This window comes from Hymenobacter glacialis, from assembly GCF_001816165.1.
GTDB lineage: Bacteria > Bacteroidota > Bacteroidia > Cytophagales > Hymenobacteraceae > Hymenobacter > Hymenobacter glacialis.
This window is the reverse complement of the sequence record NZ_MDZC01000053.1, coordinates 1-48,883: the sequence shown is the minus strand read 5'-3', so window position 1 is coordinate 48,883 and position 48,883 is coordinate 1. Positions and strand designations below refer to the sequence as shown.

Genomic DNA, 48,883 nt, shown 5'->3' with positions numbered 1-48,883 from the left:
CGGCCGCCGCGCGCAGTGCGGCCGAGGGCACCACCCGCGCCCGCCGCGACCCGGAAACTGCCGCTGCCAGCGCCGCCGACAACGCCACGGCCGCCCCCGAAAACGACGCGCCCGAAACCGCCGCCGAAGCCGCCGCCGACCGCCGCGCCGTGCGCATTGCCCTTACCCCCGAATCGGCGCTGCTCTCGTCCTCCTTCTCCGGCAACAAAGGCCGCCTGCCCTGGCCCGTGAGCCGGGGCTTTATCAGCCAGCGCTTTGGGCGGCACCCGCACCCGGTGCTGCGCAATGTGACCGTGGAAAACCGCGGCATCGACATTCAGACTGGCGCCGGCGAATCGGTGCGCTCCTGCTTCGACGGCAAGGTGCTTACCATTGCCAACATTGCGGGCATGAACACCATCGTCATGATTCAGCACGGCGATTTTTTCACGGTGTACGCCAAGCTGCGGTCTGTGACGGTGCGCGAAGGCCAGCGCGTGAGCGCCAAAGAAGTTATCGGCACGGTAGCTACCGACTCCGAAGGTACCTCCGAAGTGCAGTTTCAGGTGTGGCACAACTCCTCCAACCTGAACCCGCAAAGCTGGCTGGGGCACCGCTAGGCCCAGGGCTTAGGCCCCATTGCAGTAGCTGCCGGGCCTAAGCCCATGCGAGTGGTTTTTGCTCAAAAAAAAACCCGCGCCAAAGGTGCGGGTCTTTCTGAGCTATGAAAACAAACTTAGCTGTCGGCAGCAGCGGCTACTAGCCTACTGCAATCGATAACCGACTCAAAGGTGGGGTATTCGGCAGGGCAATGCCCGGGCATCTCGGCGAGTAGCGCCGTTTTCACGGCGAATGAAAGCCTGGGCTAGCTACATGCAAAAAAGCACTGGCGGCCCGGTGCGCTACACCAAATTCAGCCTTCCCAGCAAGCCTGGTTTGTATGAACTTCCGATGGGGACCCGCACCGGTCCGCGGCTTAGCACGGCGTCGCGCACGCCGTCGAGCAAGGCCGCATCGGCTTCGATGGCCACGATGCGGTCGAGCCGCACAATGTACTTGCGGTGCACGCGGGCAAAGTCCCGAACCGGCAGCTTGGTTTCGAGGTCCTTCATGGTGCCGTATACCGTGAACCGCTCGCGCGTGGTGTGCAGGTTCACATAATCGCCCATGGCCTCCACGTACTGCAGGTCGGCGGTGGCAATGCGAACCAGGCGCTGGTCCTGCTTCACAAAGATTTCGGTGCGGTTGTTTGCGTACAAGGCATCGCCGGCATTGTTGGCCATGCGCAGCACGCCGTCCAGCTTCTGGCGCTCGTCGTCGAGCTGCAGGCGGGTGCGGCGCAGGTCTAAGTGGGCCATCACCTGGCGGGCCAGGATGCGCAGGGCCTCGCGCTGGTCTTCGGTGAGCTCGCGGGGCACGGTGTCGAGGGTGCAGAGCGTGCCCAAGGGCTGGCCTTCGGGCGAGAGCAGCGGCGCGCCGGCGTAAAAACGGATGTTGGGGTCGCCGGTCACGAGCGGGTTCTCGGCAAAACGCAGGTCGGCAGTGGCGTCGCTTATTTCGTACACATCGGCCGAGCGCATGGCGTAGTGGCAAAATGCGTGTTCGCGGGGCGTTTCCTGCACCTCGAGTCCCACCCGGGCCTTGAACCACTGCCGCTCCCCGTCGAGAAGCGAAACCAGCGACATGGGCGTGCCGCAAATGAAAGCGGCAAGCTGCGCGATGTCGTCGAATACCTGCTCCGGGTCGGTGTCGAGCACCTGATAGCTATGAAGGGCCTCCAACCGTTCGGGCTCGTTTACTTGGCGCAGGGCAGAATCGGCGGGAGTGGCGCGTTTGGTGTTTTTCACAACGTAACAAAATGGAAAGGTTGGGGACCTTTAGTAAATAAGGCAGCGTTCACGAAATATGCAGTATAAAGATGCAGTATAACAAAGCTAACTCCTCTGTAGATGAGGATGGCCCGTAGTTTGGTCCAGCTTTGGTCGCGGCGCGGCCAAATAACCCGATTCATCTCCAAAGGACTGGCTTTAACGCGCCAAACTCCAATAACTGGTATCTTTGAGACTCCAAATTGTGTTGGACTGCGTATATCCTCTTTTATCATCCTAACTGGGCCCAGGCGCCCGTCTTCACATGCATCATCCCTTGTTTCTAATCGGCAACTTCGGCACCACCGAAATCCTGCTTATCGTATTTGCCATCGTCTTGTTGTTCGGTGCTAAGCGCATCCCCGACTTGTTCAAGGGCATGGGCCAGGGCATCCGCGAGTTTAAGGACGCCAGCAAGGTGGCAGAAACCGAGCAGCCGCAGTACCGCGACCAGCCCATGGCTCCTCCCGTGCAGCCGCCTTACCAGCAGCAGGGCTACCAGCAGCAAGGCTACCAGCAACAGGGTTACCAGCAGCAGCCAAACGCGCCGCAGCAGCAAGGCTACCAGCAGCCAAATGCACCGCAGCAGGGCTACCAGCAGCAGGTGCCCCCCGTTTACAATCCCAACGACCCCACCACCCAGCCGCGCCAGTAGCACCTTTCTGAGTCATGCAAATCCCTTTCATTCTCTTCCTGGGCGATGTCGGTGGTTCTGAGCTTATGCTCATTATGGTCGTTATCCTCATTTTCTTCGGTGCCAACAAGATTCCGGAACTAGCCCGGGGCCTCGGCAAAGGCATCCGTGAGTTCAAGGACGCCAGCACGGAAATCCGCAAAGAGTTTGAGCAGGCCGGCCAGCCCGCTCCCCAGAACTACGCGCCGCCGCAGCCAACTGCCTACGATACGCCCAGCCTGCACACCGACCCCACGGCCGAAACCGGTTCCGGCTTCGACCCCTGGGCGGCTCCGGCTACGGCCTCGGCGTTCCCCACGGCCGATGCCGATTACTCGCACGACGAGCCCAAGGCTGAAGACGCTACGCTGGCCGCTGAGCTGCCCGTTGCGCCCTCCTTGCCGCCCAACCTGGCGCCCGATGGCACCCAGCCCCGCCAGCCCTACATCCCGGCCTCGTCGAATCCAAACGTCTAACGCCTGACCGGCCACCTAATCTGCAAGTAGTTTGAAGCGGTTTCATTCTTTATCCGAAGTTCGCAACGAGCTGTCGGTAGGCACCACGTCCTGCCGGCAGCTCGTTGAGTATTATCTGGGCAACATCGAGCGCCAGAATCCCACCCTCAACGCCTTTTTGGAGGTGTGGCCCGACGAGGCCCGCGCCCAAGCCGACGCCGTGGACGCCAAGCTGGCTGCCGGCACGGCCGGCCCACTGGCTGGCATGGTCATCGGCCTGAAAGATGTGCTGGCCTACGCCGGGCACTCGTTGCAAAGCAGCAGCCTGATGCTCGACGGCTTTAAATCGCTGTTTACCGGCACGGCCGTGCAGCGCCTGCTCGATGCTGATGCCATTCTCATTGGCCGCCAGAACTGCGACGAGTTTGCCATGGGCGGCTCGAATGAAACGTCTTATTTTGGCCCGTCCCGCAACGCTGCCGACCCTGAGCGCGTGCCCGGGGGCTCGTCGGGCGGTTCGGCGGTGGCCGTGCAGGCCGACATGTGCCTGGCTTCCATTGGCTCCGATACGGGCGGCTCGGTGCGCCAGCCGGCGGCTTTCTGCGGCGTAATTGGCCTGAAACCCACGTACTCGCGCATTTCGCGGTACGGCTTGGTAGCGTTCGCATCGTCGTTTGACCAGATTGGGCCCATCACCCGCTCGGTGCAGGACGCCGCGCTGCTGCTGGAAGTAATGTCCGGCCCGGATGGCATGGACAGCACCGCCAGCCAGCGCGAGGTGCCCGCCTACAGCCAGCAGCTCGCGCCCGCGCCGCACTACCGCATCGGCTACATTGCCGATGCCGTGGACAACGCGGGCCTCAACCCGGAGATAAAAGCAGCGCTGGAAACCCAGTTGGACATACTGCGCGGCCAGGGCCACGTAGTGGAAGCCGTGGAGTTTCCGTACCTGGATTTCATGATTCCGACCTATTACATCCTCACCACCGCCGAAGCCAGCTCCAACCTAGGCCGCTTTGATGGGGTGAAGTACGGCTACCGGGCCCCGGACGCCACCGACCTGGAATCGCTCTACAAGAAGAGCCGCGCTCAGGGCTTTGGGGCCGAAGTACAGCGCCGCATCCTGCTCGGCACCTTCGTGCTCAGCGCCAACTACTACGACGCTTACTACACCAAAGCCCAGCGCGTGCGCCGGCTGATTAAGGAAAAAACCGACGAGCTGCTGCGCCAGTACGACTTCCTGGTGCTGCCCACCACGCCCACCACGGCCTTCAAAATCGGCGAGAAGCAGGACCCGGTTTCTATGTACCTGGCCGACATTTTCACGGTGCAAGCCTCCCTGGCCGGCGTGCCCGCCATCTCGGTCCCGATAGGGGAGGACACGGCCGGCCTGCCCATTGGCTTGCAGGTGATGGCCGGCGCCTTCCGGGAGGCCGAATTGCTGGCCTTTGCCGGCGTGCTCACGGAAGAGGTAGTGGCTTAAGACAAGCCGCAGTTCGGGGCGTTTAGTCGTTCCGGTCTATTCCGCTCACGGTGATAACATTGCTGCGGTCGATACTGATATCGTACTGGTAGCACGTGCTGATGTCCGTGGTTTTAACGTAGTTGGTGTTGTTTACGGTAATCGTGAATGTGACCTGCCCGGGCGCGTAGTTGGCATACGCTGACGATGTGCCCGGGTCGACGTTGTTGATGTTAACGGTGTTGCCACCGGAGGTTTTTACCTGGACACTGGCTTTTTGGGTGCCGTTGTTGGTGATGCGTGCGCGCGGCTCCTCGTCTTTGCACTTATTGCAGCCGCTTACCGCAAAGGAGAAGAGCAGGATGCTAGCTGCAGGCATTAGAACTTTTCCAATTTTCATGATGGTGCCGAGGCTCTGTTGGTTTCTGAGAAAGAATGATAAAACTGTTAAAACAGGCCTAAATGTACTCCTTTTCTATATAAATCGTGTCCACAAAGGGTGAATAGAAAAAATACCAGTAGCAAAATTTCCGGTAGCCAAATGACTAGTGTAGTCGCTAAAGTACAATGCGGCGCAGTTAGGAAATACAATAAAAAAAAGAAAAGCGACCGGGCTTCTGTATTTGTGATTCTTGCCTCTTATTCAGCCCGCTGACCAGTTGCTAAGCGCGAGCCGGTCTCCGCTCCATCCTGCTGGTTAGACGGGCTCTTAATTTGTGCTTTCAGGCATTTGCCGCTTGGCCGTGCTGATGGAATGCGAAAAATTGTGAGCCCGTACTTATACAAGTTCTTTACCCTTGCCCTATCTTAGTGCTATGAAGCAAGGGATTAAGCGTGTGAAAACCATCCGGAGCAGCCGCTGGTTGCTGGCTCTGGTGCTGCCTTGGCTGCTGTTTGAAACAACAGATTCTAAGGCCCAGCAGGTACCTAAATCGGGGGGGAGGAACCCCGCAAATTCCACGATGCCAGCACTGTTGGGCGACAGCTTGCGGATTAACCTCGAACTGCAGCCCGACTCGCTGGTGGCCGTTTTCGTTGACCCTATGGCCATCGACTCGGCCCGGCTGGAGTGGCTGCGCACCCCGCCCACCTTGCGCGACCTGGTGTGCGACCGGGTGAGCTGTTTCGAAACCGATGTGCCGCATCAGTTCAACAACGCGGTGATGTCGTACGTCACGCTCTTCACGGCCCGCAACCGCAGCTACATGCAACGGGTGCTGGAGCGCGAGAACCTGTACTTCCCTCTTTTCGAGAAATACCTCAAGCAGTACAACCTGCCCACCGACCTGAAATACCTGGCCGTGGTAGAATCGGCGCTGATACCCACGGCCAAGTCGCCGGTGGGCGCCACCGGCCTCTGGCAGTTTATGGGCCCTACCGCCGGAGACCTGCGCCTGAAGCGCGACGAATGGATAGACGAGCGGATGGCACCCGAAAAAGCCACGGAAGCCGCCTGCAAGCACCTACGCTACCTCTACGGCGTGTTTCACGACTGGGAGCTGGTGCTGGCGGCCTATAACTGGGGCGCGGGCAGCGTGCAGCGCGTAATGCGCCGCACCGGCAAGAAAACCTTCTGGGACCTGTACCCCCACATGCCGGCCGAAACGCGCAACTACGTGCCCACCTTCACGGCCATTATGTACAGCATGAAGTACGCCGATTCCCACGGCCTGCGCACTGCTACCCTTAATTACCAATATGCCGAGCCCATGGACACGCTGGGCGTGCGCGGGCAGGCCTTCGACTTGCGGCGCCTGAGCCAGGCCTGCGGCTACGAAGACTCCATGTACCTGAGCAAGTTCAACCCCGAGCTGCGGCGTGCGGCCCTGCCCGCGGGCTACCGGCCGTACGTGGTGCGGTACCCGACAGCCGCCGCCGTGCATCTGGGCGATGTGGACCGGGCTACTTTGCTCGACTACTGCCAGCCCACGGCCGCGCTGCCGTTGCCGCTGGCCTTTATGCCACCGCGCTTGGATGGCGTGGAACCGTGGGGCAACCGCCAACTGTTGGCCGCCACCCAGGGCCCCCGGGTTAGGGATGAAGCCGCCGCGCCGAAGTTCCGGCGAGTGCCCCATAAAGTACGCCGGGGCGAAACGCTGGCTGACCTGGCGGAGCGGTTTGACGTGAGCCAGGCCCAGATTCGCCGGTGGAACGAGCTACCCAAAGGCCAGGCGTTGAAGCCAGGCAAGCAGCTGGTGGTGTTCGTGCCCGTGCCCGTGGCAGCCCCGCTTGCCCCCAAAGCCCCGCTCGAAAGCATGGCCCCCGCGGTTGTTGCGGTGGCAGCGCGGCAGGTGGGCGGCGTGTCGGCAGAAGTGGCAGCGGCCCGCAAGGTTCAGGCCGAAGCAAATGCCCAAGAAGTAGCCCGGCTGCAGGAAATTGCCCGGCAGGAAAAGGCCCAGGAGGCCCGGTTGGTGGCCATGCGGCAGCGCCAGGCCATCAAGCAGGCTGCGGCCGATGCGCAGGCCCGCGCTGCTGCCAAGCGCGTGGCCTCGCCCGTGAAGGACAAAGAAGAGACTGTTGCAGCCGCGGCAGTACCTGCTGCCGCGGCCGACACTGAGGCCACAGGAGCACCCGCAGCTGCTGAGCAAACGGGTGCTTCCTACACCGTGCGCAAGGGCGACAACCTCACCAAGCTGGCCCGCGAGCGCAACGTGAGCGTGGCGCAGCTGGTGGCCTGGAATAAGCTTGCTTCCGAGAAAGTGGAGGCCGGGCAGCGGCTGGTGTTTGGGGAGCCTGCCGAGGACGAGGCAGCCCCGGAGGCCGTGCGCCTGCCTGCCAGGGCAGCCAGCAAAGTGGCCGCCGCAAGCCCCCTGCGGCCTGCATTGGAGAAACCGCAGGTGCACCTGGTGCAGCCGGGCGATACGCTGTTCAACATCTCGCGCCGCTTCAAGGTGAGCGTGCAGCTGCTGCGCGAGTTTAATAAGCTGACTTCTGACGAAGTAAAGCTGGGTCAGAAGCTGCTGGTGCCCCAGAGCTAAGCGCCTGCCTTGCCGCCAGATATAAAATAAACGCGGCCGTGCCAAGCATTTCGCGTTAATTTCGCCCTACACGGCCGCGCTGCCCGCGCGGCCGTTTCTTTTTTCGAATGTCCCGATGCTGAAAATAAACAAACAGGATGCCCTGAACTACCACTCCCAGGAGCCCGCTGGCAAGCTGGAAGTGGTGCCCACCAAGCCCATGAGCACGCAGCTCGATTTGGCCCTGGCGTACTCGCCGGGCGTGGCCGAGCCGTGCAAGGCCATTGCCGAGAACCCCGACGACGTGTACAAGTACACCGCCAAAGGCAACCTGGTGGCCGTGATTACCAACGGCACGGCGGTGCTGGGGCTGGGCAACATTGGCCCGGCGGCCAGCAAGCCGGTAATGGAAGGCAAGGGCGTGCTCTTCAAAAAGTTTGCGGGCATCGATTGCTTTGATATTGAGATTGACGCCGAGGACCCGGACGAGTTTATCCGCATTGTGAAGGCGCTGGAGCCCACCTTCGGCGGCATCAACCTGGAAGACATCAAGGCGCCGGAGTGCTTCCGGATTGAGACGGAACTGCGGGAGAAGATGAACATCCCGCTGATGCACGACGACCAGCACGGCACGGCCATCATCACATCGGCCGCGCTGCTGAACGCGCTGGAAGTGGTGGGCAAGAAAATCGACGAAATCAAAGTGGTGGTGAGTGGGGCCGGGGCCGCGGCGGTGTCGTGCCTGCGCCTGTACCTGGCGCTGGGTCTTAAGAAAGAGAACGTGGTGGTGTTCGACAAAGACGGCCTCATTCACGAGCGCCGCACCAACCTGGCGCCGCTGCAAATGCAGTTTGCCACCACCCGGGCCATCAACAACCTCGACGAGGCCATGGAAGGTGCCGACGTGTTCCTGGGCCTTTCGGCGGCCAACGTGCTGCCCGCCGGCCTGCTGCTGCGCATGGCCGCCAACCCCATTGTGTTTGCCCTGGCCAACCCCGACCCCGAGATTAGCTACCAGCTGGCCATGGCCACGCGCGACGACATCATCATGGCCACCGGCCGTTCGGACCACCCCAACCAGGTGAACAACGTGCTGGGCTTTCCCTACATTTTCCGGGGCGCGCTGGACGTGCGCGCTACCGAAATAAACGAGGCCATGAAGCTAGCCGCCGTGCACGCACTGGCCGAGCTGAGCAAGGAGCCCGTGCCCGAAATTGTGAACAAGGCCTACGGCGACAACACGCTGTCTTTTGGCCCCACGTACCTGATTCCCAAGCCGCTCGACCCGCGCCTCATCACCACCATTAGCCCGGCGGTGGCGCGGGCGGCCATGGAAAGCGGCGTGGCCCGCCTGCCCATCACGGACTGGACGGCCTACGAAGACCAGCTCCGCGCCCGCCTCGGCGTAAACCAGAAGCTGATGAACCGCATCACCTCGGCCGCGCGGGCCAACCCGAAGCGGGTGGTGTTTGCGGAAGCCGACAACTACAAAATCCTTAAAGCCGCCCAGATTCTGCGCGACGAAGGCATCTGCACGCCCATTTTGCTGGGGCCGCAGGAGACCATCGAAATCATTGCCCGGGCCAACAGCCTGGACCTGGAAGGCTGTGAAATCATCAACATTCTCAAGCAGGACGAGAAGCGCAGCGAGTACGCGGCCATTCTGTATGAGAAGCGGCAGCGCCGGGGCATGACGCTCTACGAAGGCCGCCGCCTGATGCGCGAGCGCAACTACTACGCCGCCATGATGGTGGAAACCGGCGAGGCCGACGCCTGCATCACCGGCCTCACCAAGGACTACGGCAAGAGCATTATTCCCTCGCTGCAGGTTATTGGCACCGAGGACGGCGTGCGGCGCGTGGCTTCCATGTACATCATTCAGCACAAAAAAGGCCCGTATTTCTTCGCCGATACCACCGTGAACATCAACCCCACGGCCGAGGAGATGGTAGAAATTATTGGCCTTACGGCGCGGGCGGTGCGGTTCTTCGACACCGAACCGCGCATGGCCGTTGTCAGCTATTCCAACTTCGGCTCCAACGCCGGGCCGCTGCCCGAAAAGACGCGGCGGGCCACCGAGCTGGCCAAGCAACGCTTCCCGGACCTGCTCATTGACGGCGAGATGCAGGCCAACGTGGCCCTGAGCCCGCAGCTGCTGCAAGAGCACTACGGCTTCTCGCCCTTGGCTGAGAAAGGGGCCAACACGCTGATTTTCCCCAACGTGGAGTCGGGCAACATTGCCTACAAAGTGCTGCAGGAAATAGGCGGAGCCGAGGCCATTGGGCCGGTGCTCATGGGCATGCGCAAGCCGGTGCACATTCTGCAGCTCGGGGCCACGGTGCGCGACATCGTGAACATGGCCGCCATTGCGGTGGTGGACGCACAAATGGGCAGCAAGGCGTTGTAGTAGTTCAGCACCACGGTATTTCAAGAGTTGGCTGCTTCTGCATTTCACCCAAAATTTTAGCTGAAAAGCCGGCAGATTTGGGAAGTAAAAACCCGCCGTTGGTGTTGCCTAGCTACAGAAAACTCGTTCCATTTTATTCCGGTTTATGATTGCCTACCTCGACGGTAAACTCGCTTACAAAGACGCCACCCTGGCCATTGTCGACATCCTCGGCGTGGGCTACGAAGTCCGGATTTCGCTGGCCACTTACTCCAAGCTGCCGGCAGAGGGCGCGGCTACCAAAATCTACACCTACCAGCACATCAAAGAAGATGGCCAAACGCTCTACGGCTTCCTGGACCCCAACGAAAAAGCGCTGTTTATGCTGCTGATTTCGGTGTCGGGCATCGGGCCGGGCACGGGCATTGTGATGGTGAGCAGCATGAGCGTGGGCGAAATCCGCGACGCCATTGTGAACGAAAACGTGCGGGCCATCCAGAGCATCAAAGGCGTGGGCCCAAAAACCGCTCAGCGCGTGATACTGGAGCTAAAAGACAAGCTGCGCAAGGACGAACTGCTGGCCAAAGCCGGCGTGGACACCGTGCCGCTGGCGCGCCAGCACAATACGCGCCGCGCCGAAGCGTTGCAGGCCCTGGTTACCCTGGGCTTTGCGCGGGCCGCCGCCGAGAAGCAGCTGGACCAAATCCAGCACAAGCACGGCGGGGAGCTAAGCGTGGAGGAATTGATTAAATTTGCTTTGAAATCGCATTGAGTCGGAGCGTTTCCGAGCTGTTAGCCATTAGCTTTAAGCTATATAGCTAGCCGCTTTGGGGTCTCTCAACGCAACCAAGACGCCGGTGCCGCTTTGGCCCTTTATTCAATGAGCCCAGGCACCCCACGACACCCTTCAGCCAACAGCCAGTAGCTGCCAGCTAATAGCTATTTCCTACTTATCTCAATTGAAATTAGGCCAGAAGTTACTCCCTGCGTCGGTCATCGTGGTTGCGTCTTTGCTGACGTGGTGGGCCCAGGCGGCCCCTACGGCCCGGCCGCGCCTTGCCGCCGCGTGGTTGCAGGCCAGCCGCGTGCTGGCCGCCGATACTCCCGAGCCCGTGCGGCCCGTGGCCGACACGACGGGGCCCTACAAGCCAAGCCGGCGGCCGCGGGTGCGGCCTCAGGACCGGCCCGGTAGCCCGTTTGGCGTGCGCCGCCGCCAGTCGCCGCTGGTGCTGCCGCTGCCCAGCAACGTGAAGCTTGATGTGACGGTGGACGACAGCCTGAAACGGGTGAACGTGCAGGAGAAAGTGGGCAGCGAAATAGATTACCGCGACCCCAGCGTGCTCTCCTACGATAAGTTTGCCGAGTACCAGCAGCGCGAGTCCATTCGGGATTACTACCGCCAGAAGGCCAACGGCGGCATTGTGGGCACTCCGGCGGCGGCCGGCACGCCCCAGGCCCAGCGCCTGATTCCCAAAATTTACCTGGGCCCGGTGGCCAACCGCATTTTTGGTGGCAGCTACGTCGACATTCGGCCCGCGGGCTCGGTGGCGCTCAAATTTGGCTGGCGGCACAACAAGAACGAGAACCCCGCCCTGACCCTGCGCCAGCAGAGCGTGGGCGATTTTTTGTTTGAGCAGAACCTCAACGTGAACCTGACCGGTGCCATTGGCACCAAGCTCAAGCTGGTGTTCAACTACGACACCAAGGCTTCGTTTGACTTCGACAACCAGATGAAGTTCGATTACGCGGGCGAAGAGACGGACATTGTGCGGAAGGTGGACCTGGGCAACGTGAGTCTGCCCCTGACTAACTCCCTGGTGCAGGGCGGGCAGAACCTGTTCGGCGTTAAAACGCAGCTGCAGTTTGGCCGACTGGGCGTGACGGCCGTGGCCGCCACCGTGCGCGGCACCGCCGACGAGGTGCGCATTCAGAACGGCGCCCAGAGCCGGCAGTACGAGATAAAGGCCAGCCAGTACGAGCGGGACCGGCACTTTTTCCTTTCGCATTTTTTCCGGGAGCGCTACGACCAGGCCCTGCGCAACCTGCCCACCATCCAGAGCGGCGTGACCATCACGCGCGTGGATGTATACGTGACCAACGACAACCGCACCACCGAGGCCCTGCGCAACGTGGTGACGCTGATGGACCTGGGCGAACCGCGGCGCATTTATCGGCCGCAGTACGCCGTGCGCCCCAACCCCACCCCGCAAATACCGGCCGACAACGCCGCGAACTCCGAGTACAGCGTGCTCACGGGGCCGGGCGGTACCCGCGACAACCTCGGCGTGGATGCCTTCCTGCAAAACAGCCAGGGCCTCACCAAAAACCTGGATTTTGAGCGGGTGCGGGCCCGCAAGCTTGGCCCCGGCGAGTACACGTTCAACGCGCAGCTCGGCTACCTTTCCCTGAATACTGCCCTGCTGCCCGACCAGGTGCTGGGCGTGGGCTACACGTACATCTACAACGGCAGAACCTACAAAGTGGGCGAGCTGACGGAAGACTACACCAACGTGAAGCCCGACGAGGTGGCGTTTCTGAAAATGCTGCGCGCCAGCAACCCCGGCGTGGGCGTGCTGCCCACCCCCACGGAGGACCCGCTGAGCCCCGGCCAGTTCAACCGCAACACGCCGACCTGGGATTTGATGATGAAAAACATCTATCCCCTGAACGCTTCGCAGCTGCAGCGCGACAACTTCCAGCTGCAGCTCATTTACAAGGACGACGAGACGGGCGTGGACCTGATTTCGCTGAAGGAAGGCAACAAGATTGCCAACCGCCCGCTAATTGAGGTGCTCAACCTCGACAACGTAAACCCCAACAACGACCGCAACCCGGACGGCAACTTCGACTTTTTTCCCGGCGTCACCATCGACCCCGAATTGGGCCGCATCATCTTCCCCAACGTGCAGCCCTTTGGCGCGTTTTTGCGCCGGCAGTTCGACCCCTCCGAAACCGCGCTGATTGACAAGTACGTGTACTCGGAGCTGTACGACCAGACCCAGAGCGACGCCCAGCAGCGGCAGGAAAAGGACAAGTTCTTCCTGCGCGGCCGCTTCCAGGGCGGCGGCGGCTCCGACGAAATCAACCTGCCCGGCATTGGCATTGCGCAGGGCTCGGTGCGGGTGCGCTCGGGCTCTACGCTGCTCACCGAGGGCGTGGACTATCAGGTGTTTTATGATCAGGCCAAGGTAAAAATCCTCAACCCCGCCTACCTCAACTCGGCCAACGAGCTGCGGGTGGAGTTTGAAAAGAACGCCCTGGTGCAGGTGCAGCCGCGGCGGCTGCTGGGTACACGGCTGGACTACCGCCTCAGCAAGGACGTGAACCTGGGCGGCACGGCCCTGTACCTGCTCGAGAATCAGGCGCCGGGCATCAACCGCGTCAACATCGGCGATGAGCCGGCCAACAACGGCATTGTGGGCATCGACGGCAGCATTCGAAAAGACAGCCGGGTGCTGACCAAGTACCTCGACATGCTGCCCTTCCTGTCGACCAAGGAGATTTCGACCATTTCCTTCAGCGGCGAGTTTGCCAAGCTGCTGCCGGGCCAGTCGAAGCTGGGCCGGGGCGAAGACGGAGCCTCGTACATCGACGATTTTGAGAACGCGCGCACGCCCTACACTTTGGGTGGGCTAGCATCCATTCCGGCGTGGCGCCTGGCATCTACCCCGCTCCCCATTGCCAACCCGGCCACCGTGACGGGCCTGCGCTACAACGACCAGCGCGCCAAGCTGGCCTGGTACACCGTGGACCAGAGCTACTACACCGGCGGCTCGAACGCGCCCAAAAACATTGCGGGCGCCGATTTGAAGAACCACTACACCCGCGGCGTCGAGCGCAACGAGGTGTTTCCGAACAAGGACCTGGGCGCCACGGGCAACGGCTACGAGTACACCTTCGACATGGCCTACTATCCCGGCGAGCGGGGCCCGTACAACTACAACCCCAATATTAACCAGACCGGGCAGTTATTTACCGGCTCCGAAGCCAGTGCCGTGGGCCTGCAGGGCAAGTATGGCGGCATCAGCCGCGCCATCACTTTCGACACGGACTTTGACAATGCCAACATTGAGTACCTGGAGTTCTGGATGATGGACCCTTTCCTGGGCGGCGAAAACGGCAAGGTGAACGACGGCGTCAGCCCGGCCGTGAACAACACCACGGGCGGCGAACTGCTCATCAACCTGGGCAACGTGAACGAGGACGTGCTGCGCGACGGCAACCAGCACGAGTTTGAGAACGGCCTTCCCGCTACCGACGACCCCCAGGAAATAGCGAACAACAGCAGCCCCACGCCCTACGGCCGCGTGACGACCCAGCAGTTTCTCACCGATGCCTTTAACGCCACGCCGGGCGCCCGGCAGCGCCAGGACGTGGGCCTGGACGGTGTGAACAACGCCGCCGAGCGGGCGCAAACACAATACGGTCCCGCCTACGCGAACCTGACCGACCCCTCGGCCGACGACTTCCGCCACCACCTCGACCCCAGCTACGACCAGGCCAACGCCAGCATTCTGGGCCGCTACAAGAACTACAACGGCTACGAGAACAACTCGCCCGAAAACAGCCAGCTCAGTTCCACGGCCTACCCCGACAAAGAGGACCTGAACCGCGACAACGTGGTGCAGGAAGTGGAGCGCTACTACGAGTACCGCATGCGCCTGCGGCCGGGCGGGCTGGAAGTAGGCCAGAACTTCATCATTGATAAAATAACCACCAACAACGAGCAGACCAGCCGGGAGCCCGTGACCTGGTACCAGTTCCGCATTCCCATTCGGGAGGGCTACACCCTGCGGGGGGCTACCCAGGAGTTCGGTTTCAAAAACATCCGCTTCCTGCGCATGTACATGACCGGCTGGCAGCAGCCGGTGGTGTTGCGCCTGGTGCAGCCGCAGTTTGTGGCCAACCAGTGGCGCCGCTTCATCTACCGCATCGTGGATGCGCGCCAGGGACCAATTCCGCCCGTGGGCTCGCTCACCGACGCCGACGCCTTCACCATTTCCACGGTGAGCCTGGAAGAAAACGGCCTGGCCGTGGCCACGGGCACGGGCAAGATTCCCTACGTGTCGCCGCCCGGTATTCAGCGCGACCGGGAGTTTGGCAGTACCGCCACCTCGCGGCTGCAAAACGAGCAAAGCCTGCGCCTGTCCGTGACCAACCTGCGCGACGGCTTTGCCAAGGGGGCGTATAAGAACATCACCATCAACATGCTGCGCTACAAGCGCCTGAAGATGTTCCTGCACGGCGACAGCCCCGACCCGAACGTGACCGGCCGCGACGTGCAGGCGTTCCTGCGCATCGGCACCGACTACACCCAGAACTACTACCAGTACGCGCTACCCCTCGAAATGACCCGGGCCGGCGACACGGGCGTGGACCAGGTGTGGCCCGTTGCCAACCGCATCGACGTGGCGTTTCAGGACTTTATTGATGCCAAGTCGGAGCGCAACAAGCAGATAGGCAACAACTTTCAGATTCCTTACACCAAGACCCTCGCCAACGGCGCCACCATCACCGTGGTTGGCAACCCCGATTTTTCGGCGGTGCAGGGCGTGATGCTGGGCATTCTCAATCCCACTTCCGACGGCACTGACCCCAGCACCAGCGCCATCACGGCCAACCTGTGGGCCGATGAGCTGCGGGTGTCGGACTTTGAGCAGCAGGCCGGTTACGCCGCCACCGCCCGCCTCAACGTGAAGATGGCCGACGTGGCCAACCTCACGGCCACCGGCAACTTCACCAGCGTGGGCTTCGGGGGCTTGCAGGACAAAGCGCAGCAGCGCTCCATCGACGACGTATTTCGCGGCGACGTGCAGGCCACCGTGGCCGCCGACAAGTTCCTGCCCGAGCGCCTGCAGCTGCGCGTGCCCGTGCTGCTGCAGCTGGGCCACGAAAGCCGCACGCCCCTCTACGACCCGCTGGACCCCGACACCAAGCTCAGCCAGAGCCTGGAGAAATTTACCAACGGCTCGGGCTCCGAAAACGCGGCCACGCAGGCCGAATACCGCCGCAAGGTCGTCGACCAAACCACCAGCCGCAGCATTTCGGTGCTGAACGTGCGCAAAGAGCGCGGCCCCGGTAAGCCCGGCGAGCCCGTGGCCCCGCCCAAACCTTGGGATATTGAGAACGTGGCCCTGAGCTACTCCCTCACCGAGCGCCTGCACACCGACATCCGCACCGACCGCGACTACACCCGCGCCTACACCGGGGCCGTGGCCTACGTGTACCAAACCACTCCCAAGAACTACACGCCCCTGAGCAAGATTAAGGCCCTGGACAACCCCTACCTGAAAATTTTCCAGGACGTGAATTTTACGCCGCTGCCCTCGCGCTTCTCGTTCCGCACCGATATTGACCGGCGCTACAACGAGCGGTTTCTGCAGCGGGTGCTGGAGCCCGGCACCCTGCCCAGCTCCAGCGGCATTACCCCGGTTATTCAGAAGGCCTTCTTCATCAGCCGGATTTATGACCTGAAGTGGGACCTGACCAAGAACCTGATTTTTGATTACACCGCCAACAACCGCGGCGTGGTAGACGAAGGCCGCGGCCGCACCATCGGCGACAGCGACGAGGCCATTCGTAACCGCAACCTGCTGCAGGAAAACCTGCTGCGCGGTGGCCGCACCACCAACTTCAATCAGGTGGCGGCGCTCACCTACCGCCTGCCGCTCGACAAGTTTCCGCTCACCGACTGGCTGAGCGCCGACACCCGCTATGCGGCCAGCTACACCTGGCAGGCGTCGTCGGCGTCGCAGCGGGCGCCCTTGTTCCCGGTGCCCACCGGCGACGAGGCCCGCGACACGCTGACCTACGAACTCAAGCTGGGCAACACCGTGCAGAACAACGCCGAGCTGAGCGCCAACGGCCGCATTGACTTGGTGAAGCTCTACAACAAGGTGAAGTTTCTCAACATCATCAACAACGCCCCGCCGCCCGGCGCGCGGCCCCAGCCCTCCCGTGCTGGCGCAGCGGCCCGCCCCGAACTGGAAGGCGGCCGCCCACAAGCCGAGGCCCTGCCGGATTCGCTGCGCGAGACAAACCGCTTCGTGAAAGCGGTGCTGCGCTCGCTGATGACGGCCCGCTCGCTCAACTTCACCTACGTGCGCACCAACGGCACGCTGCTGCCCGGCTACCTGCCCAAAACCTACATTTTCGGTCTCGACCACGACCTGACGGCGCCCGGCGTGCCCTTCATCCTGGGCAAGCAGTACGGGCTGAACACGCTGTACGAACGCTCGCGCGACAACGGCTGGTACACCGACAGCAGCCAGTACCTGAACACGGCGTTTAGCTCGCTGCGCACCGAGGTGCTCACGCTGCGCACCGCGCTGGAGCCATTCCGGGGCTTCAACATTCAGGTGGACGCGCGCCGGCAGCTGGCCCGCAACCAGGAAGTGTACTACCGCAACGAACTTGACTCGGTGAAGCTGACGGCCTACCGCGACCCGATTACGGGTTTGACCCGGCTGGCTAATAACCCGCTGCTCGGCACCGGCTCGTTCAGCACGTCCACGGTTACCATCCAAACCCTGTTTGGCGACCTGGGGGCCAACGGCGAAACATCCAAGGCCTTCCAGCGCTTCGTGAACAACCGCGCCATTGTGCGGGAACGGCTGGCGCGCGCCAACCCCGTCGCTGGCGTGAACCCGGAAAGCGGCTACGGCTACAACTCGCAGGAAGTGCTTATTCAGAGCTTTATTGACGCCTACCACGGCCGGTCGTCGGATGGCTACGAGGCCAAGAAGTTCGACCCCTTCGCCATGCTGCCGCTGCCCAACTGGACTGTTCAGTACAACGGCTTTTCGGACCTGCCCTTTGTGAAGAAGTACTTTACTTCCTTTGCCTTCAACCACGCCTATTCGTCGGTGTATAGCGTGAACAACTACGCCACCGCCACCAACTACAACTCCAGCACCTTCAACCCCGACCGCGACTTTCCCAACATCCGGAACGCGTCGGGGCAATACATCCCGTACTACGTGCTGGGGCAGGTGAGCATCGTGGAGCGGCTGTCGCCGCTCATCGGCGTCAATTTTCAGACGTTGAGCCGCGCCACGGGCCGCATTGAGTACCGCACCGACCGCGCCGTGGTTCTGAATACCTCCAATGCCCAGGTGACCGAGCTTTACACCAACGAAATGGTGATTGGCTTCGGCTACGCCACCAACAGCTTCAAGCTGCCGTTCAAGGTGCGCGGCGAACAGCGCGTGCTGAAAAACAACCTCACCGCCCGCATGGACCTCAGTATTCGCGACAACATCACGGTGCAGCGCAGCATTCTGGGGGTAGAAGATATTGGCAACCCGCAGGGCGTGGCCCCCGACCCCGGCCGCCCCGAAGGCCAGGTGACCAACGGCTCGAAAACCTTCCAGCTGCGCCCCACCATCGACTATTTACTGAACACCCGCCTCAACCTGCAGTTGTACTACAGCCAGACCATCACCACTCCCCGTATCAGCAATGCCTTCCGCAACGCCACCACCGAGGGCGGGGTGCAGCTGCGTTATAGTTTGACGCAGTAGCTTTACGCCTCTGCTAATTCCATCTTCCCAAACACCTTCAGCGCCCTGCTAGTATGAACCTGCCCGCCACCCTCCACTACACCAAAGACCACGAATGGATTCGCGTTGAAGGCGATGTTGCCTACATCGGCATCACCGACCACGCCCAAAAAGAGCTCGGCGACATTGTGTACGTCGACATCGACACCCTCGACAAGGACGTAGCCCAGCACGACGTGTTTGGCACAGTAGAGGCCGTGAAAACGGTTTCTGACCTATTCAGCCCCATCACCGGCACCGTGCTGGAGATAAACGAAAAGCTGGCCGACGCTCCCGAAACCGTGAACTCCGACCCTTACGGCGACGGCTGGATGGTGAAGATTTCCATTGCCAAGCCCGAGGAGCTCGAAGAGTTGCTGAGCGCCGAAACTTACGGCGAGCTGGTAGGCGCCTAGCCTGTAGCACATGCTTTAGCTTGTGCATTCGCCCGAAAAGGAGAACGTCATGCTGAGCGTGGCGAAGCAGCTTTACCTCGGAAGTAAATCCGCTCGATTGGATTACTACTGAGGTAAAGCTGCTTCGCCACGCTTAGCATGACGTTCTTGTTTTACCAGTTCATAACTCCAGCTGATGCCCCAGCGTCCCTACGCGGCCCTGCCCATTGCCTGGGCCACCGTCATCCTCCTGCTCACGCTGCTGCCGGCGGCCGACATGCCGCTCACGCCCGAGTGGGAGCTGCTGGCCTTCGACACCGCCGCGCACGCGGGTGTATTCGGCCTGCTGGCCCTGCTGAGCTGGTTTTCCCTGCGCCGGCAGACGCGCTGGCCCCGCTTGGCCCGGCACCCCGGCTGGCCGCTGCTCATCGGTAGTTTCCTGTTCGGCGGCCTCATCGAACTGCTGCAAACTACCATGCAAATGGGCCGGCAGGGCGATGTAAAAGACCTGATTGGCGACACCATTGGCGCCGCGCTGGCTTTGGGGCTGGCGTGGCTGCTACGGCACCGCGTGCCGGCCGCCCCGCGCCTGGTGCCGCTGGTGTTACTGGTAGCCACGCTGGGCACCTCCCACCGCGCCGAAGCCCAGGACCTGCCCCGCGCCCGCCGAACCATCGAAACGCTGGCCTCCCGCCAAATGCACGGCCGGGGCTACGTGCAGCAGGGCGAGCACAAGGCGGCCGCCTACCTGCGCAAGCGGCTGCGGGAGCTGCAGCTGGCGCCGCTTGCACCGGATTATACCCAGCCGTTCATGCTGGATGTGAACACCTTCCCGGGCGAGATGCGTGTGCATATGGCCTTTGGTGATAAGCGCCAGCAGCTGCCTGCTGCCAAGCCGGGCCGGGACTATATCATGACGGCAACTTCCGGCGGTGGCTCTATCAACGATATGCCGCTCCTAACGCTGGATACGGCTGTGTTTGCCAGACCCCTGCAAAACACCGCGTCTCAACAGCGGCTGCTGGAGTTGCCCTTGAAGCAACAGGCGTTGCTGCTCACTGCCCGCGACCAAGCTCGGTTGCCCGGCCTGCCCGCTACGCTGCGGCAGCACCTGGAGTCTGCCGCCGCCTGGGTAACGCTGGTGCCCAAACTAACGGCCTCGCTGGCGCCCACGCAAAGCCCGCGTATGGAGATAGAGCTGCTGGCTCCGGCCAAACCAACTGCCGGCACTGCCATTTTTTGCGCTACCCCGGCCCCGGCGCCCACCAAGCTGTGGCTTACGGCGACCGTTGACGTCCATCTCCAACGCAACTACCAGACCCAGAACCTGGCCGCCGTTATTCGAGGCACTGCCCAGGCCGATTCTTTACTGGTGGTCACCGCGCACTACGACCACCTGGGCACCATGGGCCGCCACACCTATTTCCCCGGTGCCAACGACAACGCCAGCGGCGTGGCCCTGCTGCTGGAGCTGGCCGCCCACTACGCCCGGCCCGAAAACCGGCCCGCCTACTCCGTGGTGTTCCTGCTGTTTGGGGCCGAGGAGGCCGGGCTGGTGGGCTCCCGCTACTTTGTGGCCCACCCGCTGGTGCCGCTCAACCGCATCAAATTTCTGGTCAACCTCGACCTGCTGGGCACCGGCGAACAGGGCGCCACCGTGGTGAACGGCCGCGTGCACGAAGCCGCTTATCAGCGCCTCGTGCAGCTCAACGAGGCGCACCACTACCTGCCCGCGCTGGGCGCCCGCAGCCGCGCCGCCAACTCCGACCACTACCCGTTTTCCGAAGCAGGCGTGCCGGCCTTTTTCCTTTACACCCGCGGCGGCAGCCCCGCCTACCACGACGTGAACGACCGGCCCGAGGCTTTGTCGCTGGCCGGCTTTGCCGGGGCATTTGGCCTGGTGCGGGACTTTCTCAACGAGTTGGGCGCCACCCAAGCCCCAAAAAAATAGTCGGTAGCCGAACCTGCGTTCAACTACCGACCTTATTTCTAACAGCTAACAGCTAACAGCTAACAGCCTAGCCTTTAGCTTTCAGCGAGAGCATGATTTGCTTGGCGATGGGCTCCCACTCGGGCTTCTGGCGGTCGGCACAGTTGAAGGTGCAAATCATCAGTTTGCCTTCCACGTCGGTGAAGAACACCAGCGTGTACACTTCGTGGCCCATCTCCGGCTTCATGAATTCCATGAAGCCCACCTTGCGGTTGTTGATGTTTTTCACGCCATCGCCGAACCACGTGGCGTCTTTGTACTGCTTGTGGTACGTCTTGCCAAACGAGGCGGCGTAGATGTCGACCATGTCCTGGTCGGCGTCGTTGTCGCTGTAGTTGAAGGCGAGGCTGATGAGGTTGTTGTTGGTGAAAATGACGCTGGGGCGGCTCTGGGCTTTGGCGTAAGCGAAGTCCATCTGCTGCTCGGTCATCACCTCAAAGCCCTTGGGGATAAGGATTTCCACCCGCTCGCTGAGCACGCGCTTTTTTACCAGCTCAATTTCAGATGCCGGGTGCGCAGCCGTAAGTATCAATCCCAGGATAAAGAGTAAAAGTGTAGATTTCATACTAATGCAAATAAGAAGTGAGTAACGGTAAGACCATTAAGCTAAGCCAAGTTAGATACAATATTATAACATCCAACTTTTGGACAACAAATATTGCGATTTATTTTGGTACCTCCCGAATGAGCCGGGCATTTAATTCAATAAAGGCCTAACATTCGGCAGGTTGTGATGCTTGTTTGGCCTAGTGAATGCCGTTTTCAAATCCCTTGCCAGAAAGATTTTCTTAACTATTGTATTTTATAAATTATTATTAAAGTGCAATAAATTCAATTATTTTCGGCCAACTGCGCTTGTAGCATGCTGAACGGCTGAGCTAAAAGAGGTGTGAGGTTGGAGGCCTACAGAATGTTGTTGAGCTGCTCTTTAATTTTTTCCAATTCTTCTTTCATGCCCACCACTAGGTGCTGCACGGTAGCATCGTTGGCCTTGGAACCGATGGTGTTGATTTCGCGTCCAATCTCCTGCGCTAGGAAGCCCAGCTTCTTGCCCACGGCCTCGTCGGGCTGCCGCACGGCCTGCTCGAAATAGGCCAAGTGAGCCGCCAGGCGCACTTTTTCTTCCACAATGTCCAGCTTCTCGATGTAGTACAGCACTTCCTGCTCGAAGCGGGTGGCGTTGAAGTGCTCGTGGCTGGTGAGCTCGGCCAGGTGGCCGGCCAGGCGCTGGCGCACGTGCTCGATGCGGGCGGGGTCGTGCTGCTCCACGGCCGCGAGCTGCTGGCGGATGATGGCCACGTAGCTCAGGATTTCGGTGGTGAGGGTGGCGCCTTCGTCCTGGCGAAACAGGTGCATGGCTGCCAGCGCCTCGGTGAGCAGCGGCTGCAGTTCGGCCCAGGTAATTTCCTCGGTTGCGGGTTCGGCCTCGCGGGCTTCGGCCGCGCTGGGAATCACGCCCGGCAGGCGCAAGGCCGCCAGCAGGGTGTCTTCACCGGTGGACAGGCCCAGGCCCTGGGCCACGGCTTTGAGCTCGTGGAAAGCCGCAAGCAACGCTTCCTTGTTGAGGGAGGCAGTGGCGCGGGCCGCGGCAGGCCGCAAAAAATCCAGGTTCAAATTGATTTTGCCGCGCAGCAGGGATTTTGCCACGGCGTTGCGAATTTCCAGCTCGTGCGGCATCAGGAAGCGCGGCAGCCGCAGGGTCAGGTCCAGGGTTTTGGAATTGACGGACCGGAGTTCAATGGCGGCGGTGTAGGTATCGGTTTCGCGATGGGCCTGGCCGAAGCCGGTCATGGAAGTAAGCATGATGAGAAGGAGGTTAATTGCAAGCGGCCAAGGCCACGCCTGCCCAGATGGGCCAATGGCTGAAGCAATATTACGGCGGGCGTAGCCGGCACGCGAAGCCAGAGCCACTGGTAAGGCCCGCTGTTTGATAGAGTCAGAAGCTCTTCAAAGAGCCAACCCCAAAGCCCTGCCCCAAGAATACAGCGTCGTTGCACTCATTTCTAGCCTGCCTCAACGCCAAAAACCAGGACTGTTTTGCAGTCCTGATTTTTGGAAAGATGCGCGGTAATGCGATGACCCCCGCTTAGTAATCCGTGTTCTGCGGGTCGAAATTGGTCCAGCTGGCAAGCCAGCTGGTAAAGCCCGGGGCGGTGGGGTCGCCAAAGGCGCCGATGTAGTTCACCGGGGTGAAGAAGGAATCGGTGAGCTTGCTGTCGGTGAAGCTGGCTGGCGCGGCGGGGGCGGTGGCCGGGGCCACCGTCACAATAGGCGAGCCGGTGCGGGGCAGGAAGCTGGGCGCGGTAAGGCCGAAGGGGTTCAGCAGCTGCACGTTGTCGGCGGTGGCGTAGCGGCGGTTGGCGTTGGCTTTCAGCCAGGTGAGTGGGCCCACGGCGCTGCCCCAGGCGGCCGAGTCGGCGCTCATCACGTTGTTGGCCGTGAGGCTGCCGGCGCCGCCCGTGGGGCCCACGTAGATGATTTGGCGCTGCCCGGCGGTTGAGTTGGAACCGGTGAGGGAGCCGGCTACGATGTTGTTTTTGAAGCGGGCATCGCCGCGGGCAATGTTGCCGGCGGTGGGGGCGCCGTCGATGAGCACGCCGGTGGGGAAGCCCATCAGCACGGAATTCATAATGCTCTGGGCCGAGTTGCGACGCAGGTGCACGCCGGCGGTGAACTGCGGGCTGTAGTTGGCCGCCGCAGGGTTGAGAATGGGGCCCACCGCGGTGACGTTGGAGAACACGGCCGAGGTTTGCGGGGTGTTATTCGAGCCGCTGCCATCGTTATCCGACTCAAATACTTTGGAGCCTGACTGGTCGGCCTGCAACGGGTCGCGCAGGGAAACGACGAACTGCACCTTGCCCGAGTAGCCGTTGTCCGTGTCAAAATCGTCGTCGAAGCTGCGGTGTGCCACCAGGTACTTGGCGTTTACGGTGCCGCCGAACCACTCAAAGGAGTCGTCGCCGCTGTACGACACCTGAATGTGGTCGAGGGTGGTGCCCGAGCCCACGGCGGCCAGCGTGAGGCCATTCACCTCGTTGTTAGGCGAGAAGGCCACGCCGCCGAACTCGATGCGCACATACTGCAGGGTGCCGGAGTTGTCGGTGGCGTTGGTGCCGCCGTACTGGGTGGTGGGGCCGCCCTCAATGGTGGGCCGGGTGGTGCCCACCAGGGTATTCACCGGGGCATTGCCGGCCAGAATAACGCCGCCCCAGTCGCCGTAGTTGCGGGCGCCTTTGGGCTGGTTCGAGGTAAAAACAATGGGCTTGGCGGCCGTGCCAATGGCAATAAGCTTGGCGCCGGGCTCGATGATGAGGGAGCCTTTGGTGTCCTTGTCGCCCTTGATGATGGTGCCGGCCTCAATGATGAGCGTGGCCCCGGCCCGCACGTACACGTAGCCCTTGAGCAGGTAGCGGTTGGCGGCCGTCCAGGTGGTGTTGGTGGTGATGGGCGCATCGACTACCACGGCCGTGCCGGGGTTGCTGGAACCGGGATTGGGGGTGGTGGTGCCGCTGCCCGTGGTGTTGGGAGCGGGCGTGATGTCTTTCTTCTCGCACGAAGTCATTCCGAGCAGCAAGGTGACTGCGAGGGAAAGCGAAAGCGTGTTCTTTTTCATAAAAAGGGGGAGTGGAAAAACTAAGTGGGGAAGGCACGGCTGGGTCACCTCACCCCCGCGCTAGGGCAGGGGCGTGGTGACGGCGGCGCGCGGCTCCAGATTCAGGCGCAGGCCCAGGGTGTAGTAGGTGCCGCGGCGGAAATTGGTGAGCGAAGGGTCAGCGGCGGTGTATTTGCGGTTGTTGCCGTAGTCCTGCACCAGGTTGGTGGGCTGGTTGAGCAGGTCCTGAATGCCCGCGTTCAGCGTGAGGCGCGACGAGAGCGTTTTGGTCAGGGACAGGTCAACGGTGTGGCGCGGCAGCTCCACCACGTCGGGGTACTGGTCGCTGCCGGCAAACAGGATGCGCGGGCCGAATACGTTGTAGAGAGCCGATATCTGCCAGCTGTTGTCGGGCGTCTGGTAATACAGACCGCCGTTGTACACGTAGGGCGACTGGCCCTGCAGCGCCCGCTTCTTGTTCCAGGCCACAATGTCGTTGCCCAGCGTCACCTGGCTTTTGATGAGCGAGGCATTGAACACGGCCGACAGGTTTTTCAGCCCCTCACTCACAAAGGTGAAGTCCTTTTTCAGGTCCAGCTCAACGCCGTAGGCGTAGGCGCTGGGGGCGTTGGCGAAGGTGTAGGCCAGGTTCGAGGTCAGCACCACCACGTTTTCGATGGGGTTGGTGAAGTTCTTGTAGAAAGCGCCCACGTGAATCAGCTCGCCGGTGCTGGGGTACAGCTCGTAGCGCAGGTCAAAGTTGTCGATGGTGGCCACTTTCAACGGGCTGTCCGGCTTGAGGTACAAAGAGCCATAGTTCAGCACGTTGAAATCGAAGTCGTAGTAGAAAAACGGTGCCGATTCGCGGAATTCGGGGCGGTTCAGGGTGCGGCCGTAGGAGGCGCGCAGCAGGCTTTTGGCGCTGAAGTTGTAGCTCAGGTTGGCCGAGGGCAGCACGAAGTTGGTGGTCACGTCCTGGGTCACCGGCTGGCCGTTGATGCCCGTGGCAATGGACTGCACGTTGCGCTCGTAGCGTGCGCCGGTCAGCAGCTTTGTGTTTTCTCCCAAGGGAAGGTTGAAGGACACATAAGCCGCTTCCAGCTCGTTGGACGCACCGTAGTGGTAGGTGGAGTTCAGGTCCTCGTCCACCCGGAAGCCGTCGCTGCCGATGTTATGCGGCGAAAAAATATTGCCCACGTTCTCGTTGCGCAGGCCCTGCAGGCCCCCGGCGTTGAGCGAGTAGCCCAGGGCGCGGGCGTTGAAGCTGCGCTTGCGGTACTCCAGGTAGGTGCCGGCCGCAATTTCCACTTCCCGGGCCGCCACCTGCACCTTGTGCTTGGCGTTGGCCGTGCCGGTGAAAATGTGCTCGTCGAGCTTCTGGTAGAGGCGGCCGGCGTTGTTGGCGTCCACCTGGCCCGCGGCGGGCGTGAGCACGGTCTGGGTTTCGGGGCGGCCTTCGCCGGCGGCGGGCGTCACCTGGTACGACACCCGGCGCAGGTCGGGCTCGTTGCGGCTGGAGTAGCCGTAGCCGCCCACCCAGTCAAAATGGGTCTTTTCCTTGTTGAAGATGTGCGTGCCCGCCAGCTGGCTGGTGTAGGTGGTGCGGCCTTGGTAGCCGGCCTGGTAGCTGCGGCGGTTCAGCACGCTTTTGTCGTCAAAGCCTTCGCGCGTTACCTGCTGGTTGCGGGCCTGCTGGCTAAACAGGTTGCGGAACTCCAGGCGGCCGCCATCGGCGAGCTGCAGGCTGAAGTTCTGGATGGCGCCGAGGCGCACGTTGTTGGTCGACTGGTCGTCCTTGAACTGGTCGGTGCGGGCGCCGTCCACGTCAAACAAATTGCGGTTGATGTTGAAGTGGGTGTAGGCGTTGGTGTAGTTCAGCGAAGTCACGCTGCCGATTTCCAGGCCGGCAATATTGAATTGGTCGAGATACGACAGGTTGAAGCGCATGTCAGGCATGGCCTTCAGCTTATAAATAGCGAAGTTGTTGTCCAGCTGGCGGGCGTAGAAGTCCCGCTCGTACTGCTGGTAGGCCGAGCTGAGCTGCGGAAAGCCATTTGGCAGCTCCCGCTTCACCGCCCCAAAGCCCAGGGCGTCGCCAGCCTGCGTTTTGTCGGTATAAAAATCATGGCCCGTGGTGCCGTCGCGGAAGCCCGTGGAGTAGTTCACCGTGAGCAGTTTCTCGTTGAACACCGGCTTGCGCAGGTACACCTTCACCAGCCCGCCGGCAAAATCGCCGGGCAATTCCGGCGAGGGGTCTTTGAACACCAGCACCCGGTCGAGCAGCGAGCTGGGCACGATGTCGAAGGAAAACGACTTGCGGTCCGTCTCGGAGCTGGGTGCGCTCACGTCGTTCAGCCACACGCTGTTGTAGCGGTCGCTCAGGCCCCGCACCTGAATGAAGCGGTTGTCCACAATGGTCACGCCCGGAATGCGGCGCACCACTTCGGCCGCGTCGCGGTCCTGCGTTTTCACAATCTGTTCCGACGAAATGCCGCTCACCACCACGCTGGCCTGCCGGATTTCGTTAATCACCGACATTTCCGTGTTGGTGCGGCGCACGCCGGTCACCACCACTTCGTCCAGCGCTTTGCTATCGGCCAGCAGCTTGCCGTCCACCACAGTGGTTTTACCGGCCGCCACGGCTACGTTCTCCAGCCGGAGGGTTTTGTACGACACCGACGAAACGACCAGGGTGTATACCCCAACCGGCACTTTTTCCAGCGAGTAGGAGCCATCAACGCCCGTTGGGGCAGCAACGGAGGTGTTCTCCAACAAGACTGTGCCGCCAATGATGGCTTCCTGGGCTTCGTCTTTGAAGGTTCCTTTAATGCTTCCAGTGCCCTGGGCCGCGGCGGTAGCCAGCGTGGCAAAGCTCATCAATAGGGCGAAGAGTATCCGCGTAATGGTGTTTTCCATAATGAGCACAAAATTCCGGCTGGCCCGTTGCCTTAATGTGCCGCCACTTTTATCGGATTGTTACCATATTGAAATAGTGCCTTTAGAGTCATTCAAGCGATGAAATCCGATGCTGCTAATGACAGTAGGTGGATTTTTGGGGCCTGACCCAGCCGGTGCCGTTGCACGAACAGCCCTCCGCCTGCTGGGCTGCGGCTTTACTTTGTGGCGAATGCCGACCTCCTCCTTCGTTGTTGTTGAAAATTGAAAACGCCCCGCGTACTGATGCTGCCCAAGTGGTACCCGCACCGCTACGACGACCAGGACGGCGACTTTGTGGGCCGGCACGTGGCAGCAATCGCAGCGTTTGGCCACGCCGAGGTGGCCGTGCTATTCGCGGCCGTGGCCCGCGGTCCCTTGCCCGGCTTGATTGATTTAGAAGAGGATTTTACCGGCCCCTGGCCCACGTTGCGCTACTACTACCGCGCCGCGCCCACCGGCCTGGCCCTGCTCGATAAGCCGCTGAAGCTGCTGCTCTACTACTGGTGCCTGCTGCGCGGCTACCGGCGCCTGCGCCAGCACTGGGGCCAGCAGCCCGACCTGGTGCACGTGCACGTGTTGCTGCGCACGGGGCTGTTCGCCTGGGCCCTCAAAGCAGTACGCAACATCCCGTTCATCGTCACCGAGCACTGGACGCTCTATCTGCCGCTGCGCTCGGTGGGCATTTCGGGGCTGCGCCGGGTACTCACGCGGGCGGTGGTGCGGCAGGCAGCGGCACTGCACACCGTATCGGGGGGGCTGCGCGATGCCATGGCCGGCCTGGGGTTTGTCAATTCCAACCCGGTGGTTATCGCCAACGTCGTGAACACAACCTTGTTTCATCCGGAAGAAAAATCAGCCGCAAACGCCGCGCCCACGCTGCTGCACGTTTCGGCGTTTACCGACCAGGTAAAGAACATTACGGGCGTGCTGCGGGTGGTGGCCCGGTTGCGCGCCGCCTGGCCCGGGCTGCAGCTGCGCATAGCCGGCTACGGGCCCGACGAAGCCTTCCTAAAAGAATACGCGGCCACCCTGGGCCTGCTGGCTGATGGCACCGTGGCCTTTTTGGGCAAGCTGCCGCACGAAATGGTGGCCGCCGAAATGGCCCGCGCCACGGCGCTGGTATCCTTCAGCCGGGCCGAAACCTTTGGCTGCGTGCTGCTCGAAGCGCGGGCCTGCGGCTGCCCGGTGGTGGCCACCCGCACCGGTGGCGTGCCGGAGTTATTTCAGCCCGAAAACGCCTTTGGCCTGCTAATAGAGCCAGACGATGAGGCCGGCCTCGAAGCCGCGCTCACCGCCCTATTGGATGGAAGCGTGCAGTTCGACGCCACCCAATTGCGCGCCGATGCCGCCGCCAGGTGTGCCCCCCAAACAGTGGGAGAAGCCTTTGGAACACTGTATCGGCAAGTGCTGAACTGGCGTTGAACCACACTCCCCTCCTTTTTTAAGGAGGGGACGCTTACGCGAAGCGTAAGCTGGGGTGGTAAAGTCGTTGAACGATACCCGAACGATTCCATCAAGGGTTGTTCGGGTGTCGTTCAACGAGGGCAACCACCCCCGTCCGAGCCGTTGGCTCGAACATCCCCTCCTTAAAAAAGGAGGGGAGTTGTGCGTTCTTGCGCACTTCTTCGGCTTTTCATGATAAAACGCATTTTCCAGCACTTCGCGGCCCGGGTACTCACGGCGGGGCTCAGCTTCGCGGTGGTGTGGCTCACGGCGCGGTACCTGGGGGCGGCGGGGCGCGGAGAGGTTAGTTTGTTTTTTACGGATATGTCGGGGCTGGTGCTGCTGGCCGGGCTGGTGGGCGGTTCCTCGTTGATATATCTGGTGCCGCACCGCAACGTGTGGCACCTGCTGCTGCCGGCCTACGGCTGGGCCGCAGTGGTAAGCGGCGGGGGCGCCGCGGCAGTAGCCCTGCTGCGGCCGGTAAGCACCAGCTACGTGCTGCACCTGGCGGCCGTCACACTGGTGCAGGTGCTGCTGTCCATCAACGTGTTCCTGCTGCTGGGCCGGCAGCGCGAACGTGCTTACAACGTGCTCACCACGGCCCAGGCGGCGCTGCTGGCCGGGGCGCTGGTGGTGGCGTTCGGCCCATTGGAGTGGCCCAGTGTCACGGCCTATTACTACGCCAATTACGTGGCCTACGGGGTGCCTTGGCTCCTGAGCACCGCCCTGCTGCTGCGCCTGCCCGATGCCTGGCGGAGCCGCCCTACCGGGTTCAAGCGCGCCCAGCGCCGGGCTACGGCCCGGGAGCTGGCCCGGCACAGTCGCGGCGCCCAGCTCTCCAACCTGCTTGCCTTCGCCAACTACCGCTTTGGGTACTACGCGGTGGCGTATCTGGCCGATGCCCGGGCCTTGGGCATTCTCTCCGTAGGCGTAGCGTTGGCCGAGGCCATTTGGCTTATTCCGCGCAGCACGGCCCTTATTCAATATGTGGCCCTGGTAAATGCACCCGACAAGCGGGCCCAGACCTACGCGGCCTTTCGGGGCAGCCGGCTCACGTTGCTGGCTACGGCCGGGGCCGTGGCCGTGCTGGCGGCAGTGCCGGCCGCGTGGCTGGCGGCGGTGTTCGGCCCGGACTTTGGCGCTGCGCGTTCGGTTATTCTAGCGCTGGCTCCGGGCATTCTCATCAACGGGGCCGGCATGCAGGCCAGCGCGTATTTCAGTGGCACGGCCCGCTACGGCGTCAACAACCGGGCGGCCCTGCTTGGCCTGGCCGTCACGGTGCCACTGTGCCTTTGGCTGGTGCCGCAATTGGGCATGGTGGGGGCCGCCGTGGGCATGTCGGCTTCCTACGCGGCCAGTGTGGGGTACATGGTGTGGCACTACCGCCGCGCACTGGGCACCGAATGGCGCGACCTACTGCCCGGTTGGGGCGATGTGCAGTGGGTGTATGGGAAGGTGATAGGGGAGGCGAAGTGAGCAGTGACTAACCGAGAACGTCACGCTAAAAAAACGTCATGCTGAGCGTAGCCGAAGCATCTCGCGTGCCACTACTAACTCTTTACGATTGAGTCACTATTGCACGCGAGATGCTTCGGCTGCGCTCAGCATGACGTTCTTCTGCTCCCTGCTCCCTGCTCCCTGCTCCCTGCTCCCTGCTCCCTGCTTCACCGCATCACTTCCACCCAGCCTTTCACGCGGTGGCCGTCGGCATAGGTTAGCAGGTAGTAGTACACGCCGGCGGGCTGGCCGTTGGCGCTCCAGTCGTCGTGGTAGGCAGCGGATTCAAACACGCTCTGGCCCCAGCGGGAGAATATTTGCAGGCGGGCCGCGCAGTCCGGCCCCAGCCGGAACGTCTGGTTCTGGCCATCGCCGTTGGGGGTGATGATGTTGGGGATTTTGCGCTCTACTACTTCCACCACCGGGGGCAGGGCTGTGGTTTCGCAGCGGTTGTTGTTGTAGCGTAGCCGCAGCCGGGGCTGGTAGGAGCCGGGTGAGGAGTAGGTGTGCGTCGGATTGGCCTCGGTCGACTGCGTGCCATCGCCGAACTCCCACAGCATGCCCGGTGGCGGCGATGCACCCAGAGAGCTGGCAAAGGTGAAACGCAGCGTGAGCGGCGCAAGCCGGGTTTCGGGGCAGGCCACCGGCGTCCAGGAAGCCACCAGCGAGGGACTGGGCGCCACCGAAATGCGGCGGCTGCCGGTGCCCGTGCAGCCGGCCGTGGTCACGGTGTAGGTTACAACCAGTGGTGCTGAGAAGCTGGCCGGGGGCGTAAAAAAGAACCCCGTAGTCGCCGTACCGCTCACCCCGGGCCCGCTAAACACGCCGCCCGCCGGGCTGCCCCGCAGCGCGAACGGCTGGGTGCTGCCGGGGCACAGCACCGTATCGGCGGGCAGGGCCACCACAATGGCGGGATTTACCGTGACGGCCTGCGTGGCTTGTACCACGCAGCCATTGGCATTCAGCGTGTACACCAGCTGAAAAGTGCCCGCGCCCACGTTGGGCGAAAAGAAGAACCCGAGCGCCGCGTTGCCGCCCACTCCCGGCCCGCTAAATGTGCCCCCCGCTGGCGTAGCCGTGAGCGGCACCACCGGCAGCGACGGGGCCCCGGCCGCCGGCTGGCAGTAGGTGGCCTGCAGCAGCGGCGAAAAAATGACCGTGGGCGGCGCCGTCACCGTGATGCGGCGCACGCCCACGGTGGTGCACAGGCCCGTGCTGAGCACGGTGTAGGTGAGAGCCTGCACCCCCACCAGCGCCAGCGAAGGCGTAAACACAAAGCCCTGACCCGGGCTGCCCGATACGCCCGGCCCCGTCCAGATGCCGCCCGCGGGGCTGCCCACCAGCGCCTGCGGCCCGGCCGTGGCGCACACCGTCTGGTCGGCGCCTGCATTGGCAATGTCGGGCTGAAAGTTGAGCACAAAAGCCGCGTTGTTGCAGCTCACCCCGAAGGTGGGACTAGAGCTGTTGTTGGTGACGGAATACGTGTTGGCGCCCGGCGGAATGGGGAATCCCGAGCTCGAAAAGCACGAGCACACCGCCTGGTACACAATACCCCTCGGATCGAAGCGCGAGGTGCCGCCGTCCACGTGCTCGCTGGTAGAGTTGGGGGAAGTGTCGCCGTAGTACGTGCCGTAGGTGAGGCCCGTAAGGCCTGCCGAAAACTGCGCCAGATAGAAGTCGCTGCCGTCGGTGTTGCGTTGCACGGCGTCCGAAGTAATGGGCAGGCCGTTGGTGCTGCCGTTGCCGGCCAGGTAGTTGAAGGGGTTCTGGTTCACGTCGCCGCCCCAGCCGCACACGTACACCCGGTCGCAGCGGTCCACCAGAAACGCAGTGGGCGATATGTTAGTCAGCCGGGCCGGGTTCTGGGGCGAAGTGGGCGCGCCAAACACCGTGGCCAGCAAGCTCGTGCTCAGGTTTTCATCGAGCTTCTGAATGAATTGCGTGCCCCCAAACGTGCCGTACAGGCCGGGCGAGGTGGGAAAAGGGCCCGTGGTCTGGCCCAGCAGGTACACCCCGCCATCGGTGCCCAACTGCAGGAAATAGGCCTGGTCATAGTCGGCCGTGCCCACGTAGGTGGCCCGCCGCAGGCTGGTGCCGTTGGCCGCAATGCGCGCCGCAAAGCCATCTGCCCGGCCCGGCTTGGCGGTGAGGTAGGCGCCGGCAGTCACCGGAAAATCGTCGCTCACCGTGCCCCCGGCCACGTACACGTCGCCGCTGCCGGGCTCCAGCTGAATGGAATAAGCGGCGTCGGTCCCGGTGCCGCCCAGGTAGCTGCCCCACACCAGCGCGCCAAGCGTGGGCGTGAGCTTGCACACCACGCCGTCGGAAGCGCCGCCGCGGTACGTGCTGTTGAAGCCCCGCGCCATCGGAAAATTGCTGGAAGTAGTGTGCGAGGCGATGTACACGTTGTCGGCCGCGTCCACGATGATGTCGCCCCGAAACGGGTCGCCGTAGTTGTGCACCAGCTGCGGCACGGCGGCGGTGGGCTTGGTGAGCGGGTTGAAGGGCAGCAGGCCGTCGTTGCCGGCGCCGCCCAGGTAGGTGCTGGCCACCAGCCCGCTGCCGGCGGCGTTCAGGCGCGTGATGACCAGGTCCGAGCCGTTGGGCACGTCGAAGGGGGGCCCCGCCCCGGAACCAAACGCATTGGCCGGCGTGCCGCCGCCAAACTTGGCTTGCAGTGCCCCCGTCGTGGTGGGGTAGTCGCTCGAGCCCGTGGAGCCTAGCAGGAGCAGCTCGCCCTTATCATTCACCACCAGGCTGTGCGGGAAATCAGTGTTGTCGCCGCCCACGTAAGTCGCCCACACCCGGGCCGCGGGCCCGTTGGCGTTGGTGTTGAATTTGATGATGGCAATGTCAATCAGCTTGGCAAAAGACGTCTGAAACGCGCCCGGACTGGTGGGGTAGCCGGCCTCAAAGGCAATGCCGCCGGAGTAGAGGTTGCCCTGCGCATCGTAGGTCGCGGTGAAGCCCCAATTGTTGGCCAGTGAGCCCGTGTAGGTGGAAAAAACCACCACCGGGTCAATGGTCAGCGAGCGCCGCTTGTCGTAGCGGCCCAGCGCAAACCGCACCACCGGTCCGGCCAGCACGTAGCGGCACGTCACGGCCTGCCGGCGGCCGGCGGCATCCAGCTGCCAGGCCTGCGGCGCCCGCTCCGTGACGGTGCCCACGCTGGTGTGCACCAGCAGGTTGCCGGCCCCATCCTGGCGCACGTCATCGGCCCCATCGTGGCGCAGGCCGATGAGGGCCGGGTTGGCGCCGGGGGCCAACTCGAAATCATACTCCACGTGCTGGTCGGGGCTTTCGTACACCCGCGCATTCACGCCGGGCCACAACCCGGCGTAGCGCAGCGCCCGGTAGCTGCGCACGTCGCGGGCCCACTTCCGGGCGTCGGCGCCCACAAAGTAGCTGCGGCGCTCGGCCGTGAGCGTTTCGGCAGTGATGGTGGCCGGCCGGGCGTCTTCAAAATGCAGGGTCAGGGCGTGCCCCGGCACGGGCGCGCCAAGGGAAGCCTCGTCAGTAGCGGGGCCTTCATGCTTGTGCTGGGCCGGTCCGCCATTGGCCAGCAGCGCAAACGTGAGGCCGTCAGCTTCGGCAAAAAGCCGCCCCCCGGGCAAGTGCGCAGCGTAGTGAACCCGCCCGTCCCACTGCCCTTTGTTCTCAATAAATTCCAGGGTAGCGCTAGCGGGCGCCGGGAGGGCCCGGGGCTGCGCCCAAGCGCTGGCTGCCAGCAGCCAAAATGTTGCAAGTGACGCAGGTAGAGGTAGTTTCATCGGCGAAAAGCCAGGGTGAGGTGAACGTGGGGCGATACGTAACTAAAAAACAACCTACCGGCGCACTTCCACCCAGCCTTTCACCCGGCGGTCGTCGGCATCGCGCAGCAGGTAGTAGTAAATGCCATTGGCCAGGCCCTGGGCGTTCCAGTTATTGCGGTAGTCGTTGGTTTGGTACACGCGCTGGCCCCAGCGCGAAAACACTTCCAGCGAAGCCGGCCGGCAGCTGAAGCGCGGCCGGAAGGTGTCGTTGAGCGAGTCGCGGTTGGGGGTAATGATGTTCGGTACAAAGACCTCGCCCACCTCCACGGGGGCAAAGCCCGTGAGGACATCGCAGTTGCCGTAGCGCGCCGTGAGCTTGATGCGGTAGGTGCCTGGCAGGTCGTAGCGGTGAGTAGGCGACTCCTCGGTGCTGGCGGGGCTGCCATCGCCAAAATCCCAGCGGTAGGTGGCACCGGGGGCGATGAGTACGGGCGTCAGGGAAAGGTTGAAAGGGGCTAGGCCCGCGTATTCCGGCGCAGTGGCGCACACGGGCAGGTTCAGGTTCACGTTCAGGTCGGTGGTGGGAGCCAGCACCACTCGCCGCGTGGCCGAGGCCTGGCACGGTCCCTGCGTCACGGTGTAGGTGAGGGTGAATATACCGCCGCGGTTCTTAGTATCTGGCGGCGTGAAAAAGCCGGTGGCTGATACCCCCGTGCCGCTCCACACGCCCCCCGCGGGCAGCGCGCCCCGTAGCTGAAACGGCTGGCGCAGGTCGGCGCACAGCGTGGTGTCGCGGCCGGGGGTGATGGTTGGCGGCCGGGTCACCACCACTTGCTGCGACGCTATGCCGCAGCCCAGCGAGTCGGACAAGGCGTAGGTAAGCGTGTGCGTGCCCACGCCCGCCGTGGCCGGATTGAATCGCCCGCCGGCCACGCCCGGCCCGCTAAACGTGCCGCCCACCGGCGTGGCCGCCAAGGCCACACCGCCCGCGAGCGAGGTGCACTGCGGCGGTAGCGCCGCGAAGGCGGGCGCCACGGCCGGGGCCACCACGTAGCGCACCGTGCGGGTGCTTTGGCAGGTGCCCGTGGCCGCCACCGTGTAGTTGATAAAATACTGGCCCGGCCCCACCGCGGTGGGCACAAAGCGGTAGCCGCCGCCCGCCACCGGCTGCACGCCCGGCCCGGCCCACACGCCGCCCGCCGGGTTGCCCGTTAGCGGTACGCTGCCGCCGTCCAGGCACAGCACGCGGCGCGGGCCCGGGTCGGCCTGAATTATCTCGAAGTTGATTTTGAAGGCGCCGTTGCTGCAGTTGGGGCTGGCGTTGCGGGTGTTGTAGCTGGCCGCGCCCGGCGGCACCGGAAAGCCCTGCGTGGCCCCGCAGCCGGCACACACCGCCTGGTACACCACGCCGCGCTTGTCAAAGCGCGAGGTGCCGCCGTCTACGTGCTCGGGCCCGGCGCCTTGCTGGCCGAAAAAGGTGCCGTACTCCAGGCCGGTCATGCCGGCGGCGAACTGGGCCAGGTAAAAATCGCTGCCGTCGGTGTTGCGCTGCACGGCGTTGCTGGTCACGGGCAGGCCATTGGTGGAGCCGCCTAGCCAGTTGCCGCCCAGGTCGTTGTCTATGCCGCCCCAGCCGCTGATGTATATCCGCTCGCAGTCATCGACCAAGAAGGCGGTGGGCACCAGATTGGGTCCGCCGCGCACGCCGGCCCGGTTACCAAACGTGGTGCTGTACACGCTGGCGGTCAGGTCGGGGCTGAGCTTCTGAACGAACTGCGTGCCGCCCACGGCGCCGTATTTGCCCAGCGTGATGGGGAACTGCCCCAGCGTCTGGCCAAACAAATAGGGGCTGCCCGCCGCGTCCAGCTGCAGGAAAAACGCCTGGTCGTAGCTGTTGGTGCCAATGAAAGTGGCGCGCTCCAGGCGGCGTCCATCCGGGCTGATGCGGGCTGCAAAGCCGTCGGCGCTGCCGCCCTGGTACCCGGTGAGGTAGGCCCCGGCGGTGGCGGGAAAGTTGCTGGAAGTGGTGCCGCCGCACGCGTACACCCGGCCCTGGTTGTCGCGCTGCACCGAATAGGCGGCGTCGGCGGCGTTGCCGCCCAGGTAGCCGGACCACACCACCGCCGTCAGGCCCGCGTTGAGCTTGCACACCAGCGCATCGGACACACCTCCGCGGTAGGTGGCATTAAAGCCCAGGGTGCGGCCCGGGAAGTTGGCCGAGCTGGTGGCCGCCGCCACGTACACATTGCCATCGCCGTCCAGCAGCACGTCGCTACGGAAAGCGTCGCCGTAGTTGGCGCCGATGCCGGCCGGCTGCGCAATTACGCCGTCGTTGCCGGAGCCGCCCAGGTAGGTGCTGCCCACCAGCGCGCTGCCGGTGGCGTTGAGGCGCGTGATGACCAGGTCCGAGCCGTTGGGCAGCTTGTACCGCTCGGCTCCCTCACGGGTGCCAACGCGGAACGGGTCGAGGGCCGTGCCCCCGCCAAAAACGCGCTGGGCCGCTCCGGTAGTAGTAGGGTAATTGGTCGAGGACGTGCTGCCGCACACCACCAGCTCGTTCTGCGCATTCACCACCAGGCTATGGGGGAAATCGGCCTGGTTGCCGCCCAGGTAGGTGGCCCACACCCGCGCCGCCGGGCCCGATACAGCGGTGTTGTACTTAATCAGGGCCATGTCCACGATGCTGCTGAAGGTGGTGCGGAAAGCGCCCGGCGAGGCGGGAAACGCGCCCCCGGTATCAAACACGATGCCGCCCGAGTACATGTTGCCCTCGTCGTCATAAGTCGCGGTGAAGCCCCAGTTGTCGGCCGTCGAGCCCGATAGGGTGGAGAACTGCACGGTGGGGTCAATGGTGAGGGCGCGGGACTTGTCGTAGGCGCCGAGGGCGAAGGTGAGGGTGCGGCCGGTGAGCACGTAGCGGCAGGCCACGGGCTGGCGGCGCCCGCGGGCATCGAGCTGCCAGGCTTTGGGAGCCAGCTCGGTGGTGGTGCCCACGGTGGTTTTTATCACCAGGTTGCCGTCGATGGTCAGCGCCAGGCTGGTGGCACCGTTGTAGCGCAGGGCCACGCGGGCGGGGTTGGCGCGGGGGGCCAGCAGCACGTCGTATTCCAGGTGGTGGCCGGCGTTTTCGTACAGCGTCAGGTCGATGCCCGGCCACAGCTCGGTGTAGCGCAGCCGCCGGAAGGCGCCTACGTGGCTGGCCCAGCGGGCGGCGTCGGCGCCCACAAAGTAGTTGCGCTCGCCGGGGGTGGGGGTTTCGGCCGTGAGGCGGCTGCGGGGGTTGGCTTTCTCAAAGCGCACGGTGTAGGCGTGGCCCGCAATGTCGCCATCGGGCCGGCCGGTGCTGGCGGGCGCGGCCCCGCGGGCACCCTCGCGGTGGTGGCTGAGCGCGGCGGGGTCCAGGAAGCTGTAGGTGAGGGCATCGGCCTGCACGTAGAGGCGGCCGGCCGGCAGGGCGGCCTCGTAGCGCACGCGGCGGTCCCACTGCCCTTTGTTCTGAATAAACTCCAGGCTGGGGTTGCCCGGCTCAATGGAAACCGCGGCCGCGGGCACGGCCTGCGCCAGCAGCGCCGGCCACAGCAGCGTGGGAAACAAACGGCGGCAGAGCGTGCGGAAAGATGGAAGCATAGGGCGCGAAAGGTAGAGCGGGCAGGAGAATTAGCATCAAAAATAGAGCAGCTTGCCCGGCCCTTGCCACGGTGGCGCGCCGGGTGCTGGGCTGCCGAGCAAAAGTTCTTACGAACAGTAACCGGCTAAGGGAAGTCGGCCCGGAGACACCGCCCCAAAACCGTATACAATCCAAGTCGATAAAGATAAATAAACTTCCGGCCCTTCGCGGGCTTCCTTTCATGCCGCTACCTTTGCGGCCCCTTTTCCTGTGTCGTGCGCCGCTCTTTTGCTTTCAAAATCACGCTGATTACGCTGCTGTGGCTCCTGCTGGCCATTGCCTGTCAGCAGGTGCCCGCCAAGGTCTTCTGGCCGGTGGTATTTGGGGCCCTTACCACGCCTATAGCCCTGTTGCTCACGGTGCTGCTGGCGCTGTACTGGCTGCGGCGCAACTGGCGGGTGGCCGTGCTGCCCGTGGTGGTGCTGTTTCTTACGTGGCCCCACGTGCAGCGCGGCCTGCCCCTGCATCCTTCTTACCTCAACAGCAAGGTGACGGCGAAAACGCAGGAGTTGGCCAACGGCCAGACGCTCCGCTCGTCGTTTCTGGCGCCCACATCCCCGGCCAACGTCTCGGTGCTTTCGGCCAACTGCCGCATATTCAACGTGTATGCTCGGCTGCGCGACCCTGATTTTGCGTCTTCCAAAGGCTTTATCCGGTGGCTGGCCGAAAGCCCGGCCGACGTGCTTTGCCTGCAGGAGTACTACAACGAGCCCCAGGGCTCGCGTGAAGTGGGCGACGTGTTCCGCACCGACGACCGGCTGGGGCGCCGGAGCGGGCGCCGCTCATTCATTTCCGTCTCCCTGACCAATGCCATCGGGGCCGAGTTTGGCATGGCTATTTTCTCGCGCTTTCCCATTGTGCGGCGCGGCACCATCGTCTTCGGCCAACTCACCCAGAACCACGCCATGTGGGCCGACCTGGCCCGGCCGGCTGCCCGCACCGGCCGCGGCCGCCCCGACACCATTCGGGTCTACAACCTGCACCTGCAAAGCATGAGCATGGCCGAATCTGATATTGCAACGGCCACCGGCAGCCAGGCTGGCCTGCGGGCCAAGGCCCCCAACCTGCTGCGGCGCTTCCGCAACGGAGCCGTGGCCCGCGGCGCGCAGATTGATAGCGTGCTGGCCCACATCGCCCGCTCGCCCTACCCCGTGCTGCTGACCGGCGACCTCAACGACTTGCCCTATTCCTACCCCTACGACCAACTAGCCGACGGCTTGCAAAACGCCTGGGCCACCGTGGGCACGGGCATTGGCGCCACCTACAACGGCAAGCTGCCTGCCCTGCGCATCGACCAGCAATTTGCCGGCCCCCAGTGGGAGGTGCTGGGCTGCCGCGTGCACCGCGAGATAAACTGGAGTGACCATTTCCCGCTTGAAGCGCTTTATCAGCTGCGCCGTTGAACGAAAAAACTCCCCTCCTCAGATGAGGAGGGGATGTTTCAGCGCCAGCTGAAACGGGGGTGGTGGCACCGCAGGGAACTCGTTGAACGATGGCCGAACGACCACCCGAACGATGGCCGAACCACCATCCAACGATGCCTGAATGCCCCCGAACAACCTCTTCACGAAGCTTACGGCGGCACCCTCACGGCGCGGATATCGTTCAACGAGTTCAACCATCCCCGTCCGAGCCGTTGGCTCGAACATCCCCTCCTCATCTGAGGAGGGGAGTTTCCTCCCCGCTACCTTTGCGCCATGTCGCTCTCGCTTTACAACACGCTTACTCGTAAGAAAGAAGAATTCCAACCCGTGCACGCGCCCCAGGTGGGTGTGTATTTGTGCGGCCCCACCGTGTACAGCGAAGCCCACCTGGGCAACGCCCGCGGGCCGGTGGTGTTTGATGTGCTCACGCGCTACCTGCGCCACCTGAAATACCAGGTGCGCTACGTGCGCAACATCACCGACGTGGGCCACTTGGAAAGCGACGCCGACACCGGCGAGGACAAGATGGAAAAGGCCGCCCGCGCCGCCCGCATCGAGCCCATGCAGGTGGCCCAGCACTTCGCCAACCGCTACCGCCAGCACATGATGGCCCTGGGCTGCCTGCCGCCCGACATCGAGCCCCAGGCCAGCGGCCACATCACCGAGCAAATCGGTATGATTGAAGAAATCATCGCCAACGGCTTTGGCTACGAAGTCAACGGCTCGGTGTATTTCGACGTGCCCAACTACAACGAGGCCCACCGCTACGGCAAGCTCTCGAACCGCAGCATTGAGGACCAGTTGGGCGGCACCCGCGACACCCTGGCCGGCCAGGACGAAAAGCGCAGCCCGCTGGATTTTGCCCTCTGGAAGAAGGCCTCGCCCGAGCACATCATGCGCTGGCCCTCGCCCTGGGGCGAAGGCTTCCCCGGCTGGCACCTGGAGTGCTCGGCCATGAGCCGCAAGTACCTGGGCAACCTCTCCGACATCCACGGCGGCGGGCTGGACCTCATGTTCCCGCACCACGAGTGCGAAATAGCCCAGTGCCAGGCCAGCGACACCGGCACCGACGAGTCGCGGGTGTGGATGCACAACAACATGATTACCGTGAACGGCACCAAGATGAGCAAGAGCCTGGGCAACTTCGTGCTGCTCGGCGACCTGTTTCAGGGCCCTACCGGGCCGCTGGCGCAGGGCTACTCGCCCATGGTGGTGCGCTTCTTCCTGCTGCAGGCCCACTACCGCTCGCCCGTGGACGTGAGCGACGATGCCCTGCAGGCCGCCCGCAAAGGCTACCGCAAGCTGATGAACGGCCTGCGCCTGCTGGATAAATTAGTTGTCGGTTCTTCGTTGTCAGTTGCTGGTGAAAATGACGCCGAACCGGCAACTGACAACCAGCAACCAACAACTAAACCTGGCGACGCCGACCTGCGCAAGCTCACCGCCGACCTATACACGGGGCTCGACGACGACCTGAATACGGCCCGCAGCATTGCCAGCCTTTTCAACCTGCTGCGCAAGTTCAACACCCTGGCCACCACGCCCGCCGCTCTGGCCGACGTGTCGGCGGCCGCGCTGACGGAAGCCGTGGCTGCCTACCGGACCCTGGTAGTGGATATTCTGGGCCTGCAGGACGAGCCCCGCGCCAACGCCGAGCAGCTGCTGGAACTCACGCTGGGTTTCTACTCCGAAGCTAAAAATGGTGCCAAGGAAGCCAAAGAATCTGCTGAAGACGCCACGCCATACTACGCAAAAATCGACCAGATTCGGGCTGCGCTCAAAGAGCAAGGCATTGTCATCAAAGACACCAAAGCCGGCGTGGAATGGGCGTATAGCGAGGAATAAAGCCATTTGTCATGCTGACGAAGGAAGCATCTTATCACGGCTGCTCTTGTCAGAAGTACTAATTACTAGCTGCGCAGGCGTGATAAGGTCCTTCGCTGCGCTCAGGATGACCCATTTATTTTGATGCGTACTCTCCGCCTTCCCCTCGCCGCCCTGGCCGGCCTGCTCGTTCTCACCGGCTGCCCCGATAAAAAGAGCACCGCAACTGTGGATAACACCACCGCCCCAGCCGAAATAAAGCTGCCCAATGCGCCGGTTTTCAGCGGCGACTCGGCCTATGCCTTTACCGCGAAGCAGGTGGCCTTTGGGCCGCGCGTGCCCAACTCCAAGGCGCACGTGGCCACGGGCAACTGGCTGGTGGCCAAATTCAAGAGCTACGGTCTGAAGGTGATGGAGCAGCCCTTTGAGGCCATGACCTTCGACGGCACCCTCATCAAGGCGCGCAACATTGTGGCGCAGTACCAGCCGCAGGCGGCCCGCCGGGTGGCCATCTTCGCGCACTGGGACACCCGCCCCTTCGCCGACAACGACCCCACCAAGAAAAACGCCCCCATGGACGGTGCCTCCGACGGCGCCAGCGCCGTGGCCGTGGCCCTGGAAATGGCCCGCGTGCTCAGCCTGCAGCCCGACAGCCTCGCCCCCAACGTGGGCGTGGACTTTATTCTCTTCGACGCCGAAGACTGGGGCTACGACTCCGGCACCCAGGCCGACCTCAAAAACCAGCTCGAAGGCGCCGGCGACTCGTGGTGCCTGGGCTCGCAGTACTGGAGCACACACCTGCTGCCCGCCAACTATAAGGCGGAATTCGGGGTACTGTTTGACATGGTGGGGGCCCGCGGGGCCAAGTTCAGCCGCGAGGAGCTCTCGCGGGAGAAGGCGCGTTTTGCCGTGGATAAAATCTGGAACACCGCCGCCGCGCTCGGCTACACCGATTATTTCCTGTTCAGCGACTCGCCCGGCATCACCGACGACCACGTGTACACCAACCAGGCGGGCATCCCCACGGTCGACATCATCGACCACCTGCCCAACAACCCCGAGCAGTACTTCCCCAACTACCACCACGCCACCACCGACAACATGAGCATCATCGACCGCAACACGCTGAAAGCCGTGGGGCAAACGGTGCTGCAGGTGCTGTATTTGGACTAGAACAGGCGACAACCGCGCTTAAAGAGGCGGCCGGCACCCAGGCAATATTCTGGGGGCTGGTCGCCTCTGCTGGTTTGGCTGCTGTGCTAGGCTATGGCAAGCTGAGCGCCGGCCGCGCCCACTACCAGGCGGGCCATTTGCCCCACCACCAGCGCCCGGTTGTCGGCCTCGTGGCCCACGGGGAAGCCGTAGCCCACCGGGAAGTCATACAGCTGCGCGTAGGCATTGATGGTTTCCTCGGCGGCGCTGCCGAAGGGAATGGCGTTGTCGCGCATCTGCGAGAAGTGGCCCACCACCAGGCCGGCCAGCCCGGCCAGCTGCCCGCTGCGGTGCAGGTGCAGCATCATCCTATCTATGTGGTAGAGGTACTCGTCGAGGTCTTCCAGAAACAGAATGCGCCCCGCAAAGCTGGCCTGCGAGGCCGTGCCCGTGATGGTATGCAGCAAGCTCAGGTTGCCGCCCACCAGCTCGCCGGTGGCGGTGCCGGGGCGGTTGAGCGGGTGCGCCGGGGCCGCTATGGGCAAGGCAGCTTCGCCGAAAAGGGCCCGGCGCAAGCTTTCCAGGGCCGCTTCGCCGCCCGTTTGGTGAAACAGCACCGGCATGACGCCGTGGATGCTGGCGTGGCCCAGGGCCAGCAAGTGGCTGTTGAGCACGGTGATGTCGGAAAAGCCGGCTACCCATTTGGGCTGCCGGGCAAAGCGCGAAAAGTCCAGCCCGTCTACGATGCGGGCGGTGCCGTAGCCGCCGCGGGCGCAGAGAATGGCCCGGATGCCGGGGGCGTCGAGCTGCTGCTGGAAGTCGCGCCGGCGTAGGTCGTCGTCACCGGCAAACTGGTGGTAATCGCCGGCAATGGTTTCGCCCAACACCACCTCCAGGCCCCAGCCTTGGAGGGTAGCAATGGCAGGAGCCAGCTCGGCGGCGCTGATTTTGCGGGCGGGGCTGACAATAGCCACGCGCTGGCCGGGCCGCAGAGCGGGAGGAAATTGAATGGGCATAAGGAAGCGGGGTAAAGCGGCTGCAAATAACGCAAGCTGTATCTTCGAAGCCGCGCCGCTGCAACTGAGCAGCTGCATCCCGGCAGGCCCCAACCCGAGCCACCCGTGCCGGCTTCACGTCAATCATCCAATTTTAATAACCACATTTCTACCTTCAAAACCTATGAAAGCTAAGCTACTTTTTGTTGGGTTATTGCTGCTTCAACTTTGGCAAACAGCGGCCGCCCAAACCCCCATTGATACCACCGGGGGCCGGTTCTACCAGCCCATTTTCCCGAACGTGACCGTGACCTCGGGCGTCGCCTACGGCTCGGCCGTCACGGCTTTTGGTGCTCCCCAAACGCTGCTCATGGACGTGTACCAGCCCACCGGCGACGTAGCGGCCGAGCGGCCCGTCATCATCTTCGCTCACCAGGGTGGCTTTTTCGTGGGCTCGCGCACCGATGCCTACATGGTAAAGGTGTGCACGCAGTTTGCCAAGCTGGGCTACGTCACGGCCAGCATTGACTACCGGCTGGGCTTCCCCGTCACGGGCTTCAACGCGCCCGCTGACACCCCGCAGGTGGCCCGGGCCGCCATTCGGGGCATGCAGGACATGCGCGCAGCGGTGCGCTTTTTCCGCAAGGATGCTGCTACAACCAATGCTTATCGGGTGAGCCCGAGCCGCATCGTGGCCGGCGGGTCGTCGGCGGGCGGGTTCATTGCCCTCGAAATAGGATACTTGGACAAAGCCAGTGAGGTACCGGAATACGTTGGCCTGGCGGCTCTGGGCGGAATAGAGGGCGCCAGCGGCAACCCCGGCTTTTCCAGCGCCGTGCTGGCCGTGCTCAACCTGAGCGGCGCCACCGAGCGGCCCAGCCTTATCGAGCCCGGCGATGCGCCCCTTTACAGCCTGCACGGCACTGCCGATGCCACGGTGCCGTATCTGCAAGGCAAAGTGGGCTCGCTGCTGCCGCCCAAGTACGTGTTTGGCAGCGGCCGGCTGCACCCCTACGCCACCTCGGTGGGCGTGCCCAACTTCTTGCGCACGCTGCCCGGCGTGGGCCACGTGCCGTTCGAAAGCACCAGCGCAGCGGGCCTGGAGGCGGCCGAAACCGTGTTCCGCGACGTTCGCGACTTCCTGCGGCCGCTGCTGGTGCCGGTGACCGGGGCCGTGTTTCCCAGCCTGGTAATCAATGTCGATACTGATGTGCCAGCCGGCTCTTATCAGGACATCACCATCAACAGCGGCCAGGCCCTACTGCTAGGCAACGTGACTGTGTTTGGCAAGCTGGTGGTGCGCAGCCAAACCGGCCAGGTTCCCGGCTCCTTGAAAACCAACTGCTTCGTAGTGGACGGCTCGGGCAGCTTCGACCTGCAGGCCGGCGCCACGCTGCGCATCTGCAGTCCCGACGGCATCGCGGCCAGCGGCGTCACCGGCGACGGCACCGGCGACATCCGCAACACCGGCACCCGCACATTTAGCAACGACGCCGCTTACGCCTACGAAGGCATCACCAATCAGGTCACTGGCTCGGGCCTGCCGGAGCAGGTGCGCGAGCTGGAAATTGCCGTGCCCGCTAACAGCACGGTGGCGTTGACCAACTTTGTGAGCGTCAGCCAGCGGTTCGTGCCAACAAGTGGCATATTAAACAACACCCGCGCAAACATTACCCTGCTGTCGGGCCCGGCCGGTACGGCGTTGGTCACGCCTGGCCCGGGTACTCTGACCAATGTTTTAGCGGTGCGCCGCTACCTCGATTCGTCGGTGAACGCGGGACAGGGCTACCGCCACCTGGCCCCGCCCGTGCAGGGGATTACGACGACAACCCTGGCCATGGCAGGTTTTACGCCCGTGCTCAACCCGGCTTACAACACCAGCCCCCGCCCCGATTTGGTGCAGCCGTTCCCAAATGTGTTCGGCTATGACCAGCAACGCGTGACAACTTCCCCAGCCACGAGCTATTCGCCTTTTGATAAAGGATGGTTGGTGCCTGCCGCTCCCGTTGGCGAGGGGGTGCCACTGGCCGTTGGCCAGGGCTACGCCGTGAACATAGCCGCGGGCCAGACCGTGGCTTTCGTCGGGGAACTGACGAACAACAACGCCGCCTTTGGTCTGAGCCTGCCCGCCGCTGCGTCGCCCGATGCCGGCTGGCACCTGCTGGGCAACCCCTTCGCCTCGGCCCTGAACTGGGACAATGTGCCCGTGCCCGCGGGCATGAGTGCGGCCATGTACATCTTTGCCAGCACCAGTCAATACGACGGCCGGTACCGGACTTATGTGAACGGCGTGGGGCCGGTCGCGGCAGCTACCATCCCGCTGGGCCAGGGCTTTTTTGTCCGCTCGCTGGCTGCCACCCCCGTCACCCTCACCTTCCCGGTGAGCGCCCGCATTACCGATTTCGCGGCGGCCAACACGGCTACCTTGCAGCGGGGCACGGCCGATGCCCGCCCCCGCCTCCGCCTCACCGTGACCGATGCGGCTAAACCTACCACCTTCGATGAAACCTACCTCTACCTCGAAGCCGGCGCCACCGCGGGGCCCGACGCGCGCTTCGATGCCCACAAAATGCCCAACCCCAGCGGCCTGAACCTGGCCTCGGTGGCCGAAGGCCAGGCGCTGGCCATCAACGGCCTGCCGGTAATTGGGGCGCCCGCCGAGGTGCCCCTGACCCTGGCCGTGCCCCGCGCAGGTACCTACGTGCTGGCCGCCGAGCAGCTGGATAATTTTGCAGCCGGCACCAGCATTATTCTGGTTGATGCCGTGTCTGGCACGCGCACGCCGCTGGTGGCGGGCACGCAGTACCGCTTCTCCCAGGCCAGCCTCACGGCGCCCAACCGCTTCACGCTGGAGCTGCGGTCGTCGGTTCTGGCCGCGGCTGGCCAGGCCCTGGCGGCGCAGTTGGAGGTGTACCCCAACCCTGCTTCGGGTAGCTTCACGGTGCGGCTGCCCCGGCCGGAGGGCCAGAAAGGTCCATTGTCGGCCAGGCTGACCAATGCGCTGGGCCAAACCGTGCGCACGCAGCAGCTGGCAGTGAACGGCCAGGCCATTGAGGCCGAAATAAACGTGCGCGGCCTGGCGCCCGGCGTGTACCAGCTGCACCTCGCCGTGAGCGGCGTTCCGGTGGTGCGCCGCGTGGTGGTGCGGTAGTGGCAGTGCCTTGCTGCTAAAAAAAAGGGCCGGCGTTCCTGCGAGCGTCGGCCCTTTTTATGCCTGCCTTATTAATTCCTGGTCCTGCGGCGTGCCGGTGCCGGGGTTGCTCCTTTCGGGGGGCTGCTTGCGAGATAGCCCGGACTCCGGCAAGCCAGAAAACAAAAAAGCCACCCTGAAACAGAGTGGCTTTTCTCACCTTTTTTCTGCAAAAAAGTACCTAGAGACTAGGTATGGTCAACACCTGGCCCACTTCAATGTGGTCGGGGTTGTTGCCGATGATGGCCTTGTTGGCCTCGTATATCTGGTGCCATTTGGCGGCGTCGCCGTATTGGCTTTTAGCAATTTTCGAAAGAGAATCGCCGCTCACTACGGTGTACGTTTCTCCGGTGCCAGCTGGATTGCTGTTGCCAAAAAAATCAGTGCCACCAGCAGCAGGCTTGGCCGCGGGCTCTACTGGCTTTTGCTCGCCTTTGTCGCTGAGAAAATCAAGAAGTCCCATGAGTCGGTTGAATTAAATGAAAGAAAAGTAGGCAGCCAACCTGCATTCAGGTTAGCTGGGCACGTATACGGGCAAGTGTATAGAGGGGTTCATATCAAACTCTTTTGATTCTAGGCCGTAAGCCGACGAGCCCGCGCTGCCGGGCTCTTCGTTCTCATTCTTTCACCAAAACCTTGTTCCGATGAAAACCCAGTCCATTTTTTCGCTCCGCTACGTTGCCAGCCTCCTGCTTCTGCTCACACTTTTTGCTACTGCTTGCGGCAGTGACAAAGGCAAGGTAGAAGGCGTGAACATGCTGTATGGTACCGACAGCAAGGTATGGAAAACCGCTAAAGAAACCGACGCCACCGGCGACAAAGTGAAACAGTCCGACGCGCAGGAAAACGAGGAGCTGCGCATTTTTGCCAACGGCACTTACAACATGACCGGTGCCAACGGCGCAGTGTCCGGTAAGTACACGTTTGACCAAGCGGGCAAATCCATTACCATGACTCCCGACGGTTCGGCCACGAGCAACACTTTCGCCGTGGAAACCCTCACCGATGACAAGCTCACGCTGAAGTCGGCCGATGGCGCCGCCCTCATGCTGGAAGCCGAGTAAGCAAACTTAGTTGTGAATAAAAAAGCCCTGAACCATTGCGGTTCAGGGCTTTTTTTGTGGTCGGGCAACAGGTGCTGTGAAGTTTGGGCTGGTGCCTTCTGACGCGGGGCGCTACGCCGTGGCCTCCCTGGCGGGCCGCTTGCTGAACACCCGCGCCACCCAGCGGGGCAAAAAGACCATGCCCAGCACCAGGTACAGGTAGTACGTGACCACGCGGTAGAGCAGCACCAGAAAGCTGGTCATGGTAGCCGTGCCGATGAAGGAACCGAAAAACGTGGGAAACGCGCCTTCGGCAATGCCCGCGCCGCCCGGCGTGATGGCGATGAGCAGGATGACTTTGTAGGTGATGTTGCGGGCGAAGATGAACAGGAACGTGCCGGCGCTCATGGGCACGAAGGCCGCGATGAGACAACCGATAATAGCGTACCGGGCCGTCCAGACAAAGGCCGTGCTTGCGGCGGCGTGCCACCAGTAGCGCAGCCCGTTGCCGCGCAGCTGCACCGAAGCCAGCACCATTTCCTGCCCGTGCTTGTAGGCTTTGCGCTGCCAGCGCCGCAGAATGGGCAACGAAAACAGCCGCACCAGCAGCCGGCGCACCGAGCGGGGATTCACGAAAATGGCGTACAGCATCAGCCCCGCGTAGAGCGATACGAAGATGTAGCTCACCCCAAACGCCACCCGCAGCGTGGCCACGAAACCGGTTTCCAGTGCCTCGTGCGGGTAGAGTCCGGCTCCGGCTATGAGCACCACCAACGGCACCATGAGCACGTAGTACAGGTTGTCGAGCAAGGCCGTGACCATAATGTAGGCCAGGCCTTTGCCCAGCGGAATGCCTTCTTTTTCCAGAATAAACGGCGCGGCAGCCGTGCCGCCCTGCCCCGACGGCAGCACGCAGGAGGCAAACTCCCAAATCATGATGACGTCCAGGGATTGCCGGTAGGTTAGCTCGTCTTCGGCAATGTGGCGGATGCGGTAGATGTAGCCCAGGTCGCGGGCTGCCAGCACCAGCAGGGCCACCAGCAGCCAGCCCCAGTTTGCGTTTTGCAGCGGAGCCAGCTCGCCGGGCTTGTAGCTGCGGTAGAATAAAAACGCCACCACACTCAGCCCGATAACGACGGGCAGAATGAGGCGCGACGGGCTCAGGCGCTGCAGGAAATTTGCGTCTTTTTCGGAAAAGTCGGGAAGCGTATCGGGCATGGTAAGGAAAGGTAGACGCTGGGCAAAAGTAGGGCCTGGCTGGCTGCTACAACCGAACCGGGCGGATGCAAAAAAAAGAACGTCATGCCCGCACCGCGGAGCATGACGTTCTTTTTTGGGTGAGCAAAGACGGCCACAGCCGCTCCCGAGCCGCTAGGGCCGGCCGCCGGGGCTACCAGCTGGCGTGATGCCGCCGGGCGTGGTGGTGCCGGGCGACGGCGCATTGGCCGGGGTGTTGATGGGGTTCGGGCGGGGTGCGGCCGGCTGCTGCTGTGGGGAGCCGGCGGGCTGCACGGCCGGGGCCGGCATACCGGGCACCGTAGCCGGCAGGGTGGCGGGCTGCGTGGTGGTGGAGTCGGTAGCGGGGCGGCCGTAGGTAGCCGCAGGAGCCGCGCCGGCCGGAGCACCCGGCGTAGCGCCGGGGTAGGTAGTGGGAGCACCGCC

At 63.0% G+C, this 48,883-nt stretch carries 28 protein-coding genes and 1 pseudogene; 17 read left to right on the top strand and 12 right to left on the bottom strand.

The window, feature by feature from the left end:
• A partial coding sequence (locus BEN48_RS07335) for a murein hydrolase activator EnvC family protein (RefSeq protein WP_141764581.1) occupies positions 1-599 on the top strand: 599 nt, incomplete at its 5' end.
• 282 nt (positions 600-881) lie between these two features.
• Here the strand turns inward: BEN48_RS07335 and BEN48_RS19075 are convergent.
• On the bottom strand, positions 882-1,826 hold the full coding sequence (locus tag BEN48_RS19075) for a GAF domain-containing DNA-binding protein (RefSeq protein WP_070733944.1): 945 nt from the start codon (positions 1,824-1,826) through the stop codon (positions 882-884).
• Positions 1,827-2,112: 286 nt separating this feature from the next.
• Between BEN48_RS19075 and BEN48_RS20070 the strand changes: the two genes are divergently transcribed.
• Genes BEN48_RS20070 through gatA form a run of 3 tightly spaced genes read left to right on the top strand, consistent with a single transcriptional unit; the run spans position 2,113 to position 4,458 of the window.
• Entirely contained in the window at positions 2,113-2,502 is a 390-nt protein-coding gene (locus BEN48_RS20070; RefSeq protein WP_070733943.1) for a Sec-independent protein translocase subunit TatA/TatB, read from the top strand.
• A gap of 14 nt (positions 2,503-2,516) precedes the next feature.
• Positions 2,517-2,996, top strand: coding sequence for a Sec-independent protein translocase subunit TatA/TatB (locus tag BEN48_RS20065; protein WP_083320850.1), 480 nt, complete (start codon positions 2,517-2,519; stop codon positions 2,994-2,996).
• Positions 2,997-3,027: 31 nt separating this feature from the next.
• Positions 3,028-4,458, top strand: a complete 1,431-nt coding sequence (gene gatA, locus BEN48_RS07315; RefSeq protein WP_070733942.1) for an Asp-tRNA(Asn)/Glu-tRNA(Gln) amidotransferase subunit GatA — start codon at positions 3,028-3,030, stop codon at positions 4,456-4,458.
• Between the two features lie 22 nt (positions 4,459-4,480).
• Here the strand turns inward: gatA and BEN48_RS07310 are convergent, their stop codons facing one another.
• The gene (locus BEN48_RS07310) at positions 4,481-4,816 is read right to left on the bottom strand and encodes a hypothetical protein (RefSeq protein WP_125932522.1); all 336 of its coding nucleotides are present in this window, start codon (positions 4,814-4,816) and stop codon (positions 4,481-4,483) included.
• A gap of 436 nt (positions 4,817-5,252) precedes the next feature.
• Between BEN48_RS07310 and BEN48_RS07305 the strand changes: the two genes are divergently transcribed.
• The 6 genes from BEN48_RS07305 (at position 5,253) to BEN48_RS07280 (ending at position 20,666) form a co-directional block, all read left to right on the top strand.
• On the top strand, positions 5,253-7,415 hold the full coding sequence (locus tag BEN48_RS07305) for a LysM peptidoglycan-binding domain-containing protein (RefSeq protein ID WP_070733940.1): 2,163 nt from the start codon (positions 5,253-5,255) through the stop codon (positions 7,413-7,415).
• 115 nt (positions 7,416-7,530) lie between these two features.
• Positions 7,531-9,801, top strand: a complete 2,271-nt coding sequence (locus BEN48_RS07300; RefSeq protein ID WP_193408662.1) for an NADP-dependent malic enzyme — start codon at positions 7,531-7,533, stop codon at positions 9,799-9,801.
• Positions 9,802-9,946: 145 nt separating this feature from the next.
• Complete coding sequence (gene ruvA / locus BEN48_RS07295; RefSeq protein WP_070733939.1) at positions 9,947-10,552, top strand: Holliday junction branch migration protein RuvA; 606 nt, start codon at positions 9,947-9,949, stop codon at positions 10,550-10,552.
• A gap of 226 nt (positions 10,553-10,778) precedes the next feature.
• The gene (sov, locus tag BEN48_RS07290; protein WP_241502208.1) at positions 10,779-18,302 is read left to right on the top strand and encodes a T9SS outer membrane translocon Sov/SprA; all 7,524 of its coding nucleotides are present in this window, start codon (positions 10,779-10,781) and stop codon (positions 18,300-18,302) included.
• Positions 18,303-18,355: 53 nt separating this feature from the next.
• Positions 18,356-18,736, top strand: coding sequence for a glycine cleavage system protein GcvH (gene gcvH, locus BEN48_RS07285; protein ID WP_070733938.1), 381 nt, complete (start codon positions 18,356-18,358; stop codon positions 18,734-18,736).
• 175 nt (positions 18,737-18,911) lie between these two features.
• Positions 18,912-20,666, top strand: coding sequence for a M28 family peptidase (locus tag BEN48_RS07280; protein WP_083320849.1), 1,755 nt, complete (start codon positions 18,912-18,914; stop codon positions 20,664-20,666).
• A gap of 67 nt (positions 20,667-20,733) precedes the next feature.
• Here the strand turns inward: BEN48_RS07280 and BEN48_RS07275 are convergent, their stop codons facing one another.
• From BEN48_RS07275 to BEN48_RS07260, 4 genes are all read right to left on the bottom strand, one after another.
• On the bottom strand, positions 20,734-21,270 hold the full coding sequence (locus BEN48_RS07275; protein ID WP_125932521.1) for a hypothetical protein: 537 nt from the start codon (positions 21,268-21,270) through the stop codon (positions 20,734-20,736).
• Positions 21,271-21,608: 338 nt separating this feature from the next.
• Entirely contained in the window at positions 21,609-22,508 is a 900-nt protein-coding gene (locus BEN48_RS07270; protein WP_070733937.1) for a YicC/YloC family endoribonuclease, read from the bottom strand.
• Between the two features lie 283 nt (positions 22,509-22,791).
• The gene (locus BEN48_RS07265; RefSeq protein WP_125932520.1) at positions 22,792-24,318 is read right to left on the bottom strand and encodes a hypothetical protein; all 1,527 of its coding nucleotides are present in this window, start codon (positions 24,316-24,318) and stop codon (positions 22,792-22,794) included.
• A gap of 60 nt (positions 24,319-24,378) precedes the next feature.
• Complete coding sequence (locus tag BEN48_RS07260) at positions 24,379-27,213, bottom strand: TonB-dependent receptor (protein WP_083320848.1); 2,835 nt, start codon at positions 27,211-27,213, stop codon at positions 24,379-24,381.
• 243 nt (positions 27,214-27,456) lie between these two features.
• Here BEN48_RS07260 and BEN48_RS07255 point away from each other — a divergent pair, with 243 nt between their 5' ends.
• Positions 27,457-28,656: a glycosyltransferase gene (locus BEN48_RS07255; protein WP_070733935.1), complete on the top strand. Its 1,200-nt coding sequence runs from the start codon at positions 27,457-27,459 to the stop codon at positions 28,654-28,656.
• A 213-nt stretch (positions 28,657-28,869) separates the two neighbouring features.
• Complete coding sequence (locus tag BEN48_RS07250) at positions 28,870-30,153, top strand: lipopolysaccharide biosynthesis protein (RefSeq protein ID WP_070733934.1); 1,284 nt, start codon at positions 28,870-28,872, stop codon at positions 30,151-30,153.
• A gap of 188 nt (positions 30,154-30,341) precedes the next feature.
• Here the strand turns inward: BEN48_RS07250 and BEN48_RS07245 are convergent, their stop codons facing one another.
• Positions 30,342-33,944, bottom strand: coding sequence for a DUF7948 domain-containing protein (locus BEN48_RS07245; RefSeq protein ID WP_070733933.1), 3,603 nt, complete (start codon positions 33,942-33,944; stop codon positions 30,342-30,344).
• Between the two features lie 54 nt (positions 33,945-33,998).
• Positions 33,999-37,553, bottom strand: coding sequence for a DUF7948 domain-containing protein (locus BEN48_RS07240; RefSeq protein WP_125932519.1), 3,555 nt, complete (start codon positions 37,551-37,553; stop codon positions 33,999-34,001).
• A gap of 255 nt (positions 37,554-37,808) precedes the next feature.
• Here BEN48_RS07240 and BEN48_RS07235 point away from each other — a divergent pair, with 255 nt between their 5' ends.
• The 3 genes from BEN48_RS07235 (at position 37,809) to BEN48_RS07225 (ending at position 42,014) form a co-directional block, all read left to right on the top strand.
• Entirely contained in the window at positions 37,809-38,996 is a 1,188-nt protein-coding gene (locus BEN48_RS07235) for an endonuclease/exonuclease/phosphatase family protein (protein WP_070733931.1), read from the top strand.
• A gap of 294 nt (positions 38,997-39,290) precedes the next feature.
• Complete coding sequence (cysS, locus tag BEN48_RS07230; RefSeq protein WP_070733930.1) at positions 39,291-40,862, top strand: cysteine--tRNA ligase; 1,572 nt, start codon at positions 39,291-39,293, stop codon at positions 40,860-40,862.
• A 123-nt stretch (positions 40,863-40,985) separates the two neighbouring features.
• Positions 40,986-42,014 carry a M28 family peptidase gene (locus BEN48_RS07225; protein ID WP_070733929.1) on the top strand — a complete coding sequence of 343 codons (1,029 nt, stop codon included), beginning with the start codon at positions 40,986-40,988 and terminating at the stop codon, positions 42,012-42,014.
• Between the two features lie 86 nt (positions 42,015-42,100).
• Here the strand turns inward: BEN48_RS07225 and BEN48_RS07220 are convergent, their stop codons facing one another.
• Positions 42,101-43,009 carry a S66 peptidase family protein gene (locus BEN48_RS07220; RefSeq protein ID WP_070733928.1) on the bottom strand — a complete coding sequence of 303 codons (909 nt, stop codon included), beginning with the start codon at positions 43,007-43,009 and terminating at the stop codon, positions 42,101-42,103.
• A gap of 193 nt (positions 43,010-43,202) precedes the next feature.
• On the opposite strand from BEN48_RS07220, the gene BEN48_RS07215 reads away from it, so the two are divergent.
• Complete coding sequence (locus BEN48_RS07215; RefSeq protein WP_070733927.1) at positions 43,203-46,139, top strand: T9SS type A sorting domain-containing protein; 2,937 nt, start codon at positions 43,203-43,205, stop codon at positions 46,137-46,139.
• A gap of 220 nt (positions 46,140-46,359) precedes the next feature.
• Here BEN48_RS07215 and BEN48_RS07210 read toward each other — a convergent pair whose 3' ends face one another.
• The gene (locus tag BEN48_RS07210) at positions 46,360-46,641 is read right to left on the bottom strand and encodes a LysM peptidoglycan-binding domain-containing protein (protein ID WP_070733926.1); all 282 of its coding nucleotides are present in this window, start codon (positions 46,639-46,641) and stop codon (positions 46,360-46,362) included.
• Positions 46,642-46,822: 181 nt separating this feature from the next.
• Between BEN48_RS07210 and BEN48_RS07205 the strand changes: the two genes are divergently transcribed.
• Complete coding sequence (locus BEN48_RS07205; RefSeq protein ID WP_070733925.1) at positions 46,823-47,242, top strand: hypothetical protein; 420 nt, start codon at positions 46,823-46,825, stop codon at positions 47,240-47,242.
• Between the two features lie 111 nt (positions 47,243-47,353).
• Here the strand turns inward: BEN48_RS07205 and BEN48_RS07200 are convergent, their stop codons facing one another.
• Entirely contained in the window at positions 47,354-48,439 is a 1,086-nt protein-coding gene (locus tag BEN48_RS07200; protein WP_070733924.1) for a lysylphosphatidylglycerol synthase transmembrane domain-containing protein, read from the bottom strand.
• Positions 48,440-48,592: 153 nt separating this feature from the next.
• Positions 48,593-48,883: pseudogene (locus BEN48_RS19070) on the bottom strand (hypothetical protein); the annotation flags it as partial.

What these genes read in the sequence shown, in the direction of transcription:
- BEN48_RS07220 (WP_070733928.1), bottom strand. Translation starts at nt 43,009, where the DNA reads ATGCCCATTCAATTTCCTCCCGCTCTGCGGCCCGGCCAGCGCGTGGCT.
- BEN48_RS07300 (WP_193408662.1), top strand. Translation starts at nt 7,531, where the DNA reads ATGCTGAAAATAAACAAACAGGATGCCCTGAACTACCACTCCCAGGAG.
- gcvH (WP_070733938.1), top strand. Translation starts at nt 18,356, where the DNA reads ATGAACCTGCCCGCCACCCTCCACTACACCAAAGACCACGAATGGATT.
- BEN48_RS07275 (WP_125932521.1), bottom strand. Translation starts at nt 21,270, where the DNA reads ATGAAATCTACACTTTTACTCTTTATCCTGGGATTGATACTTACGGCT.
- BEN48_RS07250 (WP_070733934.1), top strand. Translation starts at nt 28,870, where the DNA reads ATGATAAAACGCATTTTCCAGCACTTCGCGGCCCGGGTACTCACGGCG.
- BEN48_RS20070 (WP_070733943.1), top strand. Translation starts at nt 2,113, where the DNA reads ATGCATCATCCCTTGTTTCTAATCGGCAACTTCGGCACCACCGAAATC.
- BEN48_RS07260 (WP_083320848.1), bottom strand. Translation starts at nt 27,213, where the DNA reads ATGGAAAACACCATTACGCGGATACTCTTCGCCCTATTGATGAGCTTT.
- BEN48_RS07240 (WP_125932519.1), bottom strand. Translation starts at nt 37,553, where the DNA reads ATGCTTCCATCTTTCCGCACGCTCTGCCGCCGTTTGTTTCCCACGCTG.
- BEN48_RS07200 (WP_070733924.1), bottom strand. Translation starts at nt 48,439, where the DNA reads ATGCCCGATACGCTTCCCGACTTTTCCGAAAAAGACGCAAATTTCCTG.
- cysS (WP_070733930.1), top strand. Translation starts at nt 39,291, where the DNA reads ATGTCGCTCTCGCTTTACAACACGCTTACTCGTAAGAAAGAAGAATTC.
- BEN48_RS20065 (WP_083320850.1), top strand. Translation starts at nt 2,517, where the DNA reads ATGCAAATCCCTTTCATTCTCTTCCTGGGCGATGTCGGTGGTTCTGAG.
- BEN48_RS07270 (WP_070733937.1), bottom strand. Translation starts at nt 22,508, where the DNA reads ATGCTTACTTCCATGACCGGCTTCGGCCAGGCCCATCGCGAAACCGAT.
- ruvA (WP_070733939.1), top strand. Translation starts at nt 9,947, where the DNA reads ATGATTGCCTACCTCGACGGTAAACTCGCTTACAAAGACGCCACCCTG.
- BEN48_RS07305 (WP_070733940.1), top strand. Translation starts at nt 5,253, where the DNA reads ATGAAGCAAGGGATTAAGCGTGTGAAAACCATCCGGAGCAGCCGCTGG.
- BEN48_RS07225 (WP_070733929.1), top strand. Translation starts at nt 40,986, where the DNA reads ATGCGTACTCTCCGCCTTCCCCTCGCCGCCCTGGCCGGCCTGCTCGTT.
- BEN48_RS07210 (WP_070733926.1), bottom strand. Translation starts at nt 46,641, where the DNA reads ATGGGACTTCTTGATTTTCTCAGCGACAAAGGCGAGCAAAAGCCAGTA.
- BEN48_RS07265 (WP_125932520.1), bottom strand. Translation starts at nt 24,318, where the DNA reads ATGAAAAAGAACACGCTTTCGCTTTCCCTCGCAGTCACCTTGCTGCTC.
- BEN48_RS07245 (WP_070733933.1), bottom strand. Translation starts at nt 33,944, where the DNA reads ATGAAACTACCTCTACCTGCGTCACTTGCAACATTTTGGCTGCTGGCA.
- BEN48_RS07280 (WP_083320849.1), top strand. Translation starts at nt 18,912, where the DNA reads ATGCCCCAGCGTCCCTACGCGGCCCTGCCCATTGCCTGGGCCACCGTC.
- BEN48_RS07310 (WP_125932522.1), bottom strand. Translation starts at nt 4,816, where the DNA reads ATGCCTGCAGCTAGCATCCTGCTCTTCTCCTTTGCGGTAAGCGGCTGC.
- BEN48_RS07205 (WP_070733925.1), top strand. Translation starts at nt 46,823, where the DNA reads ATGAAAACCCAGTCCATTTTTTCGCTCCGCTACGTTGCCAGCCTCCTG.